The organism is Streptomyces sp. AK02-01A, assembly GCF_033795305.1.
Lineage (GTDB): Bacteria > Actinomycetota > Actinomycetes > Streptomycetales > Streptomycetaceae > Streptomyces.
Genome location: NZ_JARBAE010000002.1, coordinates 287,171 through 344,629 on the forward strand (window position 1 = coordinate 287,171; position 57,459 = coordinate 344,629).

Annotated in this window: 50 protein-coding genes and 2 pseudogenes (2 of these 52 only partly in view); 25 read left to right on the top strand and 27 right to left on the bottom strand. The window is 70.0% G+C overall.

Annotation, left to right across the window (positions count from 1 at the left end):
- Both PV679_RS03680 and PV679_RS03685 read left to right on the top strand, forming a co-directional pair.
- Positions 1-868, top strand: the 3' end of a protein-coding gene (locus tag PV679_RS03680; protein ID WP_319678726.1) for a PQQ-dependent sugar dehydrogenase. It extends 1,586 nt beyond the left edge of the window; only the last 868 of its 2,454 coding nucleotides appear in the window; the start codon falls outside the window, past its left edge; its stop codon occupies positions 866-868.
- A pseudogene (locus PV679_RS03685) lies at positions 865-1,641 on the top strand (ThuA domain-containing protein); the annotation flags it as partial. The gene PV679_RS03680 and the pseudogene PV679_RS03685, both read left to right, overlap by 4 nt.
- 334 nt (positions 1,642-1,975) lie before the next feature.
- Here PV679_RS03685 and PV679_RS03690 read toward each other — a convergent pair.
- The 5 genes from PV679_RS03690 to PV679_RS03710 all read right to left on the bottom strand — a co-directional run bounded on the left by PV679_RS03690 (position 1,976) and on the right by PV679_RS03710 (position 8,599).
- Positions 1,976-2,359, bottom strand: a complete 384-nt coding sequence (locus PV679_RS03690) for a hypothetical protein (RefSeq protein ID WP_319678725.1) — start codon at positions 2,357-2,359, stop codon at positions 1,976-1,978.
- Positions 2,360-2,710: 351 nt separating this feature from the next.
- Positions 2,711-4,690 carry an ABC transporter ATP-binding protein gene (locus PV679_RS03695; protein WP_319678724.1) on the bottom strand — a complete coding sequence of 660 codons (1,980 nt, stop codon included), beginning with the start codon at positions 4,688-4,690 and terminating at the stop codon, positions 2,711-2,713.
- A gap of 455 nt (positions 4,691-5,145) precedes the next feature.
- Positions 5,146-6,777 (bottom strand): GAF domain-containing protein, encoded by a 1,632-nt coding sequence (locus tag PV679_RS03700; protein ID WP_319678723.1) that lies wholly within the window; start codon positions 6,775-6,777, stop codon positions 5,146-5,148.
- 19 nt (positions 6,778-6,796) lie between these two features.
- Positions 6,797-7,840 carry a rod shape-determining protein gene (locus PV679_RS03705; RefSeq protein WP_319678722.1) on the bottom strand — a complete coding sequence of 348 codons (1,044 nt, stop codon included), beginning with the start codon at positions 7,838-7,840 and terminating at the stop codon, positions 6,797-6,799.
- Between the two features lie 180 nt (positions 7,841-8,020).
- Positions 8,021-8,599 carry a hypothetical protein gene (locus PV679_RS03710; protein ID WP_319678721.1) on the bottom strand — a complete coding sequence of 193 codons (579 nt, stop codon included), beginning with the start codon at positions 8,597-8,599 and terminating at the stop codon, positions 8,021-8,023.
- A 121-nt stretch (positions 8,600-8,720) separates the two neighbouring features.
- Between PV679_RS03710 and PV679_RS03715 the strand changes: the two genes are divergently transcribed.
- Positions 8,721-9,533 (top strand): hypothetical protein, encoded by an 813-nt coding sequence (locus tag PV679_RS03715; protein ID WP_319678720.1) that lies wholly within the window; start codon positions 8,721-8,723, stop codon positions 9,531-9,533.
- Between the two features lie 32 nt (positions 9,534-9,565).
- On the opposite strand, the gene PV679_RS03720 is transcribed toward PV679_RS03715, so the two are convergent.
- Positions 9,566-10,000, bottom strand: a complete 435-nt coding sequence (locus PV679_RS03720) for a MarR family winged helix-turn-helix transcriptional regulator (RefSeq protein ID WP_319678719.1) — start codon at positions 9,998-10,000, stop codon at positions 9,566-9,568.
- A gap of 123 nt (positions 10,001-10,123) precedes the next feature.
- Here PV679_RS03720 and PV679_RS03725 point away from each other — a divergent pair, with 123 nt between their 5' ends.
- Together PV679_RS03725 and PV679_RS03730 are read left to right on the top strand one after the other, a co-directional pair.
- Positions 10,124-11,143, top strand: a complete 1,020-nt coding sequence (locus tag PV679_RS03725; protein ID WP_319678718.1) for an NADP-dependent oxidoreductase — start codon at positions 10,124-10,126, stop codon at positions 11,141-11,143.
- Positions 11,144-11,208: 65 nt separating this feature from the next.
- Positions 11,209-11,637, top strand: a complete 429-nt coding sequence (locus tag PV679_RS03730; protein ID WP_319678717.1) for an organic hydroperoxide resistance protein — start codon at positions 11,209-11,211, stop codon at positions 11,635-11,637.
- A gap of 145 nt (positions 11,638-11,782) precedes the next feature.
- Here PV679_RS03730 and PV679_RS03735 read toward each other — a convergent pair whose 3' ends face one another.
- Positions 11,783-14,356: a M14 family zinc carboxypeptidase gene (locus PV679_RS03735; RefSeq protein ID WP_319678716.1), complete on the bottom strand. Its 2,574-nt coding sequence runs from the start codon at positions 14,354-14,356 to the stop codon at positions 11,783-11,785.
- A 115-nt stretch (positions 14,357-14,471) separates the two neighbouring features.
- Here PV679_RS03735 and PV679_RS03740 point away from each other — a divergent pair, with 115 nt between their 5' ends.
- The gene (locus tag PV679_RS03740) at positions 14,472-15,332 is read left to right on the top strand and encodes an EI24 domain-containing protein (protein WP_319678715.1); all 861 of its coding nucleotides are present in this window, start codon (positions 14,472-14,474) and stop codon (positions 15,330-15,332) included.
- Between the two features lie 55 nt (positions 15,333-15,387).
- Here the strand turns inward: PV679_RS03740 and PV679_RS03745 are convergent, their stop codons facing one another.
- Both PV679_RS03745 and PV679_RS03750 read right to left on the bottom strand, forming a co-directional pair.
- Complete coding sequence (locus tag PV679_RS03745) at positions 15,388-16,662, bottom strand: pyroglutamyl peptidase (protein WP_319678714.1); 1,275 nt, start codon at positions 16,660-16,662, stop codon at positions 15,388-15,390.
- Positions 16,663-16,785: 123 nt separating this feature from the next.
- Entirely contained in the window at positions 16,786-17,370 is a 585-nt protein-coding gene (locus PV679_RS03750) for a TetR/AcrR family transcriptional regulator (RefSeq protein ID WP_319678713.1), read from the bottom strand.
- A gap of 144 nt (positions 17,371-17,514) precedes the next feature.
- Between PV679_RS03750 and PV679_RS03755 the strand changes: the two genes are divergently transcribed.
- Positions 17,515-20,034, top strand: coding sequence for a glycoside hydrolase family 3 protein (locus PV679_RS03755; RefSeq protein ID WP_319678712.1), 2,520 nt, complete (start codon positions 17,515-17,517; stop codon positions 20,032-20,034).
- 92 nt (positions 20,035-20,126) lie between these two features.
- Here the strand turns inward: PV679_RS03755 and PV679_RS03760 are convergent, their stop codons facing one another.
- Positions 20,127-21,113: an aldose epimerase family protein gene (locus PV679_RS03760; RefSeq protein WP_319678751.1), complete on the bottom strand. Its 987-nt coding sequence runs from the start codon at positions 21,111-21,113 to the stop codon at positions 20,127-20,129.
- Between the two features lie 44 nt (positions 21,114-21,157).
- Positions 21,158-22,090, bottom strand: coding sequence for an SGNH/GDSL hydrolase family protein (locus PV679_RS03765; protein WP_319678711.1), 933 nt, complete (start codon positions 22,088-22,090; stop codon positions 21,158-21,160).
- 269 nt (positions 22,091-22,359) lie between these two features.
- Between PV679_RS03765 and PV679_RS03770 the strand changes: the two genes are divergently transcribed.
- Positions 22,360-22,854, top strand: a complete 495-nt coding sequence (locus PV679_RS03770; protein WP_319678710.1) for a DUF3145 domain-containing protein — start codon at positions 22,360-22,362, stop codon at positions 22,852-22,854.
- A gap of 34 nt (positions 22,855-22,888) precedes the next feature.
- Positions 22,889-23,761 (top strand): NAD(P)-dependent oxidoreductase, encoded by an 873-nt coding sequence (locus PV679_RS03775; RefSeq protein WP_319678709.1) that lies wholly within the window; start codon positions 22,889-22,891, stop codon positions 23,759-23,761.
- 97 nt (positions 23,762-23,858) lie between these two features.
- Here the strand turns inward: PV679_RS03775 and fabF are convergent, their stop codons facing one another.
- From fabF to PV679_RS03800, 5 genes are all read right to left on the bottom strand, one after another.
- Entirely contained in the window at positions 23,859-25,121 is a 1,263-nt protein-coding gene (gene fabF / locus PV679_RS03780; RefSeq protein ID WP_319678708.1) for a beta-ketoacyl-ACP synthase II, read from the bottom strand.
- 79 nt (positions 25,122-25,200) lie between these two features.
- The gene (locus PV679_RS03785) at positions 25,201-25,449 is read right to left on the bottom strand and encodes an acyl carrier protein (RefSeq protein WP_319678707.1); all 249 of its coding nucleotides are present in this window, start codon (positions 25,447-25,449) and stop codon (positions 25,201-25,203) included.
- Positions 25,450-25,514: 65 nt separating this feature from the next.
- Entirely contained in the window at positions 25,515-26,516 is a 1,002-nt protein-coding gene (locus tag PV679_RS03790; RefSeq protein ID WP_319678706.1) for a ketoacyl-ACP synthase III, read from the bottom strand.
- 12 nt (positions 26,517-26,528) lie between these two features.
- Positions 26,529-27,470: an ACP S-malonyltransferase gene (locus tag PV679_RS03795; RefSeq protein WP_319678705.1), complete on the bottom strand. Its 942-nt coding sequence runs from the start codon at positions 27,468-27,470 to the stop codon at positions 26,529-26,531.
- Between the two features lie 89 nt (positions 27,471-27,559).
- Positions 27,560-28,741, bottom strand: a complete 1,182-nt coding sequence (locus tag PV679_RS03800) for a helix-turn-helix domain-containing protein (protein ID WP_319678704.1) — start codon at positions 28,739-28,741, stop codon at positions 27,560-27,562.
- A gap of 61 nt (positions 28,742-28,802) precedes the next feature.
- Between PV679_RS03800 and PV679_RS03805 the strand changes: the two genes are divergently transcribed.
- Complete coding sequence (locus PV679_RS03805) at positions 28,803-29,456, top strand: pirin family protein (RefSeq protein WP_416069652.1); 654 nt, start codon at positions 28,803-28,805, stop codon at positions 29,454-29,456.
- 23 nt (positions 29,457-29,479) lie between these two features.
- On the opposite strand, the gene PV679_RS03810 is transcribed toward PV679_RS03805, so the two are convergent.
- Positions 29,480-30,307, bottom strand: a complete 828-nt coding sequence (locus PV679_RS03810) for a serine hydrolase domain-containing protein (protein WP_319678702.1) — start codon at positions 30,305-30,307, stop codon at positions 29,480-29,482.
- Positions 30,308-30,317: 10 nt separating this feature from the next.
- Positions 30,318-30,548: a hypothetical protein gene (locus PV679_RS36135; protein WP_416069644.1), complete on the bottom strand. Its 231-nt coding sequence runs from the start codon at positions 30,546-30,548 to the stop codon at positions 30,318-30,320.
- 87 nt (positions 30,549-30,635) lie between these two features.
- Between PV679_RS36135 and PV679_RS03820 the strand changes: the two genes are divergently transcribed.
- Positions 30,636-31,100, top strand: coding sequence for a MerR family transcriptional regulator (locus PV679_RS03820; RefSeq protein ID WP_319678701.1), 465 nt, complete (start codon positions 30,636-30,638; stop codon positions 31,098-31,100).
- Positions 31,101-31,106: 6 nt separating this feature from the next.
- A complete protein-coding gene (locus PV679_RS03825) occupies positions 31,107-32,123 on the top strand; it encodes an aldo/keto reductase (RefSeq protein WP_319678700.1) in 1,017 nt (338 codons plus the stop codon).
- Positions 32,124-32,154: 31 nt separating this feature from the next.
- Here PV679_RS03825 and PV679_RS03830 read toward each other — a convergent pair whose 3' ends face one another.
- From PV679_RS03830 to PV679_RS03860, 7 genes are all read right to left on the bottom strand, one after another.
- On the bottom strand, positions 32,155-33,363 hold the full coding sequence (locus tag PV679_RS03830) for an acyltransferase family protein (protein ID WP_319678699.1): 1,209 nt from the start codon (positions 33,361-33,363) through the stop codon (positions 32,155-32,157).
- Complete coding sequence (locus PV679_RS03835) at positions 33,360-34,403, bottom strand: alpha/beta hydrolase (RefSeq protein WP_319678698.1); 1,044 nt, start codon at positions 34,401-34,403, stop codon at positions 33,360-33,362. The genes PV679_RS03830 and PV679_RS03835 overlap by 4 nt, the downstream gene beginning before the upstream one ends.
- Positions 34,404-34,551: 148 nt before the next feature.
- Positions 34,552-35,235, bottom strand: a complete 684-nt coding sequence (locus tag PV679_RS03840) for a response regulator transcription factor (protein ID WP_319678697.1) — start codon at positions 35,233-35,235, stop codon at positions 34,552-34,554.
- Positions 35,232-36,578, bottom strand: a complete 1,347-nt coding sequence (locus PV679_RS03845) for a sensor histidine kinase (RefSeq protein ID WP_319678696.1) — start codon at positions 36,576-36,578, stop codon at positions 35,232-35,234. Before PV679_RS03845 ends, PV679_RS03840 begins: the two co-directional genes overlap by 4 nt.
- Before the next feature lie 151 nt (positions 36,579-36,729).
- Positions 36,730-37,629 carry a DUF4429 domain-containing protein gene (locus tag PV679_RS03850; protein WP_319678695.1) on the bottom strand — a complete coding sequence of 300 codons (900 nt, stop codon included), beginning with the start codon at positions 37,627-37,629 and terminating at the stop codon, positions 36,730-36,732.
- 64 nt (positions 37,630-37,693) lie between these two features.
- Complete coding sequence (locus PV679_RS03855; protein ID WP_319678694.1) at positions 37,694-38,920, bottom strand: alpha/beta hydrolase; 1,227 nt, start codon at positions 38,918-38,920, stop codon at positions 37,694-37,696.
- 392 nt (positions 38,921-39,312) lie between these two features.
- A complete protein-coding gene (locus PV679_RS03860) occupies positions 39,313-40,017 on the bottom strand; it encodes a TetR family transcriptional regulator (RefSeq protein ID WP_416069643.1) in 705 nt (234 codons plus the stop codon).
- A gap of 126 nt (positions 40,018-40,143) precedes the next feature.
- Here PV679_RS03860 and PV679_RS03865 point away from each other — a divergent pair, with 126 nt between their 5' ends.
- The 3 genes from PV679_RS03865 to PV679_RS03875 all read left to right on the top strand — a co-directional run bounded on the left by PV679_RS03865 (position 40,144) and on the right by PV679_RS03875 (position 42,777).
- Complete coding sequence (locus tag PV679_RS03865) at positions 40,144-41,751, top strand: DHA2 family efflux MFS transporter permease subunit (RefSeq protein ID WP_319678693.1); 1,608 nt, start codon at positions 40,144-40,146, stop codon at positions 41,749-41,751.
- Between the two features lie 287 nt (positions 41,752-42,038).
- The gene (locus PV679_RS03870; protein ID WP_319678692.1) at positions 42,039-42,416 is read left to right on the top strand and encodes a peptidase inhibitor family I36 protein; all 378 of its coding nucleotides are present in this window, start codon (positions 42,039-42,041) and stop codon (positions 42,414-42,416) included.
- A gap of 85 nt (positions 42,417-42,501) precedes the next feature.
- Positions 42,502-42,777 carry a small hydrophobic protein gene (locus tag PV679_RS03875; RefSeq protein WP_319678691.1) on the top strand — a complete coding sequence of 92 codons (276 nt, stop codon included), beginning with the start codon at positions 42,502-42,504 and terminating at the stop codon, positions 42,775-42,777.
- Between the two features lie 182 nt (positions 42,778-42,959).
- On the opposite strand, the gene aceE is transcribed toward PV679_RS03875, so the two are convergent.
- On the bottom strand, positions 42,960-45,692 hold the full coding sequence (gene aceE, locus PV679_RS03880) for a pyruvate dehydrogenase (acetyl-transferring), homodimeric type (RefSeq protein ID WP_319678690.1): 2,733 nt from the start codon (positions 45,690-45,692) through the stop codon (positions 42,960-42,962).
- Between the two features lie 528 nt (positions 45,693-46,220).
- Here aceE and PV679_RS03885 point away from each other — a divergent pair.
- The 6 genes from PV679_RS03885 (at position 46,221) to PV679_RS03910 (ending at position 50,935) form a co-directional block, all read left to right on the top strand.
- Positions 46,221-46,658, top strand: coding sequence for a DUF3052 domain-containing protein (locus tag PV679_RS03885; protein WP_319678689.1), 438 nt, complete (start codon positions 46,221-46,223; stop codon positions 46,656-46,658).
- A 138-nt stretch (positions 46,659-46,796) separates the two neighbouring features.
- A complete protein-coding gene (locus PV679_RS03890) occupies positions 46,797-47,264 on the top strand; it encodes a peroxiredoxin (RefSeq protein ID WP_319678688.1) in 468 nt (155 codons plus the stop codon).
- Between the two features lie 210 nt (positions 47,265-47,474).
- Positions 47,475-48,050 carry a TerD family protein gene (locus PV679_RS03895; RefSeq protein ID WP_319678687.1) on the top strand — a complete coding sequence of 192 codons (576 nt, stop codon included), beginning with the start codon at positions 47,475-47,477 and terminating at the stop codon, positions 48,048-48,050.
- 215 nt (positions 48,051-48,265) lie between these two features.
- A complete protein-coding gene (locus PV679_RS03900) occupies positions 48,266-48,841 on the top strand; it encodes a TerD family protein (protein ID WP_046502757.1) in 576 nt (191 codons plus the stop codon).
- A gap of 50 nt (positions 48,842-48,891) precedes the next feature.
- Positions 48,892-50,031 (top strand): DUF475 domain-containing protein, encoded by a 1,140-nt coding sequence (locus tag PV679_RS03905; RefSeq protein WP_319678686.1) that lies wholly within the window; start codon positions 48,892-48,894, stop codon positions 50,029-50,031.
- A 163-nt stretch (positions 50,032-50,194) separates the two neighbouring features.
- Positions 50,195-50,935 (top strand): Tellurium resistance, encoded by a 741-nt coding sequence (locus tag PV679_RS03910; protein WP_319678685.1) that lies wholly within the window; start codon positions 50,195-50,197, stop codon positions 50,933-50,935.
- A 65-nt stretch (positions 50,936-51,000) separates the two neighbouring features.
- Here PV679_RS03910 and PV679_RS03915 read toward each other — a convergent pair whose 3' ends face one another.
- A complete protein-coding gene (locus PV679_RS03915; RefSeq protein ID WP_416069642.1) occupies positions 51,001-51,840 on the bottom strand; it encodes a TerD family protein in 840 nt (279 codons plus the stop codon).
- A gap of 187 nt (positions 51,841-52,027) precedes the next feature.
- On the opposite strand from PV679_RS03915, the gene PV679_RS03920 reads away from it, so the two are divergent.
- From PV679_RS03920 to PV679_RS03935, 4 genes and pseudogenes are all read left to right on the top strand, one after another.
- Complete coding sequence (locus PV679_RS03920) at positions 52,028-53,191, top strand: HpcH/HpaI aldolase/citrate lyase family protein (RefSeq protein WP_319678683.1); 1,164 nt, start codon at positions 52,028-52,030, stop codon at positions 53,189-53,191.
- Positions 53,192-53,316: 125 nt separating this feature from the next.
- Positions 53,317-55,833, top strand: coding sequence for a phosphoribosyltransferase (locus PV679_RS03925; protein WP_319678749.1), 2,517 nt, complete (start codon positions 53,317-53,319; stop codon positions 55,831-55,833).
- Positions 55,830-56,663 (top strand): HAD family hydrolase, encoded by an 834-nt coding sequence (locus PV679_RS03930; RefSeq protein ID WP_319678682.1) that lies wholly within the window; start codon positions 55,830-55,832, stop codon positions 56,661-56,663. The genes PV679_RS03925 and PV679_RS03930 overlap by 4 nt, the downstream gene beginning before the upstream one ends.
- Before the next feature lie 194 nt (positions 56,664-56,857).
- Positions 56,858-57,459, top strand: a pseudogene (locus PV679_RS03935) (sensor histidine kinase) (it continues 536 nt past the right edge of the window).

A 57,459-nucleotide genomic window follows, 5' to 3' on the forward strand; every position in this document is an offset into this window, starting at 1 on the left:
CTGGGACTTCGGTGACGGCGCCACCTCCACCGACGCCAACCCGAGCCACACCTACACCGGGACAGGGACCTTCCAGCCCACGCTGACGGTCAAGGACCCGGAGGGACTGACCGGCACCATCAGCCTGGTGGTGACGGTCGGCAACACCGCGCCCACCGTGACGCTGACCACGCCCGGCGACGGCGAGCTGTTCTCCTTCGGTGACACCGTCCCGTTCACCGTCGAGGGCAGCGACCCCGAGGACGGGCCGATCGACTGCGCCCGGGTCAAGGTCACCTATCTGCTGGGACACGACAGCCACCAGCACCAGATCACCTCGGCCGACGGCTGCACCGGATCGCTGACCGTCCCGGCCGACGGTGAGCACGACAGCGCCGCCAATCTGTACGGGGTCTTCGACGCCGAGTACACCGACGCCGGTGGTCTGACCTCGCACAGCACCAGCATCCTCCAGCCCAGGCACCGGCAGGCGGAGCACTTCTCGGCACAGTCCGGCATCGAGGTGGCGGGCCACGGCAGCGCGGAGGGCGGCAACACGGTCGGCTTCACCGACGACGGCGACTGGATCTCCTTCGAGCCGTACGTCCTGGACAACGCGACACAGTTCTCGGCGCGGGTCTCGTCGGCCGGACCGGGCGGCACCATCGAGGTACGGGCGGGATCGGCCACCGGCACTCTGCTGGGCACGGCGACCGTCGAACCGACCGGTGACTGGGAGGAGTTCACGGATGTGACGGCGGGCCTGAGCAACGCGCCGGCCGGCACCACCGAGCTGTTCCTCGTCTTCAAGGGCCCGTCCGGCCAGGGCAACCTGTTCGACATGGACACCTTCAGCTTCACCACCGCCGACCGGGAGGCGAAGCGATGAGGAGCCGGTTCAGCCGTCACGCACGGCAGGTGTCATGGGTCCTCGCGGTCGCGCTCGGCGGCGCCTTCCTGGCGCCCGGTGTGACGGCGCAGGCCGCCGCCGATCCGTACCAGGTGCTCGTCTTCTCCAAGACGGCCGGTTTCCGGCACGACTCGATCCCGGCCGGTATCGCGGAGATCCAGGCCCTCGGCGCGGCGAACGACTTCACCGTCACGGCCACCGAGGACAGCGCGGCCTTCACTCCGGAGAATCTCGCCGGATACGAGGCCGTGGTGTTCCTGAGCACCACCGGCGATGTCCTCGACGACGCCCAGCAGGACGCTCTCGCGGCGTATGTCGACGGAGGCGGCGGCTACGCCGGGATCCACGCCGCCGCCGACACCGAGTACGAGTGGCCGGCGTACGAGCGGCTCGTCGGCGCCTGGTTCAAGAGCCATCCGGCGATCCAGCAGGCCACGGTCGTCAACGAGGACCGGACACATCCGGCGACCTCGCATCTCGACCCGACCTGGTCCAGGACCGACGAGTGGTACAACTACCGCACCAACCCGCGAGCGGACGTACGGGTGCTCCAGAGCCTCGACGAAAGCAGCTACACCGGCGGCGAGATGAGCGGCGACCATCCCATCACCTGGTGCCACGCACAGGGCGCCGGGCGGTCCTTCTACACCGGACTGGGACACACCGCCGAGTCGTACGCGGACCCCGCCTTCCAGCAGGAGCTGCTCGGCGGGATCCAGTACGCGGCCGGAGCCGTGGCCGCCGACTGCACTCCGCAGGAGGTGACGGCGACGGCTGACCTCGGCTAGCCGGCTCAGGAAGATCTCGGGTTCTGGTCCTGCCGCGTGAGCGGTGGGGCCAGACTCGTTGGGAGCGGAGGCTGCGGGCAGACTTGGTCGCCCATTCCAGGTGACGCAGAAGCCATCCGCAGACGTTGTCTGACCCGCGTCTCACACGTTTCAGGCTCGCAGATGGACGTTGTGGAGGGTCTGCAGGACCTGCTCGCGGTCGGCCCCATGTCATGGTGTGATGAGCATCGGCCGATCCTTGCAGGTGAGCGCGGTCGGTGCGGGTCATATGCGGGGTACGGGTGGCCTCGTCCCCGGGCTATGTCTCCTGGGAGTTGATCCATTCTCGGCGGGCGTAGGCGCGGACCGCGTTCCGCTCGGCTTCGGTGCAGCCGTTCTCCAGAGCCGACGGGATGTCACCGGTGGTGCTGGTTCCGTGTTGGTGGTCGTGGCGAACGAGCTGGTCGGCGACGTCGGAGGCGTCGGTACGCAGTTCCACGTCCTGGGGTACTGGGTGGTGGGAGTCCTCCTGGTAGGGACGCGGCAGGTAGCTGCCGTGCCCGTGGCACAGGGCGAGCGCGTCCAGGACGGCCGCGGTCTCCAGCAGGTCGTCCCGGCACTCCAGCGCCTGGCTGCTCACCTGGAAGTCGGTGAGGTCCTGGCGGCGGGCGGTGTGCGCGGCCGCCAGGCGCTGACGGTCCATGACGTGCATGTACAGCAGGACTGGGACGAGTTGGCCGATGCGGACCAGGTGCTCTCCGTAGGCGGCTTGAGCCGCCCGGCTGGTTGACCAGCCGGGCCACGGCTCATGCGGGGAGGCTCGGTGTGCGCCCATATCCCTGGACACTACCCACCCGCCGATGGCGTCGGGGCCGGAACGGATCATCCCGACCCCGACGGGAGAGGTGCCGCCGCAGGCGGCCGGCGTCGGTGTCGCCAGGTGGGGTTCAGCCGCCAGGGCATGGGTATGCGCGGCCGGCCGGCGTGTGCAGGGCTGCCCTGTTCAGGTACGTGGGGAGAGGAGAGACATCGTCGTGCGCCTGGCCGCTGCTGGTCATCGTTCAGGCGGCTTCTCGGCGGGTGTCATGCACAGTGATGTGGTCGCGCCGTAGGTCTGTGCCTGTGTGTGCCACATGGTGGCGTAGGTGCCGTTGTGCTGGAGCAGGGCGTCGTGGGTGCCTTCTTCGACGAGGTGTCCGTTGTCGAGCACGATGATGCGGTCGGCGGTGCGGGTGGAGCCGAGGCGGTGGGTGATGAGGATGACGGTGCGGCCGGTGCTGAGGGTGCGGATGCGTTCGTAGACAGCTTCTTCGGCCAGGGGGTCGAGGGCTGAGGTGGGTTCGTCGCAGATGAGTACGGGGGCGTCGCGGTAGAAGGCGCGGGCGGCGGCGATGCGCTGCCACTGTCCGCCGGAGAGGTCGCGTCCTCCCCACCAGGAGGGGGCGAGGTTGGTGTCCAGGCCGTCGGGGAGGGCGGCGAGTACGGCGTCTGCGCCGGAGGCGTGTGCCGCGGCGGTGATGGTGGCGTCGTCCTGGGGGCCTTGGCCGAGGGTGATGTTCTCGCGGGCGGTGACGGGCCAGCGGCCGAAGTCCTGGGGCAGCATGGCCAGTTGGTTCCAGATGTGTTCGGGTTCGGCGCGGGACAGGTCGGTGGTGTCCCAGGTGACGGTGCCGGTGGTGGGTGTGTAGAGACCGGCGAGCAGTTTGGCGAGGGTGGATTTGCCGGAGCCGTTCGCGCCGACGATGGCGAGTACCTCGCCCTGGCGTACGCGTACGTCGATGTCCTGGAGGGCGGGTGTGGCACTGCCGGAGTAGCGGAAGGTGACGCCTGTTGCTGTGATGGTCTGCGGGCTGGTGGGGACGGGCTGAGCGTCACTGGGCCGGGTGGTGCGGGCGGTGGTGTCGGTGAGGAAGGTGTCCCAGTCGTCCAGGTACAGGCCGGTCTTGTAGGAGGCGTTGGCGCCCTGGACGAGGCCGGTCAGGAGGCGCTGGCTGGTCTGTACGGCGATGAAGGCGGTGCCGGCCGCCGCGGGCGGGATGTGGCCGCTCGCGGTCAGCCACAGCAGTGCGGCGTAGACGCCGCCGCTGGCCGTTCCGGCGGCGGCGTCGCCGAGGATCTGGTAGCGGGCGTGGTCGCGGCCGACGTCGGCGGCGGCTTCTTCCAGGCGGGTGGTGACGGCGCGGAAACGGGTGAGCAGCCAGGTGCGCATGGTGTTGGCGCGGACTTCGAGGGCGCTGTCGCGTCCGGCGGTGTGGAACATCAGGGAGTGCCGTAGCCGGCGGTCGCTGAGGGTGTGGCGGTCGGTGAGGTAGGCGGCGCGGGCGGCCCGGACGGCTGCCCAGCCGCGGGGGACGACCGCGAGGAGCAGCAGCGGCAGGAGTAGCGGGTGGAGGTGGGTGCTGATGCCGACGGCGGCTGCCAGTCCGAGGAGTGCGGTGGTGACGTTGGCGAGGGCCTCGGTCATGAGGTGGACGTCTTTGGCGGCGCGGGAGGCGGCTTCGCTGTGGTCGCACCAGGCGGGGTCGTCGTAGGCGGCGAGCGGGGCTCGGGTGGCGGCTTCGAGGTAGCGGATTTCCGCGATGCCGTCCACGCGCGGTCCGATCCGGGCGGTGACGGCGATGGTGAGGGCGGCGACCAGTGAGCGTACGGAGGCGGCCGCGGCGACGGTGATGAGTGACGGCAGGGCCTCGTGCAGCCGCCCGGCGGTGGGGCCCGCCGTGAACAGTGGTGCCAGTGCTCCGGTGGTGGCGTACAGGCCGACGGCGGTGACGGCTCCGGAGATGAGCTGGAGCAGGGCGAGCAGGACGCATGGGCGGCGGCCGGCCGCCCATGCGAGCCGTACGACGATGACGGACAGGCGGGGCAGCCGGCGTGCGATGGTCCACCAGGAGACGTCCAGCGCGTCCTCGTGGCGTTCGGCGCTGACGCTGTAGTGCGGGACCGCCCTCTGCGGCCGGGGGCGTCGGCTGCGCGGAAGGCGGATGCGGGATTTGTTGGTGGCGGTGTCCGTCGGATCCGTCTGGGAGGTCGTCACACCTTCGGCAACGATTCACCCTTTTGGGTGGGCACGGCGTCGGCGGGTGGCGAACGGGCGTTCTGGAAAGTGTCCGGACCGGCCCCGATGCGGGCGGTTTCAGACGCGCAGAGGGCCGTGCCGGTTCGGCCGGCGTCCGGCCGAACCGCTTGGCCCGCTCCTCCAGACAAGCGCACCGCCGGACACACTGGTGTTGTTGACGGCATGTCAGGCGCCGGACCAGGACTCCAGCCTCGGCTCGCGGTTCTGCCGCCTGATCGCGCCTGGACCGCCGCATCGGCCATCGGCGTGCCAGGTGTCGACGATCGGCCCAGTGACCTGCTGGGCTCCCCGCCGTACAGCGGATGCTCGCTACTCATCCGCCGAGCTGCACCTAGCCGGAGCCGGGCCGTACATCCTGGCCGGAGCGGCGGTGTCTTCTCGCGGAGGCGCCGCCGCTCCGGCGCGCCGGGCCTTCAGAGGTGCGTCTCCCAGGTCACCGTCGTGCCGCGCTCGCCGGTTCCGGACTCTCCGCCGCCCTCGCGCGGCCCGTCGTCCGTGACGACCAGCCTGACCCCGGCGCGGCCGTCGGGCAGTTGCGCCGCCGCGTCGATCCGTACCTCGATCGAGGTCACTCCGGGCCGCCGGTGCGCGGCGGCGAGGGCGCCGCGCAGTGCGGCCAGCAGCCGCCGGGCCGCCGGTTCGCCGACGACCGTGTCCACCGGCCCGTTGAAGCGGACGGAAGGCCGGAAGCCCAGCAGGACCGCCGCGCCGCCGGTCTCGCGCAGCACCTTCCCACGGACGGTCGTCGGAGCGTCGGCCGGAGGCTGCTGGAGCGCGAAGATCGTGGTCCGCACCTCCTGGATGGTGGAGTCCAGTTCGTCGACGGCCCGGCCCAGCAGCACGTTCAGATCCGCCGCGCTCGCGCGCCGCCGGGTCGACTCCAGCATCATCTCGGTGGCGAAGAGCCGCTGGACGACGAGATCGTGCAGATCGCGCGCGATCCGGTCACGGTCCTCGTACACCGCGAGCTGCTCCCGGTCGTGCTGGGAGTCCGCCAGCACGAGCGCGAGCGCGGCCTGCGAGGCGAACTGCGTGGCGAGCAGCCGGTCCGCGTCGGTGTACGGACGGCCTCCGCGCCGGCGTGGCAGTGCGAGCGTGCCGATCAGCTTGCCGCCGCTCTGGAGCGGCAGCATCATGCTCGGCCCGAAGCGCACCCTTACATGCGTGGTCATCCGGGGATCGGTCGCCGAGTCGTCGATGAACACCGGTTCACCGCCGAGCAGTTGGCTCAGCACGGGAGAGCCGGGCTCGATGACGGCGCCGACGATGTCGCCCGGTTCGTCGACGGTGGACGCGGCGTCGACGGTGGACGCGGCGACGATCTCCATCCCGCCCTCCGCGGTGGGCTGGAGCACCACGCCCGCGTAGGCGTCGGCGAGCACCCGGGCCGACTCGGCCACGGTGATCAGCGCTTCGGTGGCGTTCTGCCCGGTCAGCAGGGCGGTGGTGACGGCCGCGGCTCCCTCGATCCAGCGTTCGCGCTGCTGGACCGTCCCGTACAGCCGGGCGTTGGTGATCGCGATGCCCGCCTGTGAGGCCAGCAGAAGCAGCAGGCTCTGGTCCTGCTCGGTGAAGGAACCGGTCCGCTTCTCCGCCAGATAGAGACTGCCGAGGACCTCCGAGCCCACCTGGACCGGGACGCCGAGGAAGGAACGCATCTCGGGATGGCCCGGTGGTATCCCGGCGGACCGGGGGTCGGTCGTCAGATCGTCGAGCCGCAGCGGCCGCGGGTCCTCGGTCAGGACACCGAGGATGCCGGTGTGCCCGTCGGGGAGCCGTCCGATGCGCCGGCGGTCGGTGTCGCTCATACCCGCCGTGAACAGCTCGGTGAAGCGCGCGCTCTCGGGGCCGATCACGCCGAGGGCGCCGTACCGCGCTCCGGTGAGTTCGGTGGCGGTGTCGACAATGTGCTGGAGCGTGGTGCGTACTTCGAGGTCGGTGCCGATACCGAGCACGGCCTCCAGCAGCATGGGCAGCCGGGGCGCCGACGCGGCGTCACCGGTGGGCCCGCGGGCTTCGCCGGCGCCCGAGCTCTCGTCGCTCATCGCGCCGCCCGCCTCGCTCTCAGCGAGTGCCGGCCAGTGGGTTCAGCACCAGCGGCTCGATCTTGCCTTCGAGCATCGCGCCGAGGCCGAGCACGGCGCAGATGTCCGGGCGCTCCGCGATGGCCACTGGCATGCCCGTCGCGTCCCGCAGCATCTGGTCGAGGCCGGGCAGCAGCGCGCTGCCGCCGACCATCGTGATCCCGCGGTCGGCGAGGTCGGCCACCAGATCGGGTGGGCAGTCACGGAGCACTTTGCCGATGCCGTCGATGACGGCGGTGAGCGGACTGTAGATCGCCTTCCGTACGGCGGCGGTGTCCACCAGCACCGTACGCGCGACGCCGGTCGCCACGTCCCGGCCGTGGATCTCGGTCACGGAGGGGCCGTGCGGAGTGAGGCCATTGCCGCTGAGTGCCAGTTGCAGCGGGCGCACGGACTGGCTGGGCAGCATCAGCTCGTGCTGCTGGCGCAGATACTGGATCACCGCGTGGTCGATGGCGTTGCCGCCGACCGGGATGCGCTGTGCGGTGACGATCGATCCCAGCGAGAGCACCGCGACCTGCGTGGTCGCCGCGCCGCACACCATGATCATGGTGGCGGTGGGCTGTTCCACCGGCAGCCCGCAGCCGACGGCGGCGGCGATCAGTGTGTCGACCAGCTCGACCCGGCGCGCGCCCAGGCCGACCAGCGTCTCCACGGCGGCGCGCCGGGCGAGCGGATCGCTGTCGTGCGGCGTGGAGGCGGCGGCGCGGAGCCGGGGTTTGCGGCGGAGCTGGCGCCGGAGTTTGTCACCGAGGAGATGGCGGAGCATCCGCTGAGCCATCTCGATGTCGACGACGGTGCCGCCGCTGACCGGGCGGCACACGCGGATGTAGTCGGGCGTACGGCCGGTCATTCGCTCGGCGAGAGTGCCGACGGCGATGAGCGCACCGGTACGCGTGTTGACAGCGGCGGCGCTCGGCTCGTCGACGACGAGTCCGGCACCCTTCACAAAGACCCGGGTCCTGGCGGCCCCGAGGTCGACGGCGATATGGCAACGGCGCAACTGCTCAAGACTGACGGTCACGGCAGGATCTCCCGAGAACGCTGAAAGTGGTTCACCGGCGGAGGCCGGCCCTGTTCGAATCGTGCGCGGACGAGGACCGCCGCGCGCGTTGGGCTACGCCAGTCGGGCGTTCTCATCTGACGGACCGTTAGAAAGGGCTCTGAGGAAGGTAGGACGGCGGCGCCGCCGGATCCGTGCCGGTCATTCCGGCCGAGGCCGCTGCTCGGACCAGCGCTGGAGCAGCCCCCAGGTGAACTCCGCCACGCCCGGCCGTCCGCCGGGCAGGGTGAACGCCAGCCCGAGCCGGGTCGGCGCCGTGCCCTCCAGCGGACGCGCGGGCGGAAAGGCCCGCGCGACCTCGTCCACGGTGCAGGACCAGGGACGCAGATCCTCGGCCGCGCGCAGCTCCGGGCCCGCCGCGCCGGGAGCCCGGACCAGCCATTCGTTCCAGACGGCTCCGCCGGGCGCGGCCATCACCTCGAAGCGCAGATCTGGCCAGAGCGGTACGGGCCACAGCAGCGCGTCGCACTCCAGATCGCCGACCACCCGCTGGAAGGCCAGCTCCGGTTCGCCGAGGACGGAGCGGTAGCGGGACAGCGACCCGCGGGCCCGCGGCGAGCGCACCATCGACTGCCAGCGGCGATTGGCCTCACGCATCTCGGCCAGTGAGGCGCCCAGTTCGCGCCGGGCCTCGTCGACCAGCTCCGGTTGGTGGTCGGCCATCCGGCGCAGCAGGACGAGCTGGAACTGGAGCGGCCCGAACGGCCCATTGGCGGTCATACCGCCATCCTGCCCGCTCAGCTCCGAGTGGGCTGACACGCGTAGAAGTGAAGATTCCACACAACATCCTCACCGTCTCGGCTATCCGAGGTGTCTCCTCGCCGCATAATCTGCGGGCGCCATGGACTACTGCCCTCAGTGCCGACGGCACCTCAACGGCGCGTTGGCCTGCGCCGGATGCGGCACCCCCGCCGAGGTGCTGCGGCAGCGAACCACACCTCCGCCCGGGTCGCACCACAGCCGCCATCCGGACGACGAGGGCCGGTTCGGCCTGTCCGAGGAGCGGCACGCGGAGCGCGAGGAACGCGAGGAGCGCGAAAACGTACCGGAAGAGGTGTACGAGCTCTCCGGTCATGGCTCAGAACACGGCTCCGACCGGCGCCGTAACGCCTCGCGCCGTACGTCCCGGTCTCGTACGGGACCGCGCAGGGCGCGCCGCAAGCGGGGCCGCAGAGTGCTGATCGGGACGCTCGGAGTGGTGCTCGCCGGGGCCGCGCTGAGCCTGGCCCAACTGGCCGTCGAGGCACCGGGCAAGGGCGGGGCCACCGCGGTCAAGGAGGAGACGCCCGTCGACTTCGAGGGCGGCCCGCGGGACACGGACCGGCCCGTGGCATCCGGCGATCCCGGTCCCGTGGCGTCCTCGGGCCCGGCTGCGAGCGGATCGCCGAGTCCGGGATCGAGCGAGAGTCCGGGCAGCGGCTCCGCGCAGGCTCCGGCGTCGGCCTCCGGTACGCCGAGCGCCGGCGGCACGTCCTCGGCCCGGCCGCAGTCGCCCGCTCCCGACGACTCCACGCCCGGGACCACCGGGCCGCCGGAGCCGACGGACGGGCCCACCTCGGCCCGTCCGACGCCGACCGGTTCCACTCCCGCTGGCGAGGAGCCCGAGCCGGAGCCGACGAAGACCTGCACCACCATTTTCTGGTTCTGTTTCTGATCCGGGCCCGCCGCGTCCGGGACAGCCCTTGGCTACGGCACGGTCTCGCCCAGCATCCGCTTGAGCAGATCGCGCAGGATCCCGCGCTCCTCGTCGGACAGCCCGGCGAGCGGCTCGCGGGCGAAGCCCAGTGAATCCCGCAGCCGGGTGGCCGTCGCGAGGCCCTTCTCGGTGGGCGCGGCGAGCTTGACCCGGCGGTCGGCCGGGTCCGGGCGCCGCTCGGCCAGCTCACGTGCTTCGAGCCGGTCCACTATGCCGGTGACATTGGACGGCTCGCACTTCAGCTTCTGCGCGATCCGGCGCATGGGCATGGGCTCCAGGGAGAGCAGCCCCAGTACGCGCGCCTGGGCGCCCGTCAGGCCGTGCTCCGCCGCGGCCTGCTCGTACTCCTCGTAGTAGCGGGCCACGACGGTGCCGATGAGCTCGACGACCTCAAGGGTCAGGGGATCTATACGTGCGGCGGCCATGCGTACCAGCGTAACGCGTTACTTGACAACGTGAAATATCTAGGAGCATGGTTGTTTCAGATGATGAAGCTTTTCCTTCGTTCACCGTCGGAAAACGGAAAACTGTCTGAGGAGGCTCCGTACATGACCGCACTTCCCGTGTCCGGCCGCGAATGGCATCTCGTCGCCCGTCCCCATGGCTGGCCCGAGCCGACGGATGCCGCTCTGCGTGAGGCGCCGGTGACCGAGCCGGGCGAGGGCCGGATCCTGGTGCGCAATCTGTACTTCTCGGTCGACCCGTACATGCGGGGCCGGATGAACGACGCGAAGTCGTACGCGCCTCCCTTCGAGCTGGACAAGCCGATGGACGGTGGCGCGGTCGGCGAGGTCATCGCCTCGCGCGCCGAGGGCTTCGCCGTCGGCGACCATGTCGTGCACGGTCTGGGCTGGCGCGAGTACGCCGAGCTTCCGGCGGAGCACGCCACCAAGGTGGACGCCGGGCCGGCCCCGCTCTCCGCGTATCTCGGTGTGCTCGGCATGCCAGGTCACACCGCTTACGCGGGCCTGTTCGAGGTCGCCTCCTTCAAGGCGGGCGACGCGGTCTTCGTCTCCGGCGCGGCCGGAGCCGTCGGCAGCCAGGCCGGCCAGTTCGCCAGGATCAAGGGCGCTTCCCGCGTGATCGGCTCGGCGGGCTCCGACGAGAAGGTCAAGCTGCTGGTCGAGGAGTACGGCTTCGACGCCGCGTTCAACTACAAGAACGGCCCGGTCGGGGAGCAGCTCAAGGAGGCGGCGCCCGACGGCATCGACGTCTACTTCGACAATGTCGGCGGCGACCATCTCGAAGCCGCGATCGCCTCGTTCAACCCGCACGGCCGCGCCACGCTCTGCGGCATGATCGCGCAGTACAACAGCACCGAGCCCACTCCGGCCCCGCGCAATCTCGCGCTGACCGTCGGAAAGCGGCTGCGGCTCCAGGGCATGCTGGTGCGCGACCACGCCGCGCTCCGGCCGCGGTTCGTCGAGGACGTCGCGGGCTGGCTCGCCTCCGGTGAGCTCAAGTACCACGAGACCGTGGTCGAAGGTATCGAGAAGGGCTTCGACGCCTTCCTCGGTCTGCTCCGCGGTGAGAACACCGGGAAGATGATCGTCAGCCTTGAGCGTTAGGCTGAGCAGAGACCGTCGCGGTCCGTGGGCGCGAGCCGTGGCGAACAACAGGAGGAACACACTTCATGACCATCCAGAAGATCGACGTCCTCTACACCGCCGTCGCCACCGCGGAGAACGGCCGTGACGGCCGCGTCTCCAGCGACGACGGCAAGCTCGACGTAGTCGTCAACCCGCCCAAGGAGATGGGCGGCAGCGGCGCCGGCACCAACCCGGAGCAGCTTTTCGCCGCCGGTTACAGCGCCTGCTTCCAGGGTGCGCTCGGTGTCGTGGCCCGTCAGGCGAAGGCCGACATCTCCGGCTCGACCGTGACCGCGAAGGTCAGCATCGGCAAGATCGAGGCCGGCGGCTTCGGCCTGGAGGTCGAACTCACAGCCTCCATCCCCAATGTGGACAAGGCGACCGCCAAGGAGCTGCTGGAGAAGGCGCACCAGGTGTGCCCCTACTCCAACGCGACCCGCGGCAACATCAAGGTCGAGCTCTCCGTAGCCTGACCGCACGGCGCCCGGCGAGCGGCGGCCGCGGCACTGAGCGACTCGCTCGGTGCGGTGCCGCCCGCTGAGCACAGCGCCATGGAGCATGGCCGAGGGCCGGACCCGCACGGGTCCGGCCCTCGGTCCTTCCGCCGCCCGGCCGGACCTATCCGGCCGAACCGCTCAGCAGCGCCCGTCCGAGCTGCGCGAACGCGCCCTTGGGATGGTCACGGAACAGCGGTTCCGTACCGAACATCACCACCGGCGTGCCCTGCGCGGACGTGCCGCTGACGATCGACGCCTTGCCCGCCGCGTCCTCGGGACCACCGGAGCCGTCGCTCTTCGCGCGCCAGTGGCCCGAGACGAGCGGATCGGCGATCGCGTACGACTGCTCCGTCCGCACGCCGGGACCGAGGTCGGTGAACCACAGCGGCGAGTAGACAAAGGTGTGCGCCGGAGCGCCGCCGGTGACCGCGCCGCCCGCGTTGGCCACCCGCACCACACCATTGGCGTCGCCGTTTCCGGCCACCGGCTCGGCGGCCAGCAGACCCGCGGCGGTGTTGAAGGCCGCTCCCGTCGGACCAAGCGTGACCAGCCCGGCGCCTCCGGCGAGGAAGCCGTCCAGAGCCGCGCGGGCGGCCGGGTTCAGAGCGCCGTACTGGAGGCCGGAGGAGACGTACAGGACGTCCGCCGCCGTCCAGTCGAAGCCCGCGTTCAGCGTCGCGGTCGACACCGGCAGCACCTCGAAGCCCATCTCGCGCAGCGCGAACTGCTCGCCGGGCGTCACCGCGGCGGCGACGCGTGTGCGGTGCAGCCCGGTCGTTCCCTTCTCCTTCGTGGCGGAGAAGACGACGCCGTAACGGTCGGCGAGGACACCGGCCTGACGCCGCGCCGAGGACGGCACGACCGCCGCGCCGTCCGCCGCCCGCCGGACCTTCACTCCCTGTCCGAGCAGTGAGTTGAGAGCGGCCAGCTCCTTCGGATCGTCGAGCCGCAGCCGCAGATCACCGCGACCGGCCGCCACCGAGCCGGTGGCGGAGGCGGCCAGGACCGTACGGCCGTCGAAGCGCGGGCCGCTGTCCGCCTTCCGTACCGTGTCGACGCTCGCGCCCCACAGCAGCCCGAGGCTCCATCCCGAGATGTCGTACATCGTGGAGACGTCCGCGCTGATGTCACGGCCCTCGGACAGGATCACATTGGCGATGCCGCGCTTGGGCTGGTGCATGTCGACGACATACGACCCGGCCGGATACGACCGTCCCGCGAACCGGAAGGCGGCGCGGGCCTGGCGTACCCGTACATCATTGGCGATGAGATGGTCCACCAGCCGGGCCGCGGCGGTCGCGGAGCGCTGAGCGCCTCCGGCCGGAATGACATAGGCCCGTGGGAAGGACGCGGTGTACACATCCTCGGGACCGATGCCCGGCACTCCCGGCACGGTCTTCTCGGACACCGGCCGCTGCGCCTCGCCCGCCGCGCCGCGCCGGAACGTCTCGATCTGGTCGGCGATCACCGAAGTCCGGTGGTCGAGGGTGTAGTCGAGGGTCGCGCGCATCACCGCGCCCGCGATGTCCGTGTTGATGGCCGCGCGCCTGCGCAGTTCCTCGGCCGGAAGCGTGTCGTAGGAGCGGTTGTTGACGGTCATCGGGAACTCGACCGTGTGCGAGGCGACCGCGCCCTGGAACGGCATGTACTGCGGAGTGAAGATCGGCGGCCAGTCGTCCCAGCCCTCCTGCTGGTCGCGGAACGGAATGACGGGCGGCTCGACACCGTCCTTCGCGGAGGTGTAGCCGAGATCGTTCACCGCCTTCTCCATGCCGAGGGCGTTGGCGTACGCGTTCTTGAGGAAGAGGTCGTATTCGTAGTTCTCGCCGTGCGGCGGAGTCGTCGGCTCGATCAGCGTGCCATTGACATAGCCGTGCAGATCGAGCATGACGGCCGGCTGCTTGTCGATGGCGATCTGCCGGACCGCGCGCGTCTCGGGCTGCGAGGCCGTGATGAAGTCACGGTTGAGATCGAAGCCGTTGGCGTTGGCACGGGTCCCGGCGATCCTGCCGTCCGGATTGGACGTGACATTGAGATAGATCCGGTTCTTGGCGAGCAGGTCCTTGGTCCTGCCGTCCTTCGCCTTCGCCAGCTCCTCGATGAGCCCGAGAGCCGCGTCGGTGCCCTCCCACTCATTGCCGTGGATGTTGTTGTTGATGAACACCGGCGTCTTGTAGGCGGACTTGATCCGGCGGTCCTTGGCGGCCTCGGCCGGAGAGTTCTCGATCAGCTCGCGCATCCGCTCCTGCTCGCCGGCCTCCCGCGCGCTCTCCGGCGCGGTGACGGTGACGAGATACAGCTCATGGCCGCCGGCGGAGCGTCCCGCGACCTCCACACTGACGCGATTGCCCAGCTTCTGGAGGGCGTTGAGCCGTGGTGCGAGCGCATGGTACGGAGCCAGACCGAGCTTGATCGACTTGTCGGCGGCGTTCTCGGGAGGCGCTTCGAGGACCGTACGACGCGGATAGCCGCCGTCCTTGCGCAGAGCCGGTCCCGGTGTCCCGAGCGCGGCGAGTGCGGTGACGGCGGAGATCCGGCCGGCCGGCGGAAGAGCGGCGGCCGGGGCGCCGCTCTCCCGGACATGGTGCGGGCGCGAATCGTCGCGGCCGGGAACGGCGGATGCGGGGAGCGGGACGAGCAGCAGGCCACCAGCCGTGACGGCGGTCGCGAGCAGGACGGGTCTGGGTATCCCCATGCGTCTGAGCCTCCGGTCTTTCGGAATTGATCGGAAGTGATCGGTACGGGGGGTCTAGCAGGTTGCGGCCTCTGGCTTCAAGAGGTCCTCGAACACTGCCGGTAGGGTGAACGCCATGCGTGATCTCGGGGTGGGCTTCGGCTACTTGTTGAAGGGCCAGCGCTGGGTCGCCGGCCATGGCCGGTGGTTCGGATTCGGGCTGTTGCCCGGTCTGGTGACCCTGGTGCTGTACGCGGGAGCGCTCATCGGCCTCGCCTACGGCGCCGACGACCTGACGGCCTGGGCGACACCTTTCGCCGACGACTGGTCCTCGCCCTGGCTCGGTCTCTTCCGCGGTTTCCTCACCGTCCTGCTCTTCGCGCTCGGGCTGTTCCTCGCGGTGGTCACCTTCACCGCCGTGACCCTGCTGGTCGGCCAGCCCTTCTACGAGTCGCTCTCGGAGGCGGTCGACCGCGCGGAAGGCGGCGAGGTCCCCGAGTCCGGGCTGCCGTTCTGGCGCGAGCTGTGGATCTCCGCCCGGGACAGCCTGCGGATCCTGGTCAGAGTGGCGCTGTACGGCGTGGTGCTCTTCGCGCTCGGTTTCATTCCGGTCGTCGGACAGACCGTCGTCCCGGTGATCGGCTTCTGCGTGTCCGGCTTCTTCCTGGCGGAGGAGCTGACGGCGGTGGCGCTCCAGCGGCGCGGGATCGCTCTGAAGGAACGTCTCGTACTGCTCCGCGGCCGGCGGATGCTCACACTGGGCTTCGGTGTTCCGCTCACGCTCGCCTTTCTCGTCCCGCTGGTGGCGGTCTTCCTGATGCCGGGCGCGGTGGCGGGCGCGACGCTGATGGCCCGTGATCTGACGGCGCCGCCGGAGGACGAGCCGGACCGACCGGTCGACGGCGGCCATGACGCCGGGACGACACTCTCCCTCGGTACGGTCCCGAAGCCGGGCCCGGGCCGGCGTTCCGAGAGCCCGGGCACCGGCTCCCGGTGACTTCCGGCCGGGGCCGCCGCGTCCGGCGGCCCCGGTTCTCAGGAGGCTCGGCTTCTCAGGAGGCCTCGGCCGCCACCTTGATGATCGTCCGGAGCTGCTCGATGATGTCCAGCCGGTTCTGTACGAACTCCGGATCCGTCACGGTCCCGGTCGCCGGATCGGTGTTGCCCGCTCCGAACTGCAGCACCGGAGTGTGCACATGGCCGCCCGGGATGTCCCGGCCCAGCCGGTCGCGCAGCAGGGTCGCCCGATAGGCGATCTCGTTGGACAGATAGTCCCCGCCGCCTCCGGCGCGGGCCGCCGAACCGGCGGTCGGTCCGTCCGGCCGTACCACCGGAGCCGTGGCGCCGGCCGGGATCTCCGTCACCGAGGTGTTGTCGTACACCGGGAAACGGCCGGTGTCCGCCGCCACGATCGCCTGGTACGGCAGACTGGTCGTCGTCCACTGCGGCTGGGACGCCGGATCGGTCACCGGGACGAGCCCGGTCTCCGAGACATTCTCGTTGTCTCCGAAACCGCCGCGCCAGGCGCCGTTGAAGCGCTCGACATCGATCCTGCCGACCCGGCCCTGGCTGACCGTCGTGAACAGATCGGCCTCCGACAGCGGTCCACGCAGGGCCCGTTCGACGGTGCCGTCGGCGAAGTCCTGCCAGCGGACCGGGAAGACGGCGGTCTCGATACGAGCGGGACCGTCGGCCGTCCTGATCACCGTGCCGTCCAGCGCCAGCGCCGTCGCTCCGGACGGATTGCTGATCCGGATGTCGCTGTCCAGTGTGAACGGGTCGAAGCCCGTCACCACGATCCGCTTGACTCCGCGGTCGTGGCCGCCTTTCCGCGCCGGGAACGTCAGCGAGTCCTGGCCTCGGGACGAGCGCTCCAGCGTCCCGAGCAGACGGGTCCGCGCGGCCTCGGACAGCCTGAACTCCGGCTGCCACTGCCGGAGTTCACGAGTGAGCGCGAGACGCGCCCAGTAGAGCGGCCGGTCGTCGTCCCGGCTCAGATCGCCGCGCGCGGGACCACGGCCCTGCGCGCGGTCCACCGCCCGCTGCCACAGACGCGTTCCCTGCCGGGCGACGGCCCGCTCGGCTTCGGCGTACGAGTCCGCGCCGCGCAGCGCGCGTACGAAGTCCGGCGCCACCTCGTCGAAGCCGCTGCGCCGCAGGATCTCCCGCGGCACGGCCCCGTCGAGGCGCTGCTCCTCGACGGTGAACGACGCCGAGGCGGGCGCCTGTTGGGCGGCGGCGGACGGCGGTGGCACGGCGAGAGTAAGGGCGGCGGAGGTGAGCAGGACGACACCGAGCAAGTCGGGGCGTACACGTATTCGGCTCATGGGCCTCATGAGTCTCACGGGAGTCCTTCCGTCGGATGGCGGAAGTATCGCCTCCGGAGCGGTCGATGACCATGGCGCCTGTCCCGCGACCCGGACGCGCGGACGGCCGTGGTCCGGCACCGGTCAGGCGGAAGGCCCGGGGCCGCCCGCGCGCAACAGCGTGAGAAAGTCCCGGAACGCCGCGGACATGTCCACCGATTCCGGGTCCAGCAGCCACTGGTACTGGAGTCCGTCCATCACCGCGGTGAGCAGCGGCGCGGCCTGTTCCGGCGTGAGGCCGCCGGGCAGCCGGTCGCCGAACTCGTCGCGCAGGACCGCCGTCATCTCGCCACGGACCTGGTCGTAGCGGTGCGCGAAGAAGTCCCTGGCCGGGTGTTCTTCCGTGACGCTCTCGCCGAGCAGCGCCGAGAAGGTCTGGACGACTCCGGGACGCATCGCGTTGTAGTCCACGAGCGAGGTCAGCAGCTCCAGCCGCCAGCCCCGCCGGCCACGGCCTCCGCCGCCGGTGTCCCACTGGTCGCGGTCCTCCAGGACGGCGACGAGCAGCGCCTCCTTGCTGGGGAAGTAGTGGAGAAGTCCCTGCTGGGTGAGGCCGACCCGCTCGGCCACCGCGCCCAGCGTCGTGCCCCGGTAGCCGCGCTCGGCGATCACTTCGAGGCTGGCGCGGAGAATGTCCGCCCGCCGCTCCTCGCTTCTGGCTCTCGCCATCGGCCCCGTCCTTCCCTTCGCCGCCGACAGGACCGTACGCCATATCAATATCACGAAAAAGTAACGAAGCCTACCTGTCTACAGATTTTCCGGCCGGTATGTAATCATCGGCGGGAACGTCAACGAGGACGAGGAGGGACCGCCGTGGCAGGCGCACCCGTCACCCAGGCCGATCAGGAACGCCACGCGGCCGTCGAGGCGGCGCTCGGCACACTGGATCTGGACGCCAAGGCCCGGCTGCTGGCCGGACAGGACATGTGGTCGCTGCCCGGGCTTCCCGAGATCGGGCTGGCGTCGCTGGTCATGTCCGACGGCCCGATCGGCGTCCGCGGAATCCGCTGGACCGCCGACGACCCGTCCATCGCCCTGCCGTCACCGACCGCGCTCGCCGCCTGCTGGGATCCGGAGCTGGCCCGCCGCGCCGGCCGGCTGCTCGCCCAGGAGGCCCGCCGCAAGGGAGTGCATGTCCTGCTGGCGCCGACCGTCAATCTGCACCGCTCACCGCTCGGCGGCCGGCACTTCGAGGCGTACAGCGAAGACCCGTATCTCACCGGCGAGATCGGCACCGGCTATGTCCTCGGCGTCCAGGACGGCGGAGTCGGCACCACCGTCAAGCACTTCGTCGGCAACGACGCCGAGACCGACCGCTTCACCGTCGACAACATCATCGCTCCGCGCCCGCTGCGCGAGCTGTATCTCGCGCCCTTCGAGGCCATCGTCGCCAACGCCCACCCGTGGGGCATCATGGCCGCGTACAACCAGGTCAACGGCTCGACGATGACCGAACACCGCTATCTCCAGAACGAGGTCCTGCGCGGCGAGTGGGGCTTCGACGGCTCCATCGTCTCGGACTGGCTGGCCGCGCGCTCCACCACCGGCGCGCTGCTCGGCGGCCTCGATGTCGCGATGCCCGGCCCGCGCACCGTGTACGGCGAGGCGCTCGCCGCCGCCGTCCGGGCCGGCGAGGTGGAGGAGTCCGCCGTCGACGAGGCCGTACGCCATGTGCTGCGGCTGGCCGCTCGCGTCGGCATCCTGGACGGCGCGCCGGCCGCCGTCACGCGGCTGCCCGCGCCCGTCGACGGCGCGGCCCTCGCCCGCGAGGTGGCCCGCCGCTCCTTCGTCCTGGTACGCAACGAGGTGCGCGGCGAGCGTCCCGTCCTTCCGATCGCCCCGGCCAGGACCGGCACCATCGCGCTCATCGGCGCCGCGGCCCGCGACGCCAGGGTCCTCGGCGGCGGCTCCGCGGTGGTCTTCCCCGACCACATCGTCTCGCCGCTGGACGGCCTCAGCGCCGCGCTCGCCGGATCCGGCCTCGCCGAGTCCGACCTGGCCGCGGGCGCTCTGACCTACTCCATCGGCGCCGACCCGAGCGGTGAACTCGCCGCCGCCGACAAGGGGTTCACGCTCAGCGCCGTCTGCCGCGCCGAGGACGGACGTGTCCTCGGGACCGCCACGGTGCCCGGCGGCCGGGTGCAGTGGGCCGGCGGTGACCTGCCCGACGGAGTCACCCACGACGAGCTGCACACCGTCGAGCTGACCGGCCACTTCACGCCTCGGGAGAGCGGCGAGCACACCTTCGGCACCCGCGGTCTCGGTGGCTTCGTCCTCACCGTCGGCGGCGAGGTCCTCTTCGACGGCGGCCAGGAACCCGGCACCTCCTCCGACCCGTTCGAAGCGTTCTTCGGCGCCCCGGTGGAGCGCGCCCGCGCCGAACTCACGGCGGGAGAGCGGGTCGAGATCTCCCTGCTGCACACCGTGTACAAGATCACGGACGCTCCGATCGGCGCCGTCGCCTTCTCACTGCTTCACCTCGGCCCGCGGTACGACCCGGACGAGCTGATCGCGGAGGCGGTCGAGGCCGCTCGCACCGCGGGCACCGCGGTCGTCGTGGTCGCCACCACCGAGGCCGTCGAGTCCGAGGGCTTCGACCGCGAGAATCTGCGGCTTCCGGGACGCCAGGACGATCTCGTACGGGCCGTCGCCGCCGTCAACCCGAACACCGTCGTGGTCGTCAACACCGGCTCACCGGTGGAGCTGCCGTGGCGCGACGATGTGGCGGCGGTGCTGCTGAGCTGGTTCCCGGGCCAGGAGGGCGGCGCGGCCCTGGCCGATGTCCTGCTCGGCGAGGCCGAGCCGGGCGGCCGGCTGCCGACCACCTGGCCGGCCGTCCTGGCGGACGCGCCGGTCTCGGACACCACTCCGGCCGACGGCGAACTCCACTACACCGAGGGCGTGTTCATCGGCTACCGGGCCTGGGAACGGGCCGGCACCGAACCGGCGTATCCCTTCGGACACGGTCTCGGCTACACCGACTGGGAGTACGAGACGATCGCGGCCACCACCACCGAGGCCAGGGTGCGGCTGCGCAACACCGGTGTCCGAGGCGGCCGCGAGGTCGTGCAGATCTATCTGGCCCCGGTGGCCGATCCGGCCCAGGACCCGGACACCGTGGAGCGGCCGGCGCGCTGGCTGGCCGGTTTCGCCTCGGCCGAGGCGGCGCCGGGCGAGACGGTCGAGGTATGCGTCCCGCTGCGCCGCCGGTCCTTCGAGATCTGGGACGAACGGTCCGGCTCCTGGTCGTTCGTCCCCGGTTCGTACAAGGTCCAGGCCGCCCACTCCGTCACCGACCGCCGGCTGAGCGCCACGGTGGACGCGCGGGCGTAGCGCGCGGACGGACAGAAACGTACGGCCCCGGGGCGGAACCTGACGCCGCCCAGGGGCCGTACTGCGCTATCTGACGGCGAAGCCGACCTCCGCTATCTGACGGCGAAGCCGTACGTCGTCGTCGAGGTGTACACCTCACCGGGCCGCAGCACCGTGCTCGGGAAGTCCGGGCGGTTCGGCGAGTCCGGGAAGTGCTGGGTCTCCAGCGCGATGCCCTCGCCCGGACCGTACGGCTTCCCGTCGAAATGGTCGCCGGTGTAGAGCTGCATGCCCGGCTCCGTCGTCGTCACCGTCAGCAGCCGGCCCGACTCCGGGTCGTACAGCTCGGCCACCGGCCGCTCCGCGTCCGGCCCGAACTCGTCCAGCACGAAGTTGTGGTCGTAGCCAAGAGCCACCGGGCGCGGCGCGCGGAAGTCGAAGCGCGTGCCGTCGACCGGCATCAGCTCTCCGGTCGGCACACCGGCGCCGTCCACCGGAGTGATCCGGCCGGCCGCGATCCGCAGTTCGTGCCCGGTCGCGGTGCCGCTGCCCGCGCCGCCCAGGTTCCAGTACGTGTGATTCGTCAGATTGACAGGCGTCGGAGCGTCCGTCACCGCGCGGTAGTCGATCCGCAGCGCGCCGTCCGCCTCCAGCGTGTACGTCGCCGAGACCTCGACCCGGCCCGGGAAGCCCTCCTCGCCGTCCGCGCTGATCCGCGACAGCCGCACTCCGTGGTCGCCGTCCTGCTCCGCGTGCCACACCCGCCGGTCGAAGCCCTGCTCACCGCCGTGCAGACTGTTCGGCCCGTCATTGCGCGCGAGCCGGTGCGTCCGCCCGTCCAGAGTGAAGGCGGCGCCCGCGATGCGATTGGCGTAACGGCCGACCAGCGCGCCGAAGTACGGTCCGCGCGAGCCGAGGTAGCCCGCGACATCGGGGAAGCCGAGCGCCACATTCGCGATGCCGCCGTTCCGGTCGGGCACCTCCACCGACTGCACGACTCCGCCGTACGTCAGCAGTCGTACCCGGGACTCGGCCCGTTCGAGGGTCCAGCGGTGGACGGGCGTACCCTCGGCGGTCGCACCGACGCGTTCGGTGTTCATGACAGTCACATAAGTACCCTACGCCGGACCGCTCCCGCGCCGGGTCAGGACGGCGGCCGCGCCGCGGTGACGTTGCGGTACGCGATCTCCGCCAGCCGGCCCTGTCCGTTCTTGCTCGGATGGAACCAGTCCCAGTGGCTGAGCTGGGCACCGGTGAACCGGTAGTCGAAGACCGCTCCGCCGTCGTAGCGGCAGCGCCGGTCCTTGGCGCACACGTCCTTCAGCACGCCGTTGTACGCCACGACCCGGTCGTACACCAGGGCCCGCCGGCTCTGCGCGCGCTTGCTCATGTCCTGCGAGTTGCCCAGCATCGTGGCGCAGATGCCCAGCTTCCAGATCTGCCGGCCCAGCGGATTGCCGCGGCCGGTCGACCAGAGCCGTTTGAGATCCGGCACGCTCGACACATACACCTGCGCTCTCGGTGCTCCGGCGCGCAGCCGGCGCATCGACAGCTCGAAAGACGTACGGAAGTCGGCCACCGGCGTCATCTGTTTGGCTGAGTCCTGGCAGGCGTCATTCGCGCCGACCATGACCGTGACCAGTTCGGGTCCGCGCCGCGCCGCCTGGATCATCTGGCCGGGCAGATCCGACATCCGGGCCCCGGACACCGCGAGGTTCCAACTGTGCTCCGTCACCGCCGGTGCGCCCAGCAGCCGCAACGCGAGGCTGCGCACCTCGCTGTCCGTACCGGTCGACCAGGACACCTCCGGGCAGTCCGCGAGGACGACACAGGCGTCGAAGCCACGGGTGATCGAGTCACCGACCGCCGCCACCGAGGCCGGACTGCGGTTCCAGACAGGCGTGGGGCGCGGCGAAGGACTGGCGCGCTTCGTCGCGTCCGAGGCCGGACCGAGGACATCGCAGCCGGTCAGCGCGGAGCCGCCGGCGAGCACCGCCGCCGTCAGCGCCGCGACGCCCAGGCGCGAGCGACGGCCGTGAGCCCGGCTCCGGCTCCAGCTCCGACGGCTCTCCCGCATCACGGCCCTTCCCCGTTGGCGTCCTCAGGCATCCGGCGGCGTCCCGGCGAGTGAAAGCTTCGCGCATATCGGGGCCGGGACCGACGGTACGTCACCCCGGGCCCCCCGCCGCACGGTAGCTTTTGCCACGTCGAACCAGAGGTGCCTGATCTCTCGGCTCCGGTAAATTACATCACGTCACATGCTGTCCCTTTTGCGGAGTTTTACTCCCGATGCTGTTTACTGAGGCCGCTGGGAAAGGCGAACCTCGTCCCACACTGGAGGTCCCGGTGACGACACGTGGAGTTCTGTACGTTCACTCCGCACCGCGCGCGATGTGTCCCCACGTCGAATGGGCGGTGGCGGGCGTTCTCGGCCTGCGCGTCCAGCTCGACTGGATCAGACAGCCGGCCTCGCCCGGCACCTGGAGAGCCGAGGTGTCCTGGAAGGGACAGCCGGGCACCGCGTCCAAGCTCGCCTCGGCCCTGCGCGGCTGGCAGATGCTGCGCTTCGAAGTGACCGCGGAGCCCTGTCCCACCGCAGAGGGCGAGCGCTACAGCGCCACACCTGACCTGGGCATCTTCCATGCCGTCACCGGAATGCACGGCGACATCCTCGTGCCCGAGGACCGGCTGCGCGCCGCACTCGCACGCTCCCGGCAGGGCGAGACCCAGTTGGAGGAAGAGGTCGCCAAGCTGCTCGGCAAGCCGTGGGACGACGAGCTGGAGCCCTTCCGCTACGCGGGCGAGGGCGCGCCTGTCCGCTGGTTGCACCAGGTCGTGTGAGCGCGTCCGGCCACGCCGTCCTACCGTGGTCCCCATGGCTGATCAACTCACAGTAGCTGTCCTCGGCACCGGCATCATGGGCTCCGCGATGGCCCGTAACCTCTGCCGCGCGGGACTCGACGTCCGCGTCTGGAACCGCACCCCGGAAAAGGCCGAAGCCCTCACCTCCGACGGCGCCCGGGTCGCCCAGACCCCGGCCGAGGCCGTCACCGGCGCCGATGTCGTCCTCACCATGCTGTACGACGGGCCGGCCGCACTGGAGGCCATGACGGCCGCCGGTCCCGGTCTGCGTCCCGGAGCCATCTGGGTCCAGTCGACGACCGCCGGCGTCGAGGGCCTCGCCCAACTGGCCGATCTCGCCCGTCAGCAGGGACTCGTCTTCATCGACGCGCCCGTACTCGGTACGAAGGGGCCTGCCGAGAGCGGCGAGCTCCTGGTACTGGCCGCGGGCCCGGAGGAGGCGCGGCCCACGCTCGATCCCGTCTTCGACGCCATCGGCCGGCGCACGGTCTGGCTCGACGAGGACGGCAGCACGGCGGCCGCCACCCGTCTCAAGCTCGTCTGCAACAGCTGGGTCCTGGTGCTCACCCATGGCACGGCCGAGGCCGTCTCCCTGGCCAAGGGGCTGGGTGTCGACCCGCGGTACTTCCTGGAGGCCATGTCAGGCCCGCTGGACAACGGCTATATGCGCGTCAAGGCCGCCGCGATCCTCAACGACGACTACGCCCCGGCGTTCTCGGTCACCACGGCGGGCAAGGACGCCCGTCTGATCGTCCAGGCCGCCGACGCCGCCGGCGTACACCTGGACCTCGCGGCAGCGGGCGCGGAGCGCTTCCGCCGGGCCGAGGCCCAGGGCCACGGCGACGAGGACATGGTGGCGACCTACTTCGCCAGCTTCGACAACTGACGGCCCGGCGCCGCGGACGGACGATGCCGGGCCCGCCGAACGGCTCAGGCCCGGCCTCTTTCGAGGGACCGGGCCTGAGCCGTGCGAAGCGCCGGAATCAGATCGTGCGGAGTGCCAGGACGACGTTGTGGCCGCCGAAGCCGAACGAGTTGTTGATCGCCGAGATCGTGCCGCTCGGGAGCGCGCGGGGCTCGCCGCGTACGACATCCGCGTCGACCTCTTCGTCGAGGTCGTCGATGTTGATGGTCGGCGGGGCCGTGCGGTGGTGGAGCGCGAGGACCGTGGCCACGGTCTCGATACCGCCCGCGCCGCCCAGCAGATGGCCCGTCATCGACTTCGTGCCGGAGACGGCGACATGGTCCAGGTCGTCGCCCAGGACCCGGCGCAGCGCCTTGATCTCGGCGACGTCGCCCTGCGGCGTGGACGTGGCGTGCGCGTTGAGGTGCATGACCTCGGACGGCTTGAGGTCGGTCGAGTCCAGCAGGTTCTGGAGCGCCTTGGCGATGCCGCGCCCGGTGGGCTCGGGCTGGGCGATGTGGTGCGCGTCCGAGGAGATGCCCTGGCCGAGCACCTCGCAGTAGACCCGCGCGCCGCGCGCCGCCGCGTGCTCCGCCGACTCCAGGATGACGATGCCCGCGCCCTCGCCGAGGACGAAGCCGTCACGCGCCTTGTCGTACGGGCGGGAGGCCCTGGTGGGCTCGTCGTTGTTCTTGGACATCGCCATCATGTTGGCGAACGCCGCGATGGGCAGCGGATGGATGGCCGCTTCCGTACCGCCGGCGACGACCACGTCGGCGCGTCCGGTGCGGATCATCTCGACGGCGTAGCCGACGGCCTCGGCGCCCGACGCGCAGGCGGAGACCGGAGTGTGCACGCCCGCGCGGGCGCCCACCTCCAGGCTGACATTGGCGGAGGGGCCGTTCGGCATCAGCATCGGCACGGTGTGCGGGGAGACGCGGCGTTCGCCCTTCTCCTTCAGCACGTCGTACTGGTCGAGCAGGGTGGTCACGCCGCCGATACCGGAGGCGATCACGGTTCCGAGCCGGTCCGCGTCGACGGAGGCGTCTTCGCCGGCCTTGCCGGTGTAACCCGCGTCCGCCCAGGCCTCCCTGGCCGCGATCAGCGCGAACTGCGCAGAGCGGTCAAGCCTGCGGGCGAGCGGACGGGGCAGTACATCGCCCGGGTCGACCGCCGCGACGGCGGCGATACGGACCGGCAGACTGGCGAAGCGTTCGCCCACCAGGGGCCGGACGCCGGAGCGGCCCGCGAGAAGGCCTTCCCAGGTCGATGCGCTGTCGCCACCCAGTGGTGTGGTTGCGCCGATACCGGTGACGACCACGGTGCGATTGGTCGAGCTCACTGGAATTCTTTCTCCACGTGTAGAGGGTGCTGAATTTATACGGCGCCACCACCGGGTGGCGTCAGCCGCGCGACCTGCGTCAGGCCTGGTGGTCCGCGATGTACGAGGCGGCGTCACCGACGGTCTTCAGGTTCTTGACGTCGTCGTCCGGGATCTTGACGTCGAAGCGCTCTTCGGCGGCGACGACGACCTCGACCATGGACAGCGAGTCGACGTCCAGGTCATCGGTGAAGGACTTGTCCAGCTTGACGTCCTCGACCGGGATACCGGCGATCTCGTTCACGATCTCGGCGAGACCGGAGACGATCTCTTCCAGGGTGGCGGCCATGTGGGCGCTCCTTCGATAGTCAGCAGAGGGATATATCGGAACACGATCCGGAAGATCCGGAGTGCCTAGGGGAGGGTAACGACCGTCGCGGCGTAGACGAGACCCGCCCCGAAGCCGATGACGAGCGCGGTGTCGCCGCTCTTCGCCTGTCCGGTCGCCAGAAGCCGCTCCATCGCGAGCGGAATCGAGGCGGCCGAAGTGTTGCCGGTGGTTTCCACGTCACGGGCGACCGTGACGCTCTCCGGCAGCTTCAGAGTCTTCACCATCGAGTCGATGATCCGCATATTGGCCTGGTGCGGAATGAAGACGTCCAGGTCGTCCGAGCTGATCCCGGCCGCGTCCAGCGCCTGCTGGGCGACCTTCGCCATCTCGAAGACGGCCCACCGGAAGACGGCCTGGCCTTCCTGGGTGATGGCCGGGAACTTCGCCACCGTGCCGTCGCGGTAATCGTCCCACGGCACGGTCTGCTTGATGGTGTCGGCCTTGTCGCCCTCGGAGCCCCAGACGGTCGGGCCGATCATCGGCTCCTTGGCGGGACCGACGACGACCGCGCCCGCGCCGTCGCCGAAGAGGAAGGCCGTCGCGCGGTCCTCCAGATCGGTCAGATCGGAGAGCCGCTCCACGCCGATCACCAGGACGTACTCGGCCGAGCCCTCGACGATCATGCCCTTGGCCAGGGTCAGTCCATAGCCGAAGCCGGCGCAGCCCGCGGAGATGTCGAAGGCGGCCGGCCTGCCGGCGCCGATCTTGTCCGCGATCTCGGTCGCGATGGCCGGGGTCTGCTTGAAGTGCGAGACGGTGGAGACGATCACGGCGCCGATCTGCTCGGGCGTGACCCCGGCGTCGGCGATCGCCTTGCCGGAGGCCTCGATGGACATCGCGGCGACCGTCTCCTCCGGAGAGGCCCAGTGCCGGGTCGCGATTCCGGAGCGGGAGCGGATCCACTCGTCGGACGAGTCGATCGTTTCGAGGATCACCTCGTTGGGCACGACACGGGTCGGACGGTACCCGCCGACGCCCATGATGCGTGCGTACGGGGCGCCCTTGCTGGGCTTGATCTTCGACATGCTCTCTGGCTCCTATTCAGCCGTGGAGGAGTGCTCGGCGATCAGGGCGCGGGCCGCGTCGAGGTCGTCGGGGGTTTTGAGTGCCAGGGTCTTCACGCCGGGCATGGCGCGCTTGGCGAGACCGGTCAGGGTGCCACCGGGGCTCAGCTCGATCAGCGCGGTCGCGCCCCGCTGGACGAAGGTTTCCATGCACAGGTCCCAGCGGACCGGGTTGGCGACCTGTCCGACCAGGCGTGTCAGGACTCCGGAGCCGGTGGCGACGGCCTGGCCGTCCTTGTTCGAGACGTACGGTACGGCCGGGTCGGCGGCGTCGAGCGACCGGGCGGCCGCTTCCAGCGTCTCGACCGCGGGCGCCATGTGCCGCGTGTGGAACGCGCCGGCGACCTTGAGCGCCACCACGCGGCGTACGCCCTCCGGCTTCTCGGCCTCCAGCACGGCGAGCTCTTCGAGCGTGCCGGCGGCCACGATCTGGCCGGCGCCGTTCACATTCGCCGGAGTCAGACCGAGCTTCTCCAGATACGCGAAGGTGGTCTCGGGGTCGCCGCCCAGCAGCGCCGACATGCCCGTCCTGGTGGTGGCGGCGGCCTCGGCCATCGCCAGCCCGCGGGTCCGTACGAGCCGCATGGCCGCGTCGTCCGTGAACACTCCGGCCAGCGCGGTGGCGGCCAGTTCGCCGACACTGTGCCCGGCCACGACGCCGACGTCCCGGACCACGTCCCCGATGGCGGGGAAGAGTTGACGGGCCGACAGCAGGGCGGCCGCCACCAGCAGCGGCTGGGCGACCGCGGTGTCACGGATCTCGTCCGCGTCGGCCTTCGTGCCGTAGTGGACCAGGTCCAGGTCGAGGGCGGCCGACCAGGCCCGCAGCCGGTCTTCGGCGCCGGGAAGATCGAGCCAGGGAGTCAGGAAGCCGGGCGTCTGAGCGCCTTGGCCGGGAGCGACGAGTACGAGCACCCTCACACTCTCTCTTGGGGACGGTCCTCACCGCCCGTGGGGACAGGGACGAAGAACCATCAGGGGAATTGTTGGAGTACGACAAAAGTCTAGGACTGGGGATCCCCGTCGGCCAGACGCCCGAGGATCAGAGCGATCCGCAGCGTGAACGCGGACCGTACGTCCGAGGGTGACCAGCCGGTGACGTCAGTCACACGTCGGAGCCGGTATCGCACGGTGTTGGGGTGAACGAAGAGCATCCGCGCCGCGCCTTCGAGGCTGCTCGCCTGTTCAAGATAGACACTCAGAGTCTCCAGCAGCGCGGAACCCGCTTCTTCCAGCGGTCTGTAGATCTCCTCCACCAACTGGTCACGTGCGGAAGGGTCCGAGGCGATGGCGCGCTCCGGCAGCAGGTCGTCCGCCAGGACCGGGCGCGGCGCGTCCTGCCAGGCGAAACACGCCTTCAGTCCGGCGGCCGCGGCCTGCGCCGACCTGGTGGCGGCCAGCAGATCGGGCACCACGGGGCCCGCGACGACGGGTCCCGCGGCATAGGGACCGATCAGTGCCTTGGCGACCTGGAGCGGGTTGTCGCTGCCGCCCGCGATCACCACCAGCCTGTCGCCGAGGACGCCGGTGAGGACCTGGAGTTTCGCGTGCCGGGCGGCCCGGCGGATGGCCTCGACGGTCAGTTCGCTGTCCCCGTCCGGGGCGGTGCCGAGCAGCACACAGACATGCTCGGGTGAGTTCCAGCCGAGCGCCGCGGCCCGCGAGACGGCGCCCTCGTCGGCCTCGCCGGAGAGCACGGCGTTCACCACGAGGGACTCCAGCCGGGCGTCCCACGCGCCGCGCGCCTCGGCGGCCTGCGCGTAGACCTGCGCGGTCGCGAAGGCGATCTCACGGGCGTAGACGAGCAGCGCCTCGCGGAGTATCGCCTCGTCGCCAGGCGCCGCGACCTCCTCGATGGCCGCTTCCATGACCTCGATCGTGGTCCGCACCATCTCCACCGTCTGGCGCAGCGTGATCGCCCGCGTCAGCTCGCGCGGGGCCGTGCCGAAGACATCGGTGGAGATGGCCTGCGAGGTCTCCGGATGGCGGAACCATTCTGTGAACGCGGCGATACCGGCCTGTGCGACCAGCCCGATCCAGGAACGGTTCTCCGGCGGCATCGCGCGATACCACGGGAGCGTCCCGTCCATGCGTGCGATGGCGTTGGCGGCGAGCCGTCCCGAGGACTGCTCCAGCCGACGCAGCGTCGCGGGATGAGGATGGGGTTCGTTCGCGGGTTCTGGCACGGGGACAAGACTGCCTTATCGGGTCGGGTGCCTGTGGTGCCGGGGCTACGGTGGACCTGTGATTCTCGTACGCGACGCGGCGGAGCGTTACCACGGCGGCGATGCCTCCGCCGGGATCGAGTCCCTGCACGCCTTCTCCTTCGGGCGCTTCTACGACCCCGGGAACCTCCGCTTCGGCGCGGTCCTCGCCTGCAACGAGGAGCGGCTCGCGCCGGGCGCCGGGTTCGGTGAACATCCGCACAGCCATACGGAGATCGTCACCTGGGTCGTCGAGGGCGAGCTCACACACCGCGACTCGGCGGGGCACGCCACGGTCGTCAGGGCCGGCGACGTCCAGCGGCTCAGCTCGGCCGGCGGCGTGCGGCATGTGGAGCGCAACGACGGCGACCGGCCCCTGGTCTTCGTACAGATGTGGCTGGCGCCACTGGAGCCGGGCGGCGAGCCCGCGTACGACATCGTGCGCGGCATCGCCGACTCCACGCCGTACGCCGTGCCCGCGGCCGGGGCGATGCTGCATGTGCGGCGCCTCGGAGCGGGCGAGCGGGCCGCCGTGCCCGACGCGCCCCATGTGTATGTCCACGCGGTCCGCGGCGCGGTACGCCTCGGCGGCGCGGAACTGGGGCCGGGCGACTCGGCGCGCGTCACGGACGCCGAGGGACTGGAGCTGGCCGCGGGCCCGGCGGCGGAGGTGCTGCTCTGGGAGATGTCGGGCTGAGCCCCGCCCCGGCCCGGCGGCGGTCAGCGGGCGGAGTCCCGGCGCAGCTCCGCGAGGACGGCGTCGGTGAAGGGCGGCCAGGCGTCGACGGCCCAGGAGCCGAAGGCCCGGTCGGACAGCGCCACACACGCCGCCCCGGCGTCCGGGTCGACCCACAGGAACGTACCGGACTGGCCGAAGTGGCCGAAGGTGCGCGGCGAGGACGAACCGCCCGTCCAGTGCGGTGACTTGGTGTCCCGGATCTCGAAGCCCAGACCCCAGTCGTTGTTCCTCTGGTGGCCGTAGCCGGGCAGGACACCGGACAGCCCGGGGTGCACCACCGTCATCGCCTCCAGCACGGTGCGCGCGTCGAGCAGCCGTGGTGCCTGGAGTTCGGCGGCGAACCGCACCAGATCGTCCACGGTCGAGACGCCGTCTCTGGCCGGCGAGCCCTCCAGGGATGTGGAGGACATGCCCAGCGGTTCGAGCACGGCCTCGCGGAGATAGTCGGCGAACGGGATCTCGGTGGCCTTGGCGACATGGTCGGCGAGCGCCTCGAACCCCGCGTTGGAGTAGAGCCTGCGGGTGCCCGGCGCACTGGTCGCGCGGTGTTCGTCGAAGGCCAGACCGCTGGTGTGCGCGAGCAGATGACGGACCGTGGAGCCCTCGGGCCCGGCCGGCTCGTCCAGCTCGACCGCGCCCTCCTCGTACGCCACCAGCACCGCGTACGCGGTGAGCGGCTTGGTCACGGAGGCGAGCGGAAACCGGTGTGATGTGGGGCCGTGTGACCCGGCGACCGTGCCGTCCACTCGTACGACGGCGGCCGCGGCGGTTGTCGCCGGCCAGTTCTCGATCAGCGCCAGGCTCTGCATGGCTCCGACTCTAGTGCCGGCTCCCGTGCCGCGTCCGCCCCGTCGCGGGCCGGGCGGGCTCTTGCGGCGGGTCCGGGCGGACCAGGTCCTGGAACGTCAGCCGCATCGAGGGATCGGGCGTGCGGGCGAAGCCCAGGGACGCGTACAGCGGCTCGCCCTCCCGTGACGCGTGCAGATCGTTCTTGCGGAGACGGACCAGTTCTTCGGCGTCGCCGGGCGTCGCGCGGCGTGCGAGGATCATGAGGCTGGAGGGTAGTGCGCGGCGCCGGGAAACTCGTCGCCTTTTCCGCTTGCTTCGAGTGCACTCCAAGGAATTAGCGTTGAGGTCATGACGCTGATCGAGAGCAGGGCCGTACGGACGGAACGCGTGGAGATCTGCGTAGCGGCGCCCCGCGCGCATCCGCGTCCCGACGGCGAGGACCGCTACACGATCAGCGAGGTCTCCGCCTTCACCGGGCTCACCGCGCACACTCTGCGCTGGTACGAGCGGATCGGTCTGATGCCGCACGTCGACCGGTCGCACACCGGCCAGCGCCGCTTCAGCAACCGTGACCTGGACTGGCTCGCCTTTGTCGGGAAGCTGCGGCTGACCGGGATGCCGGTCGCGGACATGGTCCGCTACGCCGAGCTGATCCGGGTAGGCGAGGAGACGTTCGAGCAACGGCGCGAACTGCTGGCGCGGACCAGGCGCGATGTCCTGGGCCGGATCGCGGAGCTCCAGGACACCGTCGCCGTACTCGACCACAAGATCGGCTTTTACGCGGACGCCCACAGGGCGTCGGAGAGGGTTTGAACCCTGATGAGTGACAGCGGGATCACAAAGGTGCGGCTCGGGACCGGCGGCCCCGAGGTCGGTGTCCAGGGCCTCGGCTGCATGGGCATGAGCTTCGCGTACGGACCGACGGACGCCGACGCGGCGCGGGCCACCCTGGAACGCGCTCTGGAGCTGGGCGTCACGCTGTACGACACGGCGGACGTGTACGGCAACGGCGAGAACGAGAAGTTCATCGCGCCGTTCGTCCGGGCACACCGCGACGAGGTCGTCGTGGCCACGAAGTTCGCTCTGGGCATCAATCCGGCCGAGCCCACCAAGCGGCTCATCCGCAACGACCGGCCCTATATCCGCCAGAGCGTCGAGGGAAGTCTCCAGCGCCTCGGCGTGGAGGTGATCGACCTCTACTACATGCACCGGCGCGATGTGAACGTCCCGATCGAGGAAACGGTCGGCGCGATGGCCGAGCTGGTGTCCGAGGGCAAGGTCAAGCAGCTCGGGCTGAGCGAGGTCACCGCCGCCGAGCTGCGCGCCGCGCACGCCGTGCACCCGATCGCCGCCGTGCAGTCCGAATGGTCGCTGTTCAGCCGTGACATCGAGGCGGCCGTCGTACCGGCCGCCGCCGAACTGGGTGTCACGCTCGTGCCGTACTCGCCGCTCGGCCGGGGTTTTCTGACCGGCGCGTTCGTCAACGCCGAGCAGGAGCTGGGCGCCGACGACTTCCGCCGTCAGCAGCCCCGTTTCACCGGCGACAACGCGGCGGCGAACGCCGTGCTGCTCGAACCGGTGCGCAAGATCGCCGAAGGACGCGGCGCCACGCTCGGACAGGTCGCGCTCGCCTGGGTGCAGCAGCGTGCGGCGGTGCACGGACTCGGCGTCGTACCGATCCCGGGGACGCGCAGGCCCAGCCGGATCGAGGAGAACACCGGCGCGACGCGCCTCATCCTCACCGCGAGCGAGCTGGAACTGCTGGAGCCGATCGCGGACCAGGTGGCCGGCGGCCGGTACGCCGACATGGCCTTCACCTCGGCCGGCCGCGAGTAGGCCCGCCCACACCTGGCGCGGGCCGGCCCGCTCACGCCAGTCCCAGCGCGAACACCGCGAAGCCCGCCGCGAGCAGCGCCGCTGCCGCGCGGCGGGCTTTCGCCGTCCGTGTCCCGGACGCCCACGGGGCTTCGAAGCCGCGCGCGTACCGTCCGATGACGACCAGCAGCACGGCGAAGAGCGGCAGCCAGGCCGGCCGGGCGAGAATCCAGCCGGCCGAGTCGGGCGCGGTCGTCAGTCCGGGCACCGCACCGAGAAAGGATGCCGGCACGGCGGCGGTGAGCATCGCCGTCTGATGCCAGCACAGGATCGTCATCGCCGAGAGATTGATGACAACGACCGGTGCCCACAGGACGGGCCTCCTCAGCAGGCGTCCGATACGGTCCCGCAGCAGGATCGCCGCTCCGCTCTGCGCGGCGGCGAGCGCGAGCACCAGCAGCGACGGCGGATGCGAGTTGGTACGGGCCTCACCTGGGACGCCGACCATCGACGCCGGATAGTGGAAGACGGCCGGCAGCGCGGCGAAGAGGAGCGTGCCGCCGATGAGCAGCACACGCGCTCCGCGACCGCTGATCCGGTCCTCGGCCCAGCAGACTCCGAGCTGATACGCGAAGAGCCAGCCCGGAAGGATGTTCACCAGGGACAGCCAGGAGGGCATGGAGTCGGACCATGGCCCGTAGCGCAGGAAGTCAACGGCGGCGACGGTCATGACCAGCGGAGCGGTGGCCCAGGCACCCAGCCTGTGTGCGGCGCGCACACAGTAAGGAGTCAGTGCTGTCACCACCAGATAGACACCGACGAACCACAGAGGCTGGATCACCAGCGTCGACGCGGTGCGCAGCGTGGTGGCGGGCACGCCGAGCGCGTACAGCGGCGGGATCAGGCCCGCCCAGACGGCCGTCACGCCGAGGACGGGTCGGCCCAGCCGCGCCAGCCGCCGCCGCAGCCAGACGACGGTCGTCGACGGCCTCCGCCGGTACGAGAGCACCGAGGCATAGCCGCCGACCAGGAAGAAGACGCCCAGCGTCTGGAGCACCCAGCTCACCGGTGCGAAACCGCCGAAGACGGCGAGCGGACTGGCGTTGTGCAGGGCGCCGCCGCCGTCCAGGGTGAAGCCGCCGAGCAGCCAGTGTCCGGTCGGTACGGCGATCAGCGCGAGAGCGCGCAGGCCGTCGATCGCGCGGTCGCGGTGGGCCGGAGTCCGCGCCTCGATCCTTTCGACCGTCCCGCTGAGCGTCATCGGACCTCACCTCGGGCGACGGCCGCGAAGGCGCGGAGCGAGTCGGTGCCGGGAGCGAAGTAACCGGTGTGGCCCCGCGCGTCCTTGGCCGGAATCCGGCGGGCACCGAAGCCCGGACCGGCCGGGTCCTCGCCATGGCCCAGTCCCGCGAATTCGACGTTCGGGACCTTGGAGATCCAGTCGGTCGGATCCTTGGCGGCCCAGACCCGTGCGTCCGTACGCAGATCCGTCACATCCCGGGCCCGCATGCCGGGGGAGCCGAACACCACGATGTCCGAGGCGTTCACCTGATGCGCGGCCAGCCCGCAGACGACGGAACCATAGCTGTGGCAGAACAGCGCGGGTTTTCTCACACCGCTCGCCGCGAGTCCCTGGGTGAACCGGACGAGCCGCTCGGCTCCCGCCTCGGCGAGCTCACCGGTGGCCGCGTCCGGACCGGCTCCGACCGGGGTGGTGTAGCCCGCCCAGGCGATGACGGCGGTCCGGTCCTTGGTCGCGGCCCGCAGTGAAGCGGCCATGCCGGCGGGTGTGCCGTACGGATCTCTCGTACGGTCGAAGGAGCCCGCGTCGATGTCCGAGCCCGGTACGACGACCGACACCCGGCCGGTGGCCGTCAGATCTCCGTACACCTCGGCGACCTGGCCACGGCCGCGTGGATCGAAGGCGAGGATCTGACGGCCCGGCCGCGCGAGCCGCTCATAGCGGGGATCGCGCGCGGCCCGTACCGCGACGGCGTTGGCCCGGTACCGCAGCGCGACCGGTACGCCGTCGAGATTGCCGACGACCAGCGGATGACGCCGGATCAGGGCCTCGCGCTGAGGAGCTGTCAGAGAGCGGAAGAAGCGGGCCACCTGATCCGGCGAGGCCGTCGCCGGATCGGGCAGCGGCCGGCCGAGCGAACCGTCCGCGCGCCAGGCGGCGCTCCCGGGCGGCGGCCCGGTCACGGCCCGCTGCGCGGTGCCGGAGGCCCAGCCCGCCGTGCCCACGACCGCGATCGCCGCCAGTGCGGCGGCGACCAGGGTCCTCCTGTGGTGGCGCATGTCCGTCTCCTTCTGCTGCTCGTCCATGAGGTGGCGAGCAGGAAGGTAAGGAGACGGTGTACGCGCGCACGTCACACCGGGGAGCCAACTGGCGAGTGATACCTGGGTAGGGGCTGTCTCTTCGCGGCGCTCGGGAGCGGCGGACGGCTCAGGAGGACGCGTCGCCCGGCGTGACCAGACCCGACTCGTACGCGAAGATCACGGCCTGTGCGCGGTCGCGCAGGCCGAGCTTCGACAGGACACGGCCTATATGGGTCTTCACGGTCTGTTCGGCGACGATCAGCCGGCCCGCGATCTCCTGGTTGGACAGGCCACGCGCGATCAGTTCGAGCACCTCGGTCTCGCGTGGCGTGAGACCGCGCAGCCGCAGGGCGCGGTCCTTGCGAGGCGCCGGCCGGGTCCGGGCGAAGTCCGCGATCAGCCGGCGGGTCACGGACGGCGCGAGCAGCGCCTCGCCGGACGCGACGATCCGTACCGCCGCGATCAGATCGGCCGGTGGCGCGTCCTTGAGCAGAAAGCCCGACGCGCCGGCGCGCAGTGCCTCGTACACATAGTCGTCCACGTCGAAGGTGGTCAGCATCAGCACTTTTGGCCGGTGGATCACTCCCAACGGCGGATCCAGCAGTTCGCGGGCGGCCGCCAGTCCGTCCAGCTCCGGCATCCGTACGTCCATCAGCACCACATCCGGATGGACGGAACGGCTCACCTCCACACCACGGCGGCCGTCCGGCGCCTCACCCACCACATCGATGTCGGCCTGCGCCGAGAGCAGCGCGGCGAACCCGGCGCGCACCATGGCCTGGTCATCGACGATGATCACGCGGATGGTCACGAGGCGTCCTGCGGAGCCGGGGCGGTGCGGCCGGCCGGTGCGGCCGTCGTGTGCAGACCGGCCGGGACGGTCAGCGGGAGCCGTGCCGCGACCCGGAAGCCGCCGTCGGGCAGCGGCCCGGTGTCCAGCGTGCCGCCGGTCAACCGCACGCGCTCACGCATGCCGACCAGGCCGTGGCCGGTCCCGGTGGTCTCCAGCGGCGAAGTGCCTGGCGCGGCCGGGCCGTTGACGACCAGGACGGTCAGCCAGTCACCGTCGGCGGTCACCGAGACCCGGGTCCGCGCGCCGGACGCGTGCCGCACCACATTGGCGAGCGCCTCCTGCACGATGCGGTACGCGGAGAGGTCCACGGCGGACGGGACCGGGACCGGGCCGGCCGGGAGCGACACCTCGGCGGGCACTCCGGCCCGCACGGTCGCCTCCACCAACTGCGGCACCCGGCCGAGCCCGGGCTGAGGCGCCCGCTCGCTCTCCGTACCGTCGCTGCGGAGCACCGAGAGCAGCCGCCGCATCTCGGTCAGGGACTCCCGCGCGCTCGCGGCGATGGCCGAGAACTCCTCGCGCGCGGCGTCCGGCAGCCCTTCGATCCGATAGGGCGCGGAGTCGGCCTGCACGGTGATCACGGACATATGGTGCGCCACCACATCGTGCAGCTCACGGGCGATCCGCGCGCGCTCCTCCAACAGCGTGCGCCGGGAGCGCTCCGCCTCGCTGATGGTCTCCTGCACCACAAGTCTGCGCTGGGCGTCACCGCGTTCGCGCAGCGCGGCCGTGACGACGAGGACCACACCGCTGAGCACGAAGAGCAGCAGATCGACGCCGCCGCTGTCCTTCCGGGAGATCAGCTCGAAGAAGAAGCCCGCCGCGCCGGTCGCCAGCCATACGGCCAGCAGCGTGCGGCGCGGTTCGCGCAGCCCGAGACAGGCCATCAGCAGCAGGTAGCCGATGACGGCCATCGGGGTCCATGGCCAGGGACGGCCCGCCACGCCGTCCGCGCCCTGCAGCAGGACCGCGCCGATGACATCGGCGGCGAAGATGATCCACCACGCCCGGAGCGGGCGGGTCACCGCGAGCAGCAGAGGCACGCTCTGCGCGGTGGCGAGCGCTCCGGACCAGCCGCCGCCCAGCCGGTAGTCCTGGATGAGGACGGTGGTCGTGACCGGCAGCAGCGCGACGGCGAAGGCGAGGGCGATCGTATACGGGACGAGCCGCTGCCACAGCCGGGGCGCGTGGGCGAAAAGCGGCTCGGCGGAGTCCGCCGGCGTCCGCAGCCCACCGGTGAGCGCCCGAGCCGATCTCTTCAGGGCGGGAGGCGTGCGCGGCGACAGGGATGCGGTTCTCATGGCCGGTCCAGCGTAGGCAGCGCCGACCTCGCCGGGCGTCATACCAGAGGGCCGGTCCGGACGTCATACCGAGGTATGACACGCGGGTCCGGCGCCGGGCGGCGTGACCGAAGCCGCTCGCCGGGCCCGCCGGCGCCGATGACCCGCGCCGTCATAACTCCGCCAGCAGCTCCGCCTTCTTCGCGGTGAACTCCTCGTCCGTCACCAGGCCCGCCCGGTGCAGATCACCGAGATGGCGGATGCGGTCCGCGACATCGGCCGGGTCGCGGCGGCCGGACGCCACTGCGGACACCGGCACGGCCGCGCGGCTCGACCCCGCGCCCTGGATCGCCCGCAGGACGGCCGCCGCGAAGGGCAGCGACTCGTGCACCGGGCCATAGCCGAGGCCGAAGACGACAGCCGCCGGGTCATGGTCGGCCCCCGGCGGACGGGAGAGCTCCGGTCCGTGGCCGTCGCGCCGCAGCAGCCGCAGATATCCCTCGAAGCCGTCGGGCGAGCGCCACTCGACGCCGTGCAGCTCCCGCACCGGAAAGCTCTGGTCGCCCGCCTTCCACTTGGCGGACGAGGCGCCCGTCCAGAACCAGCGGAAGGACACCCGGTCTCCGTCGAAGGACGCCTTGCCGTCGTACGCCTTGAAGTGCAGCGAAGGTCCGGGCGAGGCCACCAGATACCGCTCGGCCGGCTCCTGCCGCTCCCGTGCGTCCGGCGCGCCGTCCCGGTCGAGCGCGGCCCGCAACTCGTCGGCGTAGTACTCCGCGAGGGTCTCGCGCTCGGCGGGCAGCACCAGCCGGTACGGATCGCAGCCCTGCTTGAGCTGACCGGCCGCGGCCTCCATCAGCGGGTCGGCGCCGGGTCTCGGCACGGCGTGCAGCACGACCGTCCCGCGCTTGCCGGCGGAGAGGCTCACCGACGACAACGCCTCGTGCGGCACACGGCGTTCGCCGAGCGCCTGAAAGAGCTTCGGCGTCCGTATCCCCCGTTCGAAGCGGACGAGCACGGAGTCGCTTTCGAACTCCCAGGTGGCATGAATCCCCGCAAGCACATCACCCATGTGCTTCATCGTAGGCGGCGTGCGTCCGCGCGTCGCCTGCCGCAACGCACGAATTCTACGCGCGTCAGATCTCTTCCGCCCCGGTCTCATCGGCACCCGGAATTCCACTCCGGCAGGTGACATCGCCATCCGCACAGCTCACCGCGGAGTACGAACCGACCCCGATCTCCGCGAAGTTGCCGAGGCTCTCCGTGCCCGGCTCGAAGTAGCCGCTGTGGCCGATCGCGCCCTCCGCCGAGAGCACCCGAGAGCCGAATCCCCGGGACACCGGGTCCGCGCCGTGCCCGAGGCCGCCCACCGCCAGATACGGGACATCCTGGATCCAGTCGTCCTGGTCCCGCATGGCCCACACGCGGGCAGCGGTGCGGAGCTGCCGCGCGTTGCCGACCCGCATGCCGGGGCTGCCCGCGACCGCCACGTCCGCGACCCTGGCAGGCAGCGCGCGGGCGGCCACTCCGCACACCACGGAGCCGTAGCTGTGGCAGAACAGTGAGATCCGCGAGTTCCCGGGCAGCGCCGCCGCGAGCGCGGAGAGCCGTACGGCGCCGTCCTCGGCGAGCTTGCCGATCGCCGCGTCCATGCCGAGCCCGGCGGGCGCGGTGTAGTCGGCCCAGGCGATGACGGCGGTACGGGTGTCCGGGTCGGCGGCCCGCTCGGCGTCGTACAGCGACTTGGCCATGCCCACCGGCGCCGTGTACCTGCGGTGTGTCTTCTCGAACGTCAGCACATTGGTGTCGACACCAGGGACCACGACCGAGACGCGCTCCGCGAGGTCGAGGTCTCCGAAGACCTCGGCCGCGCGGCCCTTTCCCGACGGGTCGAAGGCGAGGATCTGACGGCCGCCGCCGAGCATCGACGCATAGCGGTGCATCCGCCGGCCCGCCTGCCACCGGCCGTCGCTGGAGAGTCTGGTGTCGGTCATACGGTCGTGCTCCACCCGGCGCGCCTGGGAGAGGGCCAGCCGGTTGGCGAGGTATCGCAGGGTGACGGGAGCGCCGTTGAGATTGCCGACGACAAGCGGATACCTCGTGGCCAGCCGCACCTGCTCTCTGGTGGTGAGGGAGGCGAAGAACGACGACAGCAGCCTTGGCGGCGCGGTCGGGCGCGGTAGCGGACGGTCTCCTGACCGGCCCCGCTCCCAGGCGAGAAAGGCGGCTCGCAGGGGCTCGCCGGGGCCGCGTTGATGTCGTACGGCGGTCCATCCGGTGGTCGTCAGCAACACAAACACCACGGCGAGGGCGAGCAGCGTGCGCCATGCGTTGAGGGAGGGGGAAGAGCCGAAGGAAGTCACTGCGGACCACCCTAGGACGCGCACGGCGGCGCTTGTGGCAACGGTGAGGCAGATCACGCCTCATGGAGGAATGAACCGCCGGTAACCTCGCCGCGTATGCGAGCGACACGCACGCTTCGGCGTGTTACGGGCGTACCGGACAACAAACGTGACGGACCGTAGGCTTCCGGGCCGTCAGACCGGCTCCCGGTCCCGCGCACCGGCGGCGAGAGGTCGTACGCCGGTGGTGGACCGGCCGCGGTGCCGTGGTGTCGCGCCTTGTGGGACCGTGCGTCGGACGGCCGTGCGGCGGCCTTCTCCGGCGGTCCATGTCGTCGGTCTTCTCGGCGGTCCGCGTCGCGGGTCCTCTTCGACGGCCGCGCGTGTCGTCGGCCGCGCTCCCTGTGCCGTCCTCAGGCGGACCGGCTGCTCCGGTCGCACGCCGGCTTCCGCCAGTTCCCGGCGAGCGCCGGACCGAGATGGTCGAGATACGCCTCGGTCAGCTCACCGAGTGCCTCCACGCTCGGGTCCTGTCCCTGTCCCCAGAGCCGGCCGGTCACCCGCATCACGCCGGCGAACGCGGCGACGGCGACCCGCGGCCGGGGATCGGCGTCCACGTCGAGGCCCTCGCGCTCGGCGATCAGCCGGGCGATCCCGTCCTCCAGTTCGGCGGAGCGGCGCAGATGCGTGGCGAGGAGAGCCGGGGTGGACTCGATCATCAGATATGCACGCATATGGAGCTCCGCCGGTACGACCGCCTCGATCGCTTCTCCGATGGTGTTCCAGGCGGACGTGACGGCGTTGCGCATCGCCTCGAATGGCCCCTCCGAGGCGGGCCGGCGGCTCAGAGCCTCGAAAAACCTGTCCTCGACCATGTCCACCACAGCGAAGGCGACCTCCTCCTTGCTGGCGAAATAGCGGAAGAAGGTGCGCTGGGAGACCTCGACGGCGTCCGCGATCTCATCGACGGTCGTCTGCTCGTATCCGCGCGTGGTGAACAGCTCCAGCGCCACCCGCAGCAGGGCGTCACGCGTGCGCTGCTTCTTGCGGGCGCGCAGTCCGGCCGGCTGTTCAACCGCTGTTTCCCGCCCGGTGGTTATGTGCTGCCCGAGAGTCACCGCATGGTCCTCATTCCACCGCTTCATCGCACTTTGCCCAGATCGGTCTATCTGTGAGCTACATGACAGTTACCGACTTGTGAATTGGTTTGTCAACTGTCAGTGACTGACACTAGCGTGTCCGGTATGACTAGTCAGACCACCGTCGACAAGGCGCCACAGGTCCCGGAATCTCCGGCCGCCGCGCCGTCCAAGGGCCTGCGCGGCCATCCTTGGCTGACGCTCTTCTCCGTGGCCATCGGCGTGATGATGGTGGCGCTCGACGGCACCATTGTCGCGATCGCGAATCCGGCCATCAAGCAGGACCTCGGCGCGACCTTCGCCGACGTCCAGTGGATCACCAACGGCTACTTCCTCGCCCTCGCCGTGGCACTGATCACCGCGGGCAAGCTCGGTGACCGCTTCGGCCACCGGCAGACCTTCCTCATCGGCGTCATCGGCTTCGCCGCGGCCTCGGGGGCCATCGGCCTCTCCCACAGCATCTCGCTCGTGGTCACCTTCCGGGTGCTTCAGGGCCTCTTCGGAGCGCTGCTGATGCCGGCGGCGCTCGGCCTGCTGCGTGCCACCTTCCCGGCCGAGAAGCTCAATATGGCCATCGGTATCTGGGGCATGGTCATCGGCGCCTCGACGGCGGGCGGGCCGATCCTCGGCGGCGTGCTGGTCGAGCACGTCAGCTGGCAGTCGGTCTTCTTCATCAATGTGCCGGTCGGCGTGGTCGCCCTGGTGATCGGCGCGGTGATCCTCCGGGACCACCGGGCGGAGAACGCCCCGAAGTCCTTCGACATCCTCGGCATCCTGCTGCTCTCCGCCGCCATGTTCTGCCTTGTCTGGGCGATCATCAAGGCCCCGGCCTGGGGCTGGGGCGACGGCCTGACCTGGCTGTTCATCGCCGTCTCCGTCGCCTGCTTCGTGCTCTTCGCCTTCTGGGAGACGAAGGTCAAGGAGCCGCTCGTCCCGCTCGGGCTGTTCCGCTCCGTACCGCTGTCCGCCGGTGTGGTCCTGATGGTGCTGATGGCCATCGCCTTCCTGGGCGGCCTCTTCTTCGTCACCTTCTACCTCCAGAACGTGCACGGCATGAGCCCGATCGACGCCGGTCTGCATCTGCTGCCGCTGACCGGGATGATGATCGTCGGATCGCCGCTGGCGGGCGTGGTGATCACCAAGCTCGGCCCCCGGATCCCGCTGGCGGGCGGCATGGTCCTCACGGCCGCCGCCATGTTCGGTATGTCCACTCTGGAGACGGGCACCAGCAGCCTCACCATGTCGATCTGGTTCGCGCTGCTCGGGCTCGGCCTGGCGCCGGTCATGGTGGGCGCGACCGAGGTCATCGTGGGCAACGCTCCGATGGAGCTGTCCGGTGTGGCGGGCGGTCTGCAGCAGGCCGCCATGCAGATCGGCGGCAGCCTCGGTACGGCCGTACTCGGCGCGGTCATGGCCTCCAAGGTCACCAGCGATCTGCCGGGCAACTGGACCGAGGCGGGGCTCCCGCCGCTCACTCCCGCGCAGGAGGCCCAGGCCGCCGAGGCGGTCCAGGGCGGTGTGGCGCCGGTGGCGCCCGGTACTCCGGCCGAGGTCGCCGCGAAGATCACCAGCGTGGCGCACGACACCTTCATGTCCGGCATGGGGCTGGCCTGTCTGGTCGCCGCCGCTGTCGCGACCGTGGCGGTCTTTGTCGCGCTGCTGACGAAGCGTGGCGTCAACGCCGACGCGTCGGGCGGCGGGGTTCACATCTGAGGTCAGTCCACGGATGACCCGACGTCAATCACGTGCCTGAGACAGCCCCGCCGAAACCTTCCGGCGGGGCTGTCGCCTATCCGGGTGGAGGGTGCTCCGGTCTTCTTCCCGGGCCCGTACGCCGCGGGTCAGGGTGGGGTGCACAGTTTCGTACGACACGGGGGTTCATCCGTATGCGCAAGACCATGTACACGTCCGGGCCGAGGTCGAAGGCGCGGCCGGAGGCGGTGTTCCGGCCGCGGCCGGAGGCGGCGCTCAGGTCCGGGCGGAGGACCGGGCCGGCCTGTATGCCGAAGGCCGTCGCCGCCGGGGCGCTGGCCGTCGCCGCACTGCTGCCGGGATCCGTCGATGTCACCGCCGCCGCCGCTGCCGCACCGCCGCGCCTCGGAGAGTGCGCGGCCGGCGAGCTCTGCCTGTGGGAGAAAGGCGACTTCAAGGGAGCGCGGCAGACGCATGAACTGTCCGGTATCAGCATCGACAGCTGTACGCCGCTTCCTCGGGGCGCCACCGTCGAGTCCCTCGCCAACCGCACCGGACGGCCGGTGACGACCTATCAGTCCGAAGAGTGCGCGGAGACCGGGGAGTTCGAGACCTATCCGGGCGGCGGCACCTGGCTGCCGCGGTCGCCGTACCGCGTCAGGGCCTTCAAGGTCTGGGAGCACTGAGCCGCTCCGGGCCGCGGGCGTCTGGGAGCGCGGAGCGGGGGTACCCGACGGAGGAGAAAGCCCCCGACCGACCCGAGGAGGGACGATGACGGGCTTCGGAAACACCCGTACACGCAGGGGCCCCCGCTCACACGGCCGGATGAGGTCGCGGACCGGGCCGGACCGCGTGACGCTCGGGATCGTCGGACTGGTCTGCGCGGTCGCCGGATTGTTCGTGCTGGGAATCGTGCTCGGCCCGGTCGCGATCGTGTGTGGCCGGCTGGCCATGGGCCGCCGCTGGAGCGGTGCGCACATTCCGGCGGTGGTCGCGGTCGCGCTCGGTGCGATCGACACCCTGCTGGCGATCCTCTGGCTGGCCTGACACGTCCGGCCGGGCGGTTCGGGAGAGCCGGCGTCGTAACCGGCGGGAACGACCGGAGGGCGGTGGGACCCATGGGTCCCACCGCCCTCCGGCGCGCGTCCTACTGTCCGCGTGGCGTCGCGGACCGGCCGCGGTCAGGCGTCGCAGCGGTCAGACATCACCGCGGTCAGACATCACCGCGGTCAGGCGTCGCCACCGGCCGCGCCCGGGTCGGCCGCGGAGGCGTCCAGCAGCTCGTAGCGGTCCACCGCCTGCTTCAGCACGGAACGGTCGACCTTGCCCTCCCTCGCCAGCTCGGTGAGTACTCCGAGCACGATCGACTGCGCGTCGATGTGGAAGAAGCGACGGGCCGCGCCGCGCGTGTCGGCGAAGCCGAAACCGTCCGCGCCCAGTGACTGGTACGTGCCGGGAACCCAGCGCGAGATCTGGTCGGGTACCGAACGCATCCAGTCGGATACGGCCACGAACGGGCCCTCCGCGCCGGACAGCTTGCGCGTCACATACGGCACGCGCTGTTCCGCGTCCGGGTGCAGCAGATTGTGCCGCTCCACCTCGACGGCCTCGCGCCGCAGCTCGTTCCAGGACGTCGCGGACCAGACATCGGCCCGGACATTCCACTCCTCGGCGAGGATCCGCTGCGCCTCCACCGCCCACGGCACCGCCACTCCGGACGCCATGATCTGCGCGGGGATCGCGCCCCGCTCGCCCTGCTTGAAGCGGTGGATGCCCTTGAGGATCCCGTCGACATCCACATCGGCGGGCTCGGCCGGATGCTGGATCGGCTCGTTGTAGACGGTGAGGTAGTAGAAGACGTCCTCGCTGGCCGGGCCGTACATCCGGCGCAGACCGTCCTTGACGATATGCGCGATCTCGAAGCCGTACGCCGGGTCGTACGCGACACAGGCCGGATTGGTCGAGGCCAGCAGATGCGAGTGGCCGTCCGCGTGCTGGAGCCCTTCACCGGTCAGAGTCGTCCGTCCGGCGGTCGCACCCAGTACAAAGCCACGCGCGAGCTGATCGGACATCTGCCAGAACTGGTCACCTGTCCGCTGGAATCCGAACATCGAATAGAACACGTACACCGGGATCAGCGGCTCGCCGTGTGTGGCGTACGCCGAACCCGCCGCGATCAGCGAGGCGGTACAGCCCGCCTCGGAGATGCCGTCGTGCAGCATCTGGCCGGTCGGGGACTCCTTGTACGAGAGCAGCAGCTCGCGGTCCACGGCTTCGTACTGCTGGCCCAGCGGGTTGTAGATCTTGGCGCTCGGGAAGAACGAGTCCATGCCGAACGTGCGGTACTCGTCCGGGGCGATCAGCACGAAGCGCTTGCCGATCTCCTTGTCCCGCATCAGGTCCTTGAGCAGCCGGACGAAGGCCATGGTGGTGGCGATCGACTGCTGGCCCGAGCCCTTCTTTACCGCCGCGTAGGTCTTGTCCCCGGGAAGATTCAGCGGCTTCGCCCGCACGATCCTGGTCGGCACATATCCGCCCAGCGACTTGCGCCGGTCGTGCATGTACTGGATCTCTTCCGAGTCCCTGCCGGGGTGGTAGTAGGGCGGCAGACCGCCCTCCAGCTCCTGGTCGGTGATCGGGATGTGCAGCCGGTCGCGGAAGCCCTTGAGGTCGGCGACCGTCAGCTTCTTCATCTGATGGGTCGCGTTGCGGCCCTCGAAGTTCGGTCCGAGCGTCCAGCCCTTGACGGTCTGCGCCAGGATCACGGTCGGCTGGCCCTTGTGGGCCTTGGCCGCCGCGTACGCCGCGTAGACCTTCTTGTGGTCGTGGCCACCGCGGCCGAGGTGCAGGATCTGTTCGTCGGACATGTTCTCGACCATGGCGCGCAGCCGCTGGTCGTCACCGAAGAAGTGGTCACGGATGTACGAGCCGGTCTCGGTGGCGTACGTCTGGAACTGCCCGTCGGGCGTCGTGTTCAGCCGGTTGACGAGCACGCCGTCGCGGTCCTGCGCGAGCAGCGGGTCCCAGGAGCGGTCCCAGACCAGCTTGATGACATTCCAGCCGGCGCCGCGGAACTGCGACTCCAGCTCCTGGATGATCTTGCCGTTGCCGCGCACCGGGCCGTCGAGCCGCTGGAGGTTGCAGTTGACGACAAAGGTCAGATTGTCGAGGCCCTCCCGTGCGGCGATGGAAAGCTGGCCCAGCGACTCGGGCTCGTCCATCTCACCGTCGCCGAGATACGCCCAGACGTGCGAGGAGGAGGTGTCGGCGATACCGCGCGCCTCCATGTAGCGGTTCATCCGGGCCTGGTAGATCGCGCCGAGGGGACCGAGCCCCATCGAGACGGTGGGAAACTCCCAGAAGTCCGGCATCAGCCGCGGATGCGGATAGCTGGACAGGCCGTACGGAGCCTTCGACTTCTCCTGGCGGAACGCGTCGAGCTGTGTCTCGCTCAGCCGGTCGAGCAGGAAGGCGCGGGCGTAGATGCCGGGAGAGGCATGGCCCTGGAAGAAGATCTGGTCGCCGCCGTCGCCGCCGTCCTTGCCCCGGAAGAAGTGGTTGAAGCCCACGTCGTACAGGGAGGCGGAGGAGGCGAAGGTGGCGATGTGGCCGCCGACGCCGATACCGGGGCGCTGCGCACGCGACACCATCACGGCCGCGTTCCAGCGGGTGGCGTTGAGGATCTTGCGCTCGATCTCCTCGTTGCCGGGGAAGAAGGGCTCATCCTTGGTGGCGATGGTGTTGACGTAGTCCGTGCTGCGCATCTCGGGCACAGCCACACGCTTCTCACGCGCGCGCTCGATCAGTCGGAGCATCAGATAACGGGCGCGCTCACGGCCTCGCTCGTCGACAGCGGCGTCGAGCGAGTCGAGCCACTCCTGGGTCTCTTCGGGATCAAAGTCCGGGACCTGGCTGGGAAGGCCGCCAATGATGATCGGGTTGCGATCGGATCCGGAAGCCACGCTTTTCCTTCGCTGTTTGGTCGTGTCGTGCCCTGCACGCGATCGATGCAGTGCACGCCGTCGGGATACTGCTTCTACGCGGGCCAGGGGCCCCCGGGTGTCCCCGCGGAGTTGCCCTGGGCATGGGCACGTACGCCGCCTCCATCGTGTACCGCTGCGACGGAAACGTCATCTCTACTGAGGGGTAACCCGCGCTCTCCGCCAAATCCGGCTTCCGGTCCGGCTCGCGCGTCGGTCAAATCGCAACCTTACGCCCAACCCGTCTATGCGTTTCGTTCGGCCGTTCGGACCCGATTGGCGTACCGAAGCGGCATAACATTACAAAGAGGGAGGAAACGTATGGCGTATATCGCGGAAGGCGGTGCCGAAGTGGCAGGAGTTGCGGTGGAGTGGCCCGGATCGTCACCGTTTCGGCGGTCTCGGCGGCCGGGTACTTGCGCGATCCGCCCCGCCCGTGTGGACTACGGCCAATGCCCCGCGCACGCGCGTGGCTGAAGCATTTTCCGAAACAAGATCAGGAGGCAATCCGTGAGCGCGACCGCGGACCACGCGGAGGAACGGACCAGCCCGGCCGCAAGGCTGGGGTTCGAACCCGGACAGGTGGTCCAGGAGATCGGCTACGACGACGACGTCGAGCAGGAGCTCCGCGAGTCCATCGAGGCTGTCATTGGCCAGGAGCTCGTCGACGAGGATTACGAGGACGTGGCTGACGCCGTCCTGCTGTGGTTCCGTGACGAGGACGGCGACCTTACGGACGCGCTGGTGGACGCCATCGGTCTGATCGAGGAGGGCGGAGCGGTCTGGCTGCTCACGCCCAAGACCGGCCGTGATGGCTACGTCGAACCGAGCGACATCAACGAGGCCGCCCAGACCGCGGGCCTGTCCCAGACAAAGAGCATCAACGCCGGCAAGGACTGGACCGGCAGTCGGCTCGTCACGCCCAAGGCGGCGAAGTCCAAGCGCTGACTCCGAGCGCCGCATCGAGCGCGCAAGCCGCAGCAGCCATCAGCAAGCAGCCTTGACGGCCCCCGCCGACCTCTGTCGGCGGGGGCCTTGTGCGTACGCTGGAAGGCATCTGCCGGGCCAGTGAAGGGACGTGTACCCATGGCGATCGAGGTCGGCACCATCGCCCCGGACTTCGAGCTGAAGGACAACCACGGCCGGACCGTGCGGCTGTCCGACTTCCGCGGGCCGGATGGTCCCAAGAACGTGGTGCTGCTCTTCTATCCGTTCGCCTTCACCGGTGTGTGCACGGGTGAGCTGTGCGCCCTGCGGGACGAGCTGCCCGCGTTCGTCAACGACGACACGCAGCTCCTCGCCGTCTCCAACGACTCCATCCACACTCTGCGTGTGTTCGCCGAGCAGGAGGGCCTGGAGTATCCGTTGCTGTCGGACTTCTGGCCGCACGGCGAGATCTCGCGCGCGTACGGCGTCTTCGACGAGGAGAAGGGATGCGCCGTGCGGGGCACCTTCATCATCGACAAGGAGGGCGTCGTGCGCTGGACGGTGGTGCACGGCCTGCCGGACGCCAGGGACCTCAACGAATACATCAAGGCGCTGGCGGCGCTCTGACCCGGGGCTGAGTCCATCGGGCGAAGCGCTCTCCACGGCCCGGGGTGTCAGTCGGAAATCGCACAGTGACCGGGAACCGGTCACTAGGATCCACTCGTTGATCCGATGCCAACGCACCAGGGGGCGCGCGGCCCGCGCCGCCGGCCACTGATCTCGCCAGGTCAGCCGCCGGCCACGGTTGCCGGCCCCGAGAAACCATAAGGAGGACTCGTGGGAGTCAGCCTCAGCAAGGGCGGAAACGTCTCGCTGACCAAGGCCGCGCCCAATCTGACCGCGGTCACCGTGGGTCTGGGCTGGGACGTCCGTACGACCACCGGCAGCGACTTCGACCTCGACGCCAGCGCCCTGCTGACGAACTCCGAGGGCAAGGTCGCCATCGACGGGAACTTCATCTTCTTCAACAATCTGAAGAGCCCGGACGGATCCGTCGAGCACACCGGTGACAACCTCACCGGTGCGGGCGAGGGCGACGACGAGGCGATCAAGGTCAATCTGGCCGCGGTCCCCGCCGACGTCGAGAAGATCGTGTTCCCTGTCTCGATCTACGAGGCGGAGAGCCGTCAGCAGTCCTTCGGCCAGGTACGCAACGCCTTCATCCGCGTGGTCAACCAGGCCGACAACAACGAACTGGCGCGGTACGACCTGAGTGAGGACGCCTCGACGGAGACCGCGATGGTCTTCGGCGAGCTCTACCGCAACGGCGCGGAGTGGAAGTTCCGCGCCATCGGCCAGGGGTACGCCTCGGGTCTGCGCGGTATCGCACAGGACTTCGGCGTCAACGTCTGAGCCGATCCGTCCCGTCGCGTCCGGCGCCGCACAGTCCTGTGCGGCGCCGGACGCGCTCAGGGGGAGCGCGGATCCCGGGCCGCCCGCGCGCGTCGCCGCGTCGTACGCGCATCGGTGCGCGACGAACGGCATGAAGAAGGCTTGAACGGGCATGACGTCAGGCGCGCCATGCCCGGCAGCACGGCACCACACCACCTCGGGGAGGACTCACCATCATGGGCGTCACACTCGCCAAGGGAGGCAATGTCTCCCTCTCCAAGGCCGCACCGAACCTCACCCAGGTGCTGGTCGGGCTCGGCTGGGACGCGCGCTCCACCACCGGAGCGCCCTTCGACCTCGATGCCAGCGCACTCCTCTGCCAGTCGGGCCGGGTGCTCGGCGACGAGTGGTTCATCTTCTACAACAATCTGACCAGCCCGGACGGATCCGTCGAACATACGGGTGACAATCTGACGGGTGAGGGCGAGGGCGACGACGAGTCGCTTCTCGTCGATCTCTCCAAGGTGCCGGCCCACTGCGACAAGATCGTCTTTCCGGTCTCGATCCACGAGGCCGACAATCGCGGCCAGACTTTCGGACAGGTCAGTAACGCGTTCATTCGCGTGGCCAACCAGGCCGACGGACAGGAACTCGCGCGCTACGACCTCAGTGAGGATGCCTCCACGGAAACGGCGATGATCTTCGGCGAGCTGTACCGCTATGGCGGCGAGTGGAAGTTCAGGGCCGTGGGACAGGGGTACGCGTCCGGACTTCGGGGCATCGCTCTAGACTTCGGGGTCAACGTTTCGTAAAGCAGTGCTCTGCGCGGGGGAAACCCGTTAATCACCAGATGGGGTAACCAGTGATCCTGAAAACCTTCGGCTGGTCGATCGCCATCACGGCGGTCGGCCTCGCCTTCGCGGCCTGGCAGTGGGGGTGGGAGGCGTTCGGGATCGTACTGATCCTGTCGATCCTTGAGATCTCGCTGTCGTTCGACAACGCGGTCGTCAATGCCGGGGTCCTGAAGAAGATGAATGCCTTCTGGCAGAAGATCTTCCTCACCGTCGGCATCCTCATCGCGGTGTTCGGCATGCGGCTGGTGTTCCCCGTCGTCATTGTCGCCATCAGCGCCAAGGTCGGGCCGATCGAAGCCGTCCAGATCGCGGTGGACAACCCCGACCGGTACGAATCCCTGGTCACCGACGCCCACCCGGCGATCGCTGCCTTCGGTGGCATGTTCCTGCTGATGATCTTCCTGGACTTCATCTTCGAGGACCGGGACATCAAGTGGCTGGGCTGGCTGGAGCGCCCGCTGGCCAAGCTCGGCAAGGTCGACATGCTGTCGGTCTGCATCGCGCTGATCGTTCTTCTGGTCACGGCACTCACCTTCGCCACCCACGCCCACACCAGCACGGGCTACCAGGACAAGTCGGCCACCGTGCTGCTCGCCGGGGTCGGCGGCCTGATCACGTACCTCGTCGTCGGCGGACTTTCGAGCTTCTTCGAGAACCGGCTGGAGGAGCGGGAGGAGCACGAGCACGAGGAAGAGGAGAAGGCCAGGGCCGAGGGCAAGCAGGTCTCGGCGGTCGGCCTGGCGGGCAAGGCCGCGTTCTTCCTCTTCCTCTACCTTGAGGTCCTGGACGCGTCCTTCTCCTTCGACGGCGTGATCGGCGCCTTCGCCATCACGAACCAGATCTTCTGGATGGCGCTGGGCCTCGGCATCGGTGCCATGTATGTCCGTTCGCTCACGGTCTATCTGGTCCGCCAGGGCACTCTGGACGACTACGTCTACCTGGAGCACGGCGCGCACTACGCGATCGGTGCGCTCGCCGTCATCCTGCTGATCACCATCGAGCACTCGATCAACGAGATCATCACCGGTCTGATCGGAGTCGTCCTGATCGCCGCCTCCTTCTGGTCCTCGGTGCGCCGCAACAAGGCGCTGGAGGCGGAGGAGGCCGGCAAGGATCCCAACGACGACAAATCGGCGCTGCGCGTCTGAGCCGTGCTCCGGTGAGCCCTCTGGTGAGCCGGTCCTCCGGGGTGTGACCTGGAGGGGATTCTGGGAACGCTCTGAACGGGGCGGCCGGGAGGCGGAAGCCTCCCGGCCGCCCCGTTGTTACGAGCGATGGTGGCGAGTTGACGACGACAGGGGTGGGGTGGGCATGGCCTTCTGGGACAATCTGTGGCAGGGGCAAAGGGCTACGCAGTTCGATTCGGGCAATGCGGCTTCCAACTCCATCGAGCTGACCAAGCGGCATCCGTCGGTCTCGCTCTCCAAGCAGGGCGCGGCGACCGGCAATCTTCGGGTGAACCTCTCCTGGCGGATGCGTTCGTCCGACATCGAAGGACGGTCGAGGCGGAGCGGCGGCCTCCTGCGGCATCCGTTCAAACTCTTCAAGCCCGAAGTGGTGCAGGCCCATACGCAGGGCGTGGTCAATGTCGACCTGGACATCGGCTGCATGTACGAGCTGACCGACGGCAGCAAGGGTGTGGTCCAGCCGCTGGGCAGCCTCTTCGGGGATCTCAACGGCCCGCCGTACGTCAAGCTCAGTGGCGACGACCGGTTCGGCGCTCCGTCCGGCGAGACGATCTTCGTCAATCTCGACCACCAGGAGGAGATCAAGCGGCTGCTGGTCTTCGTCTACATCTACGACCAGACGCCCGCCTTCGACCGTACGCACGCCAAGGTGACGCTCTACCCGAGCAACGGGCCGCGTATCGAGATCGAACTCGACGAGCACGCGCCTCAGGCCCGGTCGTGCGCGGTGTTCTCGCTGGAGAGCGTCAAGGGCGAGCTGATCGTGCGCCGTGAGGTGAAGTTCGTCTACGGCTTCCAGGCGGAGCTGGACCGGCTGTACGGCTGGGGCATGCAGTGGGGGCGCGGCTACAAGACGAAGACCTGAGGGCGGCCTTGTACGGGGGAGGCCCTGGCGGCAGGAGCGACCGCGACCGCCGGGGCGGCGAGTGTCTACTGACCGGCGAACTGCGGCCCCATCGGCGGCAGCCGGAAGTGGGGATCGGGCGCGGGAGCCGCCGCGGCGGCCGGCTGCGGATATCCGTACGCGGGCCGCGGCGACGACACGGGCTGCGGATAGCCATAGGCGGGCGGGGCCGACGGCAGGGCGGGCTGGGGGTATCCGTACGCCGACGGTGCGAGTGGCTCGGTGGCGGGCTGGGCCGGCAGCGGCGGCCGCTGAACGGGTGGCTCGACAGCCACCGTGTCGTTGGTGGAAGAGACGGACGACGGGTCGTCGACGGCCTCCTCCGTCTCGTCCACCGAGATGCCGAACGCCGTGGCCAGGCCGACCAGACCGCTCGGATAGCCCTGTCCCACCGCACGGAACTTCCAGCCCTCACCGCGCCGGTAGAGCTCACCGCAGATGATCGCGGTCTCCTCGCCGGTCTCCGGGCGGACATCGAAGAAGGCCAGCGGTTCGCCGTCGGCCGAACCCGCGTCGTAGAGCAGTATCCGCAGATCGCTGACATGCTGAAAGCTCGCACCGTCCGACGAGGCGGCGAGCACCACCTGGTCGACCGAGGGGTCGAGCGCGGCGAGGTCGGCCTCGACCGCATCGGTCAGTCCCTCACCGACCTGCTTCTTGGGCAGCCGCCGCACCAGCCCCGAAGGGTGCCGCGGCTGGTTGTAGAAGACGAAGTCCTCATCCGAACGCACCCGGCCCTCGGGCCCGAGCAGCAGAGCGGAGGCGTCCACATCGGGCACGCCGGTGCCCGGGGACCAGCGCAGCACGGCTCGTACGGCCATGGCATCGAGGGGGACGTTCGAGCCCTTCAGCATCGCGTGCGTCATGCCGGTCATCCTGCCTTCCCATCGCCACGCGGACAACGTGGGGGCCTCTTCACCACGTCGCGGACACGGAACTGAAGCGGATGGGTTACCAGAATTTCATGCGGCCGGGGAACTTGCGACACGCGTCCATACGTACTATTACCGGCCACATGACCAACGGGCCATAACGGCAGTACGGGGGATCCACATGCGTCATTTCGGGCATATCCCGCCCACTGCTCGCGAGGGCCTGTTCCATCAGGAGCCGTGCGAGTTCACCGCCGACTCACCGGCCAGGGTGCTGTCGGCGGCTCTCGGCGCCACGCTCTACAGCCCGGCCACCCGGCCCGGGCTCGCCGATGATGTGCTGAAGCAGGCGGGGCGTGGAGTCGTGTCCATGGTGCTCTGCCTGGAGGATTCCATCGACGACTCCGAGGTCCCCGCGGCCGAGGCCAATCTGGTCCGGCAGTTCGAGGATCTCGACGAGCGGGGCGCGGAGGTCCCGCTGCTGTTCATCCGTGTCCGTGAGCCGGAGCAGATCCCGGACCTGGCGAGGCGGCTGGGACCGGCGATCCGACTGCTGTCCGGATTTGTACTGCCCAAGTTCACCGAGGAGCGCGGGACGTCCTTCCTGGAAGCGCTCGCGGAGGCGGAGAGCGCGAGCGGCCGCAGGCTGTACGCGATGCCGGTGCTCGAATCTCCGGAGCTGCTGCACCTTGAGACCAGGACCGAGACGCTCACGGGAATTGCCAACGTCGTGGACAAATACCGCGACCGGGTGCTCGCCCTGCGACTCGGAGTCACCGACTTCTGCTCGGCGTACGGCCTGCGCCGCTCGCCCGACATGACCGCGTACGACGTACAGATCGTGGCCGGCGTCATCGCGGACGTGGTGAACGTGCTGGGACGCGCCGACGGCTCTGGCTTTACGATCACCGGCCCGGTCTGGGAGTACTTCCGGCTGCAGGAGCGCATGTTCAAACCGCAACTCCGACGCAGTCCGTTCCTCGAAGGCCGGGCCGAAGAGCTGCGCACCGCACTGATCGAACACGACCTCGACGGGCTGCTCCGCGAGATCGAACTCGACCGGGCCAATGGCCTTCAGGGCAAGACCTGCATTCATCCCTCCCATGTCCCTCCCGTGCACGCGCTGTCGGTCGTCAGCCACGAGGAGTTCAGCGACGCCCAGGACATCCTGCGGCCCGAGCGCGGCGGTGGCGGGGTGCTGCGCTCGGCGTACACGAACAAAATGAACGAAGTGAAACCCCATCGAGCCTGGGCCGTACGCACCATCCAGCGGGCCGAGGTCTTCGGTGTCGCACGGGAGGACATCGGCTTCGTGGAGCTGCTCACCGCCGGCCTCGGCCGGTGACCGGGCCGGAGTCGTCCGCCCGGGCCGACCGGCCCGGGAAGGCAGACCGGCCAGTGAGGGACCGGTCCCTGGAGGCAGGCCGGCTCGTTGAGGCCGCGTCGTCAGCGAGAGAAGAGATCGCCAATATGGTGTGGTCGGGCACATGGGTCGCTGAACGGCTGGGAGTCGAACTCGTCGGTGGCCGAGAACTACGGGATCTGATGGGTCTGGCCCTGCGCCGCAACCCCAAGCGGGCTCACCTCCTGGTCTCCAATGTGCTGGGTAAACATGTGCCTCAGAGCCCCCGAGTCGTATACGGGACCGGTTTCGGACTCGGAAAGCGCGTGAGTGACCTTCTGGGCCCGGACGTCGAGCGGGCAGTGGTGCTCGGTTACGCGGAGACCGCGACCGGCCTCGGCCACGCGGTCGCAGACGGGATGGGACGCTCTCCGTATCTCCACTCGACGCGCCGCCCGGTCGCGGGCGTCGCGAGGGCGGGCGGCTTTGAGGAGTCGCATTCGCACGCCACCTCGCATCTGCTGCTGCCCGAGGATCCCGGACTGTTCACCGGCGACGGCCCGCTGGTCCTTGTCGATGACGAGTTCTCCACGGGCAACACCGTCCTCAACACCATCCGCGACCTCCATGAGCGCTATCCACGCACCCGGTATGTCGTGGTCGCTCTGGTCGACATGCGCTCCGCCGCCGATCACGGCCGGCTCGCCGAGTTCGCCCGGGACATAGGGGCCCGCGTCGATCTGGTCACCCTGGCGTCCGGCACGGTCCGGCTCCCGGACGGCGTCCTGGAGAAGGGCCGGCGGCTCGTGGCGGAGCAGGAGGCACTGACCTCGGCCCTGGCCGCACCGGCGCCGGCCTCCGCCCCGACGCCGGTGCCGACGCCACACGAAGAGGACTCCGGAAGCGGCGCGGGAGGCGTCGCCGGGGCCCATGCGGTCCGCGTGCCGCTCGACTGGCCGGCCGGAGTGCCCGACGGCGGACGACACGGCTTCACCCCGGCCCACCGGATCCGGCTGGAGTCCTCGCTGCCCGCCATGGCGGCCGCCGTCGCCGCTGAGCTCGGCGCCGCGCGCCGCGTCCTGATACTCGGCTTCGAGGAGCTGATGTATGCCCCTCTGCGGCTGGCCGAAGCGCTGGAGCGGACAGTCGAGGCGGAGGTGAGGTACTCCACCACGACGCGGTCGCCGGTACTGGCCGTGGACGATCCCGGATACGCGATCCGTAGCCGTCTGGTCTTCCCCGCGCATGACACCGCGGCCTTCCCGGACGGCGACGGCATCGGCGACCGGTACGCCTACAACGTCGCGGGTGCGGGCTTCGACGCCGTGGTCGCCGTCATCGACTCCGTGGCGGACTCCTCCGAGCTGCACGCTCCTGACGGACTGCTGGCGCAGCTCGCCGCGCACATACCCCGTGTCCTCGTTACCGTCATCCCCTCGTATGTCCCGTCGTCGTCCTCCCTTCCGGGCCCCTCGCACCACTCCGAACGGCAGGAACCTCCCATGCTGCCCGAGCCCCTTCGCGGTCCCGCCTTCTCCTCCTACGCGCCCGACGATGTGGGCTGGCTCCTCCAGGACATGTCGGATGTGGAACTGGAGGCGCCCACGGAGGAACGCGAGGAGGCCGTGCAGAACGGTGGCGCGCACTATGCCGAATCCCTTCCTGTCGAATACCAGCCGAGCGCCCAGTACCAGGAGCTCTTCAAGTCCGCTCTGGATGCCTCGGCAGCCCGTATCGCGCGGGCCGTGGGCACCGTCACCGAGACCGTGCTCGCCGAACGATCACCCCGCCCCGTACTTGTCTCCCTGGCCCGTGCGGGCACGCCGGTCGGCGTACTGATGCGGCGCTGGGCTCAGCGGCGGCACGGCCTGGATCTGCCGCACTACGCCGTCTCCATCGTCCGTGGCCGAGGCATCGACGCCAACGCCCTGCGCTGGCTTGCCGCCCACCACGACCCAGCCGATGTCGTCTTCGTCGACGGCTGGACCGGCAAAGGCGCCATTACCCGCGAACTGGCGGAGGCCCTCACCGAGTTCGGCGGATTCAACCCGGAGATCGCCGTCCTCGCCGACCCCGGCGGCTGCGTGCGGACCTATGGCACCCGCGAGGACTTCCTCATCCCTTCCGCCTGCCTCAACTCGACTGTCTCCGGACTGATATCCCGTACGGTCCTCAGAGCCGATCTGGTCGGCCCGCACGATTTCCACGGCGCGAAGTACTACCGCGAACTTGCCGGCACGGACGTCTCGGCCTACTTCCTGGACACTGTCGCGGCCCGCTTCGACGAGGTCGCGGAAGCCGTCGAGGGTGAGGTGAAAGAGATGCTCACAGCGGACCGTGCCCCCACCTGGGCCGGCTGGGCGGCCGTCGAGCGGATCAGCGAGGAGTACGGCATCCACGATGTGAACCTCGTCAAACCGGGTGTCGGGGAGACGACGCGCGTCCTGCTGCGCCGCGTTCCCTGGAAGATCCTTGCCCAGCGCGGCGCGGGCACCGACCTCGACCATGTCAGGCTGCTGGCCGAACAACGCGGTGTGCCCGTGGAGGAAGTAGACGGCCTTCCGTACACCTCCGTCGGGCTGATCCATCCTCAGTACACCCGCGGCGCGACCGGCGCGACTGGCAAGGCTGTGACCGCGAAGTGAGCACTCTCTCGAAGCCGCCGACCCTCGTCGCGAGCGACCTGGACCGCACTCTCATCTATTCGGCCGCGGCACTCCAGCTTCCGATGCCCGATGCGGACGCTCCCCGGCTGCTCTGTGTCGAGGTGTATGAGAACAGACCCCTGTCGTATCTGACAGAGACGGCCGCCGGGCTCCTGGACCAGCTCTCCCGCACCACCGTCTTCGTACCGACGACCACCCGCACTCGTGAGCAGTATGGACGCATCCATCTGCCAGGACCCGCCCCGCGCTTCGCGATCTGCGCCAACGGCGGCCATCTCCTGGTCGACGGAGTGTCCGACCGCGACTGGGCGGCCCAGGTGGCCGGCCGGCTTGACGACGAGTGCGCCTCCCTCGCCGAGGTCCGCGCCCATCTGCTCTCCGCCGCCGACCCCGCATGGCTCCTCAAGGAGCGGATCGCGGAGGATCTCTTCGCCTATCTCGTCGTGGACCGGGCCCTGTTGCCCGAAGGCTGGGTGAAGGAACTCGCCCTGTGGGCCGGGAGCCGCGGCTGGAGCGTCTCCCTCCAGGGGCGCAAGATCTACGCCGTACCGCAGCCGCTCACCAAGAGCGCCGCGGTGCGCGAGGTGGCCCGTCGCACCGGAGCCGAACTGACCCTGGCTGCCGGTGACTCGCTGCTCGACGCCGATATGCTGCTCGCCGCTGACCGCGCCTGGCGCCCGGGCCACGGTGAACTCGCCGACACCGGCTGGAGCGCCCCGCATGTGGACGCGCTCCAGGAGACAGGCGTCGCGGCGGGCGAGGAGATCCTCCGACGCCTCGGCCTCGCCGCCGCTCAGACCCTGGCCTGACCATCCGGCGCCGCGGAGAGTGTCCATCGGCCGGAGAGCGTCCATCACATCGTTGACCCGTGTAACCGCGCTTTTCTCGATCATGCATTCAACGCTAAGCAGCGGCGGGCGAAGGCGCATTGAAGCCGACCGCAAGGAACAATGAGGTTTTCCGCAGTGCGCGTCCCGGTGCCGCCCGACTAGCGTGACTGATCATGAAAGCGGTGGTACGCCGAGGGCTGCGGCTCTCGGCAGGACTCTTCATCGGTAGCGGCGCGGCGCTCGTCGAGCTGCTCTTCACTCTCTTCGCGGGCATCGCGCTGTTGCTGGTGCTCGCCTGGCCGCGCGGCCGGCAGGCCGTCATGCGTCCGCTCTCGGCCTGCGCCCGGAATCTGGTCGAGATGGAGCGTCACCGGCTCCGTACGCTGCTCGGCGAGCGGGTCTCCGGTGCCTATGAACCGGGCGGCGTGCTGCGCTATCTCGCCGTGCGCTGGACGCTCGGACTGCTCGGCGCGGTCGTTCTGCTGTCCGTGCTGATCGGCGGTGGGTATGGCACGTTCTTCGTCTACGCCTGGCTGATCATCGACATCCAGAGCCCCGGCGTGGTCGTGGTGGGCAGCCTTGGCGGGCTCTTCCTTCTCTTTCTGGCATTGCAGGGAATCTTCGGGGTCGCCGCGCTCGAAGGGAATCTGGCCCGGCATTTCCTCGGGCCCAGCCATCAGGAGGAGTTGGAACGCCGGATAGTGCAGCTCGCCACCAGTCGCGCCGGAGTCGTGGACGCCGTCCATGACGAACGCCGGCGCATCGAGCGGGATCT

Coding starts and splice junctions, on each gene's coding strand:
- PV679_RS03690 (WP_319678725.1), bottom strand. CDS start 2,359: ATGGACCGTCAGCGCCTGGCGGCCGCGCACACCGCCCGCCGCCAGGAC.
- PV679_RS03700 (WP_319678723.1), bottom strand. CDS start 6,777: ATGAGCGACGAGAGCTCGGGCGCCGGCGAAGCCCGCGGGCCCACCGGT.
- PV679_RS03710 (WP_319678721.1), bottom strand. CDS start 8,599: ATGACCGCCAATGGGCCGTTCGGGCCGCTCCAGTTCCAGCTCGTCCTG.
- PV679_RS03715 (WP_319678720.1), top strand. CDS start 8,721: ATGGACTACTGCCCTCAGTGCCGACGGCACCTCAACGGCGCGTTGGCC.
- PV679_RS03720 (WP_319678719.1), bottom strand. CDS start 10,000: ATGGCCGCCGCACGTATAGATCCCCTGACCCTTGAGGTCGTCGAGCTC.
- PV679_RS03725 (WP_319678718.1), top strand. CDS start 10,124: ATGACCGCACTTCCCGTGTCCGGCCGCGAATGGCATCTCGTCGCCCGT.
- PV679_RS03730 (WP_319678717.1), top strand. CDS start 11,209: ATGACCATCCAGAAGATCGACGTCCTCTACACCGCCGTCGCCACCGCG.
- PV679_RS03735 (WP_319678716.1), bottom strand. CDS start 14,356: ATGGGGATACCCAGACCCGTCCTGCTCGCGACCGCCGTCACGGCTGGT.
- PV679_RS03740 (WP_319678715.1), top strand. CDS start 14,472: ATGCGTGATCTCGGGGTGGGCTTCGGCTACTTGTTGAAGGGCCAGCGC.
- PV679_RS03745 (WP_319678714.1), bottom strand. CDS start 16,662: ATGAGCCGAATACGTGTACGCCCCGACTTGCTCGGTGTCGTCCTGCTC.
- PV679_RS03750 (WP_319678713.1), bottom strand. CDS start 17,370: ATGGCGAGAGCCAGAAGCGAGGAGCGGCGGGCGGACATTCTCCGCGCC.
- PV679_RS03760 (WP_319678751.1), bottom strand. CDS start 21,113: ATGAACACCGAACGCGTCGGTGCGACCGCCGAGGGTACGCCCGTCCAC.
- PV679_RS03765 (WP_319678711.1), bottom strand. CDS start 22,090: ATGCGGGAGAGCCGTCGGAGCTGGAGCCGGAGCCGGGCTCACGGCCGT.
- PV679_RS03775 (WP_319678709.1), top strand. CDS start 22,889: ATGGCTGATCAACTCACAGTAGCTGTCCTCGGCACCGGCATCATGGGC.
- PV679_RS03785 (WP_319678707.1), bottom strand. CDS start 25,449: ATGGCCGCCACCCTGGAAGAGATCGTCTCCGGTCTCGCCGAGATCGTG.
- PV679_RS03790 (WP_319678706.1), bottom strand. CDS start 26,516: ATGTCGAAGATCAAGCCCAGCAAGGGCGCCCCGTACGCACGCATCATG.
- PV679_RS03810 (WP_319678702.1), bottom strand. CDS start 30,307: ATGCAGAGCCTGGCGCTGATCGAGAACTGGCCGGCGACAACCGCCGCG.
- PV679_RS36135 (WP_416069644.1), bottom strand. CDS start 30,548: ATGATCCTCGCACGCCGCGCGACGCCCGGCGACGCCGAAGAACTGGTC.
- PV679_RS03820 (WP_319678701.1), top strand. CDS start 30,636: ATGACGCTGATCGAGAGCAGGGCCGTACGGACGGAACGCGTGGAGATC.
- PV679_RS03825 (WP_319678700.1), top strand. CDS start 31,107: ATGAGTGACAGCGGGATCACAAAGGTGCGGCTCGGGACCGGCGGCCCC.
- PV679_RS03830 (WP_319678699.1), bottom strand. CDS start 33,363: ATGACGCTCAGCGGGACGGTCGAAAGGATCGAGGCGCGGACTCCGGCC.
- PV679_RS03835 (WP_319678698.1), bottom strand. CDS start 34,403: ATGCGCCACCACAGGAGGACCCTGGTCGCCGCCGCACTGGCGGCGATC.
- PV679_RS03845 (WP_319678696.1), bottom strand. CDS start 36,578: ATGAGAACCGCATCCCTGTCGCCGCGCACGCCTCCCGCCCTGAAGAGA.
- PV679_RS03850 (WP_319678695.1), bottom strand. CDS start 37,629: ATGGGTGATGTGCTTGCGGGGATTCATGCCACCTGGGAGTTCGAAAGC.
- PV679_RS03865 (WP_319678693.1), top strand. CDS start 40,144: ATGACTAGTCAGACCACCGTCGACAAGGCGCCACAGGTCCCGGAATCT.
- PV679_RS03870 (WP_319678692.1), top strand. CDS start 42,039: ATGCCGAAGGCCGTCGCCGCCGGGGCGCTGGCCGTCGCCGCACTGCTG.
- PV679_RS03875 (WP_319678691.1), top strand. CDS start 42,502: ATGACGGGCTTCGGAAACACCCGTACACGCAGGGGCCCCCGCTCACAC.
- PV679_RS03890 (WP_319678688.1), top strand. CDS start 46,797: ATGGCGATCGAGGTCGGCACCATCGCCCCGGACTTCGAGCTGAAGGAC.
- PV679_RS03900 (WP_046502757.1), top strand. CDS start 48,266: ATGGGCGTCACACTCGCCAAGGGAGGCAATGTCTCCCTCTCCAAGGCC.
- PV679_RS03910 (WP_319678685.1), top strand. CDS start 50,195: ATGGCCTTCTGGGACAATCTGTGGCAGGGGCAAAGGGCTACGCAGTTC.
- PV679_RS03915 (WP_416069642.1), bottom strand. CDS start 51,840: ATGACGCACGCGATGCTGAAGGGCTCGAACGTCCCCCTCGATGCCATG.
- PV679_RS03920 (WP_319678683.1), top strand. CDS start 52,028: ATGCGTCATTTCGGGCATATCCCGCCCACTGCTCGCGAGGGCCTGTTC.
- PV679_RS03925 (WP_319678749.1), top strand. CDS start 53,317: ATGGTGTGGTCGGGCACATGGGTCGCTGAACGGCTGGGAGTCGAACTC.